61 protein-coding genes are annotated in these 50550 nt (G+C 71.5%); 27 read left to right on the top strand and 34 right to left on the bottom strand.

The genetic code is table 11. The features are described from left to right. Positions 1 to 643: 643 nt before the first annotated feature. Together AH6_RS23410 and AH6_RS23405 are read left to right on the top strand one after the other, a co-directional pair. Positions 644 to 853, top strand: coding sequence for a hypothetical protein (locus tag AH6_RS23410; RefSeq protein ID WP_067483373.1), 210 nt, complete (start codon positions 644 to 646; stop codon positions 851 to 853). Continuing rightward, complete coding sequence (locus AH6_RS23405; protein WP_067483371.1) at positions 850 to 1224, top strand: type II toxin-antitoxin system death-on-curing family toxin; 375 nt, start codon at positions 850 to 852, stop codon at positions 1222 to 1224. The genes AH6_RS23410 and AH6_RS23405 overlap by 4 nt, the downstream gene beginning before the upstream one ends. A gap of 105 nt (positions 1225 to 1329) precedes the next feature. Here the strand turns inward: AH6_RS23405 and AH6_RS23400 are convergent, their stop codons facing one another. Beyond that, positions 1330 to 2427 carry a hypothetical protein gene (locus tag AH6_RS23400; protein ID WP_067483369.1) on the bottom strand — a complete coding sequence of 366 codons (1098 nt, stop codon included), beginning with the start codon at positions 2425 to 2427 and terminating at the stop codon, positions 1330 to 1332. 236 nt (positions 2428 to 2663) lie between these two features. Between AH6_RS23400 and AH6_RS43970 the strand changes: the two genes are divergently transcribed. Next, positions 2664 to 2801: a hypothetical protein gene (locus AH6_RS43970; protein ID WP_157431651.1), complete on the top strand. Its 138-nt coding sequence runs from the start codon at positions 2664 to 2666 to the stop codon at positions 2799 to 2801. Here AH6_RS43970 and pgm read toward each other — a convergent pair. The 12 genes from pgm to AH6_RS23340 all read right to left on the bottom strand — a co-directional run bounded on the left by pgm (position 2789) and on the right by AH6_RS23340 (position 11089). Then, on the bottom strand, positions 2789 to 4423 hold the full coding sequence (pgm, locus tag AH6_RS23395) for a phosphoglucomutase (alpha-D-glucose-1,6-bisphosphate-dependent) (RefSeq protein ID WP_067483368.1): 1635 nt from the start codon (positions 4421 to 4423) through the stop codon (positions 2789 to 2791). The two genes, AH6_RS43970 and pgm, sit on opposite strands and share 13 nt — an antisense overlap. A gap of 76 nt (positions 4424 to 4499) precedes the next feature. Further along, a complete protein-coding gene (locus AH6_RS23390; RefSeq protein WP_067483367.1) occupies positions 4500 to 4940 on the bottom strand; it encodes a winged helix-turn-helix transcriptional regulator in 441 nt (146 codons plus the stop codon). Between the two features lie 9 nt (positions 4941 to 4949). Then, the gene (locus AH6_RS23385) at positions 4950 to 6113 is read right to left on the bottom strand and encodes a thiolase family protein (RefSeq protein ID WP_067483365.1); all 1164 of its coding nucleotides are present in this window, start codon (positions 6111 to 6113) and stop codon (positions 4950 to 4952) included. Positions 6114 to 6476: 363 nt separating this feature from the next. Continuing rightward, entirely contained in the window at positions 6477 to 7289 is an 813-nt protein-coding gene (locus AH6_RS23380; RefSeq protein WP_067483363.1) for a maleylpyruvate isomerase family mycothiol-dependent enzyme, read from the bottom strand. Between the two features lie 52 nt (positions 7290 to 7341). Beyond that, positions 7342 to 7923 carry an alkaline shock response membrane anchor protein AmaP gene (amaP, locus tag AH6_RS23375; RefSeq protein WP_067483361.1) on the bottom strand — a complete coding sequence of 194 codons (582 nt, stop codon included), beginning with the start codon at positions 7921 to 7923 and terminating at the stop codon, positions 7342 to 7344. 3 nt (positions 7924 to 7926) lie between these two features. Beyond that, positions 7927 to 8556, bottom strand: coding sequence for a DUF6286 domain-containing protein (locus AH6_RS23370; protein ID WP_067483360.1), 630 nt, complete (start codon positions 8554 to 8556; stop codon positions 7927 to 7929). Then, complete coding sequence (locus AH6_RS23365) at positions 8556 to 8939, bottom strand: Asp23/Gls24 family envelope stress response protein (protein WP_067483358.1); 384 nt, start codon at positions 8937 to 8939, stop codon at positions 8556 to 8558. Before AH6_RS23365 ends, AH6_RS23370 begins: the two co-directional genes overlap by 1 nt. Next, the gene (locus AH6_RS23360; RefSeq protein ID WP_067483356.1) at positions 8936 to 9148 is read right to left on the bottom strand and encodes a hypothetical protein; all 213 of its coding nucleotides are present in this window, start codon (positions 9146 to 9148) and stop codon (positions 8936 to 8938) included. The genes AH6_RS23365 and AH6_RS23360 overlap by 4 nt, the downstream gene beginning before the upstream one ends. Before the next feature lie 11 nt (positions 9149 to 9159). Continuing rightward, the gene (locus tag AH6_RS45395) at positions 9160 to 9435 is read right to left on the bottom strand and encodes a hypothetical protein (RefSeq protein WP_067483354.1); all 276 of its coding nucleotides are present in this window, start codon (positions 9433 to 9435) and stop codon (positions 9160 to 9162) included. Further along, positions 9428 to 9853 (bottom strand): hypothetical protein, encoded by a 426-nt coding sequence (locus AH6_RS43960; protein WP_157431650.1) that lies wholly within the window; start codon positions 9851 to 9853, stop codon positions 9428 to 9430. The genes AH6_RS45395 and AH6_RS43960 overlap by 8 nt, the downstream gene beginning before the upstream one ends. Before the next feature lie 137 nt (positions 9854 to 9990). Then, complete coding sequence (locus tag AH6_RS23345; protein WP_245679435.1) at positions 9991 to 10479, bottom strand: Asp23/Gls24 family envelope stress response protein; 489 nt, start codon at positions 10477 to 10479, stop codon at positions 9991 to 9993. A gap of 379 nt (positions 10480 to 10858) precedes the next feature. Further along, positions 10859 to 11089 carry a CsbD family protein gene (locus AH6_RS23340; protein ID WP_067483349.1) on the bottom strand — a complete coding sequence of 77 codons (231 nt, stop codon included), beginning with the start codon at positions 11087 to 11089 and terminating at the stop codon, positions 10859 to 10861. Between the two features lie 190 nt (positions 11090 to 11279). On the opposite strand from AH6_RS23340, the gene AH6_RS23335 reads away from it, so the two are divergent. After that, entirely contained in the window at positions 11280 to 12668 is a 1389-nt protein-coding gene (locus AH6_RS23335; protein ID WP_245679433.1) for a cation:dicarboxylate symporter family transporter, read from the top strand. 9 nt (positions 12669 to 12677) lie between these two features. On the opposite strand, the gene purU is transcribed toward AH6_RS23335, so the two are convergent. From purU to AH6_RS23315, 4 genes are read right to left on the bottom strand one after another with little or no spacing between them, the layout of a single operon-like run. Continuing rightward, entirely contained in the window at positions 12678 to 13526 is an 849-nt protein-coding gene (purU, locus tag AH6_RS23330) for a formyltetrahydrofolate deformylase (protein ID WP_083983370.1), read from the bottom strand. Then, complete coding sequence (locus tag AH6_RS23325; RefSeq protein ID WP_067483345.1) at positions 13523 to 15925, bottom strand: GcvT family protein; 2403 nt, start codon at positions 15923 to 15925, stop codon at positions 13523 to 13525. Before AH6_RS23325 ends, purU begins: the two co-directional genes overlap by 4 nt. 51 nt (positions 15926 to 15976) lie before the next feature. Further along, complete coding sequence (locus tag AH6_RS23320) at positions 15977 to 16906, bottom strand: LysR substrate-binding domain-containing protein (protein ID WP_067483343.1); 930 nt, start codon at positions 16904 to 16906, stop codon at positions 15977 to 15979. Between the two features lie 53 nt (positions 16907 to 16959). After that, the gene (locus tag AH6_RS23315; protein ID WP_067483341.1) at positions 16960 to 18072 is read right to left on the bottom strand and encodes a pyridoxal-phosphate-dependent aminotransferase family protein; all 1113 of its coding nucleotides are present in this window, start codon (positions 18070 to 18072) and stop codon (positions 16960 to 16962) included. Positions 18073 to 18200: 128 nt separating this feature from the next. Between AH6_RS23315 and AH6_RS23310 the strand changes: the two genes are divergently transcribed. Genes AH6_RS23310 through AH6_RS23300 form a run of 3 tightly spaced genes read left to right on the top strand, consistent with a single transcriptional unit; the run spans position 18201 to position 20288 of the window. Further along, the gene (locus tag AH6_RS23310) at positions 18201 to 19169 is read left to right on the top strand and encodes an inorganic phosphate transporter (RefSeq protein WP_245679432.1); all 969 of its coding nucleotides are present in this window, start codon (positions 18201 to 18203) and stop codon (positions 19167 to 19169) included. After that, complete coding sequence (locus AH6_RS23305) at positions 19166 to 19807, top strand: DUF47 domain-containing protein (RefSeq protein WP_245679431.1); 642 nt, start codon at positions 19166 to 19168, stop codon at positions 19805 to 19807. Before AH6_RS23310 ends, AH6_RS23305 begins: the two co-directional genes overlap by 4 nt. 10 nt (positions 19808 to 19817) lie before the next feature. Further along, complete coding sequence (locus AH6_RS23300) at positions 19818 to 20288, top strand: NUDIX hydrolase (protein ID WP_067483339.1); 471 nt, start codon at positions 19818 to 19820, stop codon at positions 20286 to 20288. Here AH6_RS23300 and AH6_RS23295 read toward each other — a convergent pair. Together AH6_RS23295 and AH6_RS23290 are read right to left on the bottom strand one after the other, a co-directional pair. Then, the gene (locus tag AH6_RS23295) at positions 20275 to 20679 is read right to left on the bottom strand and encodes a nitroreductase/quinone reductase family protein (RefSeq protein WP_067483337.1); all 405 of its coding nucleotides are present in this window, start codon (positions 20677 to 20679) and stop codon (positions 20275 to 20277) included. The two genes, AH6_RS23300 and AH6_RS23295, sit on opposite strands and share 14 nt — an antisense overlap. Before the next feature lie 2 nt (positions 20680 to 20681). Further along, positions 20682 to 21548, bottom strand: a complete 867-nt coding sequence (locus AH6_RS23290) for an aldo/keto reductase (RefSeq protein ID WP_067483335.1) — start codon at positions 21546 to 21548, stop codon at positions 20682 to 20684. A 119-nt stretch (positions 21549 to 21667) separates the two neighbouring features. On the opposite strand from AH6_RS23290, the gene AH6_RS23285 reads away from it, so the two are divergent. Continuing rightward, on the top strand, positions 21668 to 22492 hold the full coding sequence (locus tag AH6_RS23285) for a LysR family transcriptional regulator (protein WP_169807896.1): 825 nt from the start codon (positions 21668 to 21670) through the stop codon (positions 22490 to 22492). A 139-nt stretch (positions 22493 to 22631) separates the two neighbouring features. Here the strand turns inward: AH6_RS23285 and AH6_RS23280 are convergent, their stop codons facing one another. Further along, positions 22632 to 23213, bottom strand: a complete 582-nt coding sequence (locus tag AH6_RS23280) for a TetR/AcrR family transcriptional regulator (RefSeq protein ID WP_067483333.1) — start codon at positions 23211 to 23213, stop codon at positions 22632 to 22634. Positions 23214 to 23311: 98 nt separating this feature from the next. Between AH6_RS23280 and AH6_RS23275 the strand changes: the two genes are divergently transcribed. Genes AH6_RS23275 through AH6_RS23265 form a run of 3 tightly spaced genes read left to right on the top strand, consistent with a single transcriptional unit; the run spans position 23312 to position 24741 of the window. Continuing rightward, the gene (locus tag AH6_RS23275; RefSeq protein WP_067483331.1) at positions 23312 to 23959 is read left to right on the top strand and encodes an FMN-dependent NADH-azoreductase; all 648 of its coding nucleotides are present in this window, start codon (positions 23312 to 23314) and stop codon (positions 23957 to 23959) included. A gap of 2 nt (positions 23960 to 23961) precedes the next feature. Next, on the top strand, positions 23962 to 24282 hold the full coding sequence (locus AH6_RS23270; protein ID WP_067483329.1) for a DMT family transporter: 321 nt from the start codon (positions 23962 to 23964) through the stop codon (positions 24280 to 24282). Positions 24283 to 24342: 60 nt separating this feature from the next. Beyond that, a complete protein-coding gene (locus AH6_RS23265; protein WP_067483327.1) occupies positions 24343 to 24741 on the top strand; it encodes a hypothetical protein in 399 nt (132 codons plus the stop codon). A gap of 16 nt (positions 24742 to 24757) precedes the next feature. Here the strand turns inward: AH6_RS23265 and AH6_RS23260 are convergent, their stop codons facing one another. From AH6_RS23260 to AH6_RS23250, 3 genes are all read right to left on the bottom strand, one after another. Then, positions 24758 to 25264 carry a S1 RNA-binding domain-containing protein gene (locus AH6_RS23260; protein WP_067483325.1) on the bottom strand — a complete coding sequence of 169 codons (507 nt, stop codon included), beginning with the start codon at positions 25262 to 25264 and terminating at the stop codon, positions 24758 to 24760. Between the two features lie 61 nt (positions 25265 to 25325). Beyond that, complete coding sequence (locus AH6_RS23255; protein ID WP_067483324.1) at positions 25326 to 25988, bottom strand: response regulator; 663 nt, start codon at positions 25986 to 25988, stop codon at positions 25326 to 25328. Continuing rightward, positions 25985 to 26971 (bottom strand): sensor histidine kinase, encoded by a 987-nt coding sequence (locus tag AH6_RS23250; protein ID WP_067483321.1) that lies wholly within the window; start codon positions 26969 to 26971, stop codon positions 25985 to 25987. The genes AH6_RS23255 and AH6_RS23250 overlap by 4 nt, the downstream gene beginning before the upstream one ends. Positions 26972 to 27137: 166 nt before the next feature. Between AH6_RS23250 and AH6_RS23245 the strand changes: the two genes are divergently transcribed. The 5 genes from AH6_RS23245 to AH6_RS23225 all read left to right on the top strand — a co-directional run bounded on the left by AH6_RS23245 (position 27138) and on the right by AH6_RS23225 (position 32839). Next, complete coding sequence (locus AH6_RS23245) at positions 27138 to 28064, top strand: ABC transporter ATP-binding protein (RefSeq protein ID WP_067483319.1); 927 nt, start codon at positions 27138 to 27140, stop codon at positions 28062 to 28064. Then, a complete protein-coding gene (locus tag AH6_RS23240; protein ID WP_083983366.1) occupies positions 28061 to 29527 on the top strand; it encodes a DUF1349 domain-containing protein in 1467 nt (488 codons plus the stop codon). The genes AH6_RS23245 and AH6_RS23240 overlap by 4 nt, the downstream gene beginning before the upstream one ends. Beyond that, positions 29524 to 30309: an ABC-2 transporter permease family protein gene (locus AH6_RS23235; RefSeq protein WP_157431648.1), complete on the top strand. Its 786-nt coding sequence runs from the start codon at positions 29524 to 29526 to the stop codon at positions 30307 to 30309. The genes AH6_RS23240 and AH6_RS23235 overlap by 4 nt, the downstream gene beginning before the upstream one ends. A gap of 132 nt (positions 30310 to 30441) precedes the next feature. Next, positions 30442 to 31809 (top strand): cytochrome ubiquinol oxidase subunit I, encoded by a 1368-nt coding sequence (locus AH6_RS23230; protein ID WP_067483316.1) that lies wholly within the window; start codon positions 30442 to 30444, stop codon positions 31807 to 31809. A 1-nt stretch (position 31810) separates the two neighbouring features. Further along, the gene (locus tag AH6_RS23225; RefSeq protein WP_067483313.1) at positions 31811 to 32839 is read left to right on the top strand and encodes a cytochrome d ubiquinol oxidase subunit II; all 1029 of its coding nucleotides are present in this window, start codon (positions 31811 to 31813) and stop codon (positions 32837 to 32839) included. A 7-nt stretch (positions 32840 to 32846) separates the two neighbouring features. Here AH6_RS23225 and zwf read toward each other — a convergent pair whose 3' ends face one another. Continuing rightward, positions 32847 to 34235 carry a glucose-6-phosphate dehydrogenase gene (gene zwf / locus AH6_RS23220; RefSeq protein ID WP_067483312.1) on the bottom strand — a complete coding sequence of 463 codons (1389 nt, stop codon included), beginning with the start codon at positions 34233 to 34235 and terminating at the stop codon, positions 32847 to 32849. 167 nt (positions 34236 to 34402) lie between these two features. Here zwf and AH6_RS23215 point away from each other — a divergent pair, with 167 nt between their 5' ends. Next, entirely contained in the window at positions 34403 to 34930 is a 528-nt protein-coding gene (locus AH6_RS23215) for a dihydrofolate reductase family protein (protein WP_067483310.1), read from the top strand. A gap of 7 nt (positions 34931 to 34937) precedes the next feature. Here AH6_RS23215 and AH6_RS23210 read toward each other — a convergent pair whose 3' ends face one another. Next, a complete protein-coding gene (locus tag AH6_RS23210) occupies positions 34938 to 35702 on the bottom strand; it encodes a formylglycine-generating enzyme family protein (RefSeq protein ID WP_245679434.1) in 765 nt (254 codons plus the stop codon). A gap of 240 nt (positions 35703 to 35942) precedes the next feature. Here AH6_RS23210 and AH6_RS23205 point away from each other — a divergent pair, with 240 nt between their 5' ends. The 4 genes from AH6_RS23205 (at position 35943) to AH6_RS23190 (ending at position 39430) form a co-directional block, all read left to right on the top strand. Then, positions 35943 to 37808, top strand: a complete 1866-nt coding sequence (locus AH6_RS23205; RefSeq protein ID WP_067483308.1) for a sulfatase-like hydrolase/transferase — start codon at positions 35943 to 35945, stop codon at positions 37806 to 37808. 233 nt (positions 37809 to 38041) lie between these two features. Beyond that, positions 38042 to 38545 (top strand): DUF4142 domain-containing protein, encoded by a 504-nt coding sequence (locus AH6_RS23200; RefSeq protein ID WP_169807895.1) that lies wholly within the window; start codon positions 38042 to 38044, stop codon positions 38543 to 38545. 40 nt (positions 38546 to 38585) lie between these two features. Next, positions 38586 to 39008: a helix-turn-helix domain-containing protein gene (locus AH6_RS23195; RefSeq protein ID WP_067483304.1), complete on the top strand. Its 423-nt coding sequence runs from the start codon at positions 38586 to 38588 to the stop codon at positions 39006 to 39008. A 5-nt stretch (positions 39009 to 39013) separates the two neighbouring features. Then, the gene (locus tag AH6_RS23190; RefSeq protein WP_067483375.1) at positions 39014 to 39430 is read left to right on the top strand and encodes a VOC family protein; all 417 of its coding nucleotides are present in this window, start codon (positions 39014 to 39016) and stop codon (positions 39428 to 39430) included. On the opposite strand, the gene AH6_RS23185 is transcribed toward AH6_RS23190, so the two are convergent. From AH6_RS23185 to AH6_RS23165, 5 genes are all read right to left on the bottom strand, one after another. Further along, entirely contained in the window at positions 39408 to 39962 is a 555-nt protein-coding gene (locus AH6_RS23185) for an amino acid permease (protein ID WP_067483302.1), read from the bottom strand. The two genes, AH6_RS23190 and AH6_RS23185, sit on opposite strands and share 23 nt — an antisense overlap. A gap of 92 nt (positions 39963 to 40054) precedes the next feature. Then, the gene (locus tag AH6_RS23180) at positions 40055 to 40672 is read right to left on the bottom strand and encodes a DUF1579 family protein (protein WP_083983364.1); all 618 of its coding nucleotides are present in this window, start codon (positions 40670 to 40672) and stop codon (positions 40055 to 40057) included. Positions 40673 to 40683: 11 nt separating this feature from the next. Continuing rightward, positions 40684 to 41358 (bottom strand): SDR family NAD(P)-dependent oxidoreductase, encoded by a 675-nt coding sequence (locus AH6_RS23175; RefSeq protein WP_067483299.1) that lies wholly within the window; start codon positions 41356 to 41358, stop codon positions 40684 to 40686. Next, positions 41355 to 41804 carry a nuclear transport factor 2 family protein gene (locus AH6_RS23170; protein ID WP_067483296.1) on the bottom strand — a complete coding sequence of 150 codons (450 nt, stop codon included), beginning with the start codon at positions 41802 to 41804 and terminating at the stop codon, positions 41355 to 41357. Before AH6_RS23170 ends, AH6_RS23175 begins: the two co-directional genes overlap by 4 nt. Positions 41805 to 41982: 178 nt before the next feature. After that, positions 41983 to 42714 (bottom strand): XRE family transcriptional regulator, encoded by a 732-nt coding sequence (locus tag AH6_RS23165; protein WP_067483294.1) that lies wholly within the window; start codon positions 42712 to 42714, stop codon positions 41983 to 41985. A 179-nt stretch (positions 42715 to 42893) separates the two neighbouring features. On the opposite strand from AH6_RS23165, the gene AH6_RS23160 reads away from it, so the two are divergent. Continuing rightward, positions 42894 to 43262, top strand: coding sequence for a hypothetical protein (locus AH6_RS23160; protein ID WP_157431647.1), 369 nt, complete (start codon positions 42894 to 42896; stop codon positions 43260 to 43262). A 485-nt stretch (positions 43263 to 43747) separates the two neighbouring features. After that, positions 43748 to 44185 carry an HD domain-containing protein gene (locus AH6_RS23155; protein WP_067483291.1) on the top strand — a complete coding sequence of 146 codons (438 nt, stop codon included), beginning with the start codon at positions 43748 to 43750 and terminating at the stop codon, positions 44183 to 44185. A 27-nt stretch (positions 44186 to 44212) separates the two neighbouring features. On the opposite strand, the gene AH6_RS23150 is transcribed toward AH6_RS23155, so the two are convergent. Both AH6_RS23150 and AH6_RS23145 read right to left on the bottom strand, forming a co-directional pair. After that, positions 44213 to 44689 carry an NUDIX domain-containing protein gene (locus AH6_RS23150; protein ID WP_067483289.1) on the bottom strand — a complete coding sequence of 159 codons (477 nt, stop codon included), beginning with the start codon at positions 44687 to 44689 and terminating at the stop codon, positions 44213 to 44215. Positions 44690 to 44692: 3 nt separating this feature from the next. Continuing rightward, positions 44693 to 45439, bottom strand: coding sequence for a helix-turn-helix domain-containing protein (locus AH6_RS23145; protein WP_067483288.1), 747 nt, complete (start codon positions 45437 to 45439; stop codon positions 44693 to 44695). A 310-nt stretch (positions 45440 to 45749) separates the two neighbouring features. Between AH6_RS23145 and AH6_RS23140 the strand changes: the two genes are divergently transcribed. Together AH6_RS23140 and AH6_RS23135 are read left to right on the top strand one after the other, a co-directional pair. Next, positions 45750 to 45968, top strand: coding sequence for a hypothetical protein (locus tag AH6_RS23140; RefSeq protein WP_067483286.1), 219 nt, complete (start codon positions 45750 to 45752; stop codon positions 45966 to 45968). Between the two features lie 540 nt (positions 45969 to 46508). After that, on the top strand, positions 46509 to 47405 hold the full coding sequence (locus tag AH6_RS23135; RefSeq protein WP_067483284.1) for a LysR family transcriptional regulator: 897 nt from the start codon (positions 46509 to 46511) through the stop codon (positions 47403 to 47405). On the opposite strand, the gene AH6_RS23130 is transcribed toward AH6_RS23135, so the two are convergent. Further along, on the bottom strand, positions 47392 to 48174 hold the full coding sequence (locus tag AH6_RS23130; protein ID WP_067483282.1) for an oxidoreductase: 783 nt from the start codon (positions 48172 to 48174) through the stop codon (positions 47392 to 47394). The genes AH6_RS23135 and AH6_RS23130 overlap by 14 nt on opposite strands. Positions 48175 to 48245: 71 nt before the next feature. Continuing rightward, the gene (locus AH6_RS23125) at positions 48246 to 48824 is read right to left on the bottom strand and encodes a TetR/AcrR family transcriptional regulator (protein WP_067483280.1); all 579 of its coding nucleotides are present in this window, start codon (positions 48822 to 48824) and stop codon (positions 48246 to 48248) included. A gap of 129 nt (positions 48825 to 48953) precedes the next feature. On the opposite strand from AH6_RS23125, the gene AH6_RS23120 reads away from it, so the two are divergent. Both AH6_RS23120 and AH6_RS23115 read left to right on the top strand, forming a co-directional pair. Further along, a complete protein-coding gene (locus AH6_RS23120) occupies positions 48954 to 49289 on the top strand; it encodes a YciI family protein (RefSeq protein ID WP_157431646.1) in 336 nt (111 codons plus the stop codon). Further along, the gene (locus tag AH6_RS23115) at positions 49289 to 50500 is read left to right on the top strand and encodes an RNA polymerase sigma factor (protein WP_067483276.1); all 1212 of its coding nucleotides are present in this window, start codon (positions 49289 to 49291) and stop codon (positions 50498 to 50500) included. The genes AH6_RS23120 and AH6_RS23115 overlap by 1 nt, the downstream gene beginning before the upstream one ends. Positions 50501 to 50550 lie beyond the last annotated feature (50 nt).

Raw genomic sequence — 50550 nt, 5'->3', positions numbered from 1 at the left:
CGAAGCTCAGCCCCGCGCCCCGCACCCGACCAACAACCCCGGCCCCGCGCGGGTTTTCCGCACCCGATCAACAAGCCCTATCCCGCGCGGGGTTGATCCAGGAGCCCACCAACCCCAGCCCCGCGCGGGTTTTACTACAGGCCCCGCCAACCCCAATCCCGCCCCTCCACCTAATCCCCACTCGGAGCCGGAAGAAGTCGAAGGAGAGACAGGACAGAGCCGAAAGGGGCCGGAGTGGCGCTCCAGCCCCCACAGGCGTGCCGGTCTCGTTGGTCCCCAGCGCCAGGCTCGTCGTCGTGCCGGACAGGAACCCGAGGCTGGTCACGGTGCCGTCGGGGTTCCAACGCACGCCCCTGGCACCCGAACTGTCGCCGACCCGCCGACGACCGCACCCTCTTTCCGCGCCGCGCGGGCGATCGCCATGCACTTCCCGGTGGCCCGGCGGAGGTCGCGGCGGGGCCCTTGACGGTGCGGGCCGGCATTTCCCTGGCAAGGGCGGGCGAGACCCGCGCCACGTCGACGACCTTGACCGTCCCCCGGCGCCGCCGGACAGGCGCGGCATGTTGCGCAGCGCGCCGTCGACGTTCCACGACGGCCTCGCCGTCAACGTCATCGACGCACCGGCCAGTGATACCATTTTGGTATGAACACCCGGAGCGTACGCATCCCAGAGGAGATCGACGCAGAGTTGGTCGCCCTCGCCGAGGCTGAGCACTCGTCGGTGAACTCCCTTCTCGTGCGGGCCGCACAAGAAATGATCACGCGTCACCGGCAGGAAGCAGCGATCGCCAGTGCCGCCGACGAAGTTTTCACGCGACGTGCCAAGCTGTTCGAACGCTTGGCTGAAACGTGATTTATCCGACCGTCGAGCAGGTCATCGGATTCAACGCCGAACACCTCGGCGGTCAGGCGGCGGTGCGTGATGTCGGGCTGGTGCAGAGCGCCGTGGCACGCCCGCAGACGATCGCGTTCGGCGTAGAGGCGTATACAACACTGGAGGACAAAGCGGCGGCCTTCCTCCACTCGCTCATCTGCAACCATCCGTTCGTCGACGGAAACAAGCGGACGGCCTGGGCCGCGATGGAGATCATGCTCATCGCGAACGGCCACTGGTCAAGTCTCAGCGATGACGAGGCGTTCAGCCTGGTGATCCGAATTGCGACGACATGCTCGGAGATCGAGGTCAAAGACATCGCCGAGTCACTGCGCATCGTCATCCGATAGCCGGAACGCCGACGTCCCCGCCGGCGAGGCGATGCGCGACACCGGCCGTGGGGGCACAGATGAGACGGCCGGTGGGGGCCGGAGCGGCGCTCCGGCCCCCTCAGGTCAGCCGTTCCAGCGGACCGGCTTGGTGCCGCTGGTCCCCACGGTCGTGCCGGTCTCGTTGGTCCCCAGGGCCAGGCTCGTCGTGGTGCCCGACAGGAACCCGAGGCTGGTCACGGTGCCGTCGGGGTTCCAGCGCACGGCCCTGCTGGTCGTGCCGTCGTTGATCCCGCCGACGATCGCGCCGTCGTTCCGCACCGCGTAGGCGATCGAGGCGCACTGGCCGGCGGCCAGGCGGAAGGTCGTGCCGGAGTCCTTGACGGTCCGGGCCAGCAGGTCCTTGACCGACGGGGGCGCGATCCGCGCCAGGTCGGCGGCCTTGACCGTCCCCCCGGTGCTCCCGGGCAGGCAGGGCAGGTTGCGCAGCGTGCCGTCGGCGTTCCACGCCTGGGCCCGGGTCACTCCCGGAATCCCGTTGGTGTAGGGGAGCGTCGTGCCCGCCACCACGCCGGAGTCGTTGATCCCGGCGGCGCTGCCGATGGTCTGCCCGGCCGCCACGGGCAGCACCGTCTTGGCCCCGGTGGCCGACCACCGCGTGGGCCGGCTGCCGATTCCGGCGACGGCGGAACCGCCCGCGACCACGCCGGTCTTGTTGATCGCGTAGCCCGCGCCCTCGCCGAAGGAGGTCGCGGTGCCGTTGGCCGCCCAGACCGTCGCGAGCTGGCCGTTGGCGTCGTTGCTGGCGCCGACGGCGACGCCGGAGTCGTTGATCCCGCTCGCCCAGGCGAACGCCTTCCCGCCTGCGGGCTTCAGGACGGTGAGCGCGCCGGTGGCGCTCCAGCGCAGGGCGGCGCCCGACGGTTCCGAGGAGCCGACGACCACGCCGCCGCTGTTGATGTCCCGGGCGCTGTACTTGGTGGCCCCGGACGGTCCGGCGAGCTTGGTCAGCGCCCCCGCCGCGTTCCAGCGCACGGCGTAGAACGCGGTGTCGGTGCCGACGTAGCCCGCGGCCACGTTGCCGCCGTTGACGGCCCAGGCGGCGCCCTTCGTCGCACCCGAGGGGAAGGCGAGCGCGGTGACGGTGGCGGCCGAGGCGGTGCCGGGGGTGAGGACGGTCGCGCCGGTGGCGAGAGCGGCCACGAGTACCAGGGTCTTCTTCACGTGATCTCTTCCGTGTCCTGCGAGCGGGCATGGCGATGCCCGTCGAGCTGAAAAGGGGGTACCGAGGAAGCGGGATCGATACGGCCTCCCGCGCTGCTGCGGGGAGGGGAGCGACGGCCGGCGCTTCCTGGACGGTACGTCAGCAAGCGCTTAATGATCAACACTTGTTCGTGATCTTCTTTTCCGGCCGCCATCGGCCGCCCCCGGCTGCCCCGCGCCGCCCTGACCTCGCACAGATGGCCGACCGGTCCACCTGGGGCGACGCCTGCGTGGTCGTCGACCAGTGGTACGGGCTCCAGGCGGGCGTGCCCGGCGCCTTCTTCGTCAACGGCCCCGGGCCCTCCATCAGGCTGCCGAAGGACTACCTCGGCTGACCCTTCAGGGCGTCGGCCACCAGGGCGCGGGCCTCGTCCTGCACCTCGGCCAGGTGGTCGGCGCCCTGGAAGGACTCGGCGTAGATCTTGTAGACGTCCTCGGTGCCGGACGGCCGCGCCGCGAACCACGCGGACTCGGTCGTGACCTTGATGCCGCCGATCGGCGCGTCGTTGCCGGGCGCGTTGGTCAGCACCGCCGTGATCGGCTCGCCCGCCAGCGTGTCGGCCGTCACCTGCTCCGGCGACAACTTCTTCAGCACGGCCTTCTCCTCCGGCGTCGCCGGGGCGTCCACGCGGGCGTAGGCCGGGTCGCCGTACCGGTCGGTCAGCTTCCCGTAGCGGGCGCTCGGCGACTCCCCCGTCACCGCCGTGATCTCCGACGCCAGCAGCGCCAGGATCAGCCCGTCCTTGTCGGTGGTCCACGGCGAGCCGTCGCGGCGCAGGAACGACGCCCCGGCGCTCTCCTCGCCGCCGAACGCCAGCGACCCGTCCAGCAGGCCGGGCACGAACCACTTGAAGCCCACCGGGACCTCCAGCAGCCGCCGGTCCAGCCCCGCCGCCACCCGGTCGATCATGCCGCTGCTGACCAGCGTCTTGCCGACGGCGGCCGTCGCGGGCCAGTCGGCGCGGTGCTCGTACAGGTAGGCGATCGCGGCCGACAGGAAGTGGTTGGGGTTCATCAGGCCCGCGTCCGGCGTCACGATCCCGTGCCGGTCGGAGTCGGCGTCGTTGCCCGTCGAGACGTCGTAGGCCGACCGGTTGGCGATCAGGGACGCCATCGCGTACGGCGAGGAGCAGTCCATCCGGATCTTGCCGTCCCAGTCCAGCGTCATGAACCGCCAGGTCGGGTCGACGTCGGGGTTCACCACGGTCAGGTCCAGCTTGTGGCGGTCGGCGATCTCGGTCCAGTACGCCACGCTCGCCCCGCCCAGCGGATCCGCGCCGATCCGGACGCCCGCCGAGCGGATCGCGTCGAGATCGATCACCGAGGGCAGATCGTCCACGTACCCGGCCAGGAAGTCGTGACGCCCTGTGGTGTCGGCGGCCAGCGCCTTCGTGTACGGGACGCGTCGCACGTCCTTCAGGCCGTTCTTGATGATCTCGTTCGCGCGGTCCTGGATCCAGGAGGTGGTGTCGGTCCCGGCCGGGCCGCCGTTCGGCGGGTTGTACTTGAAGCCCCCGTCGCGCGGCGGGTTGTGCGAGGGCGTGACGACGACGCCGTCGGCGAGGCCGGTCTCGCGGCCCCGGTTGTAGGTCAGGATCGCGTGCGACACCGCCGGAGTGGGGGTGTAGCCGTCGCGGGAGTCGATCAGCACGCGCACGCCGTTGGCCGCGAACACCTCCAGCGCCGACGCCTGCGCGGGCGCGGACAGCGCGTGGGTGTCGGCCCCCATGAACAGCGGGCCGGTGACGCCCTGCGCGGCGCGGTACTCGCAGATCGCCTGGCTGGTGGCCGTGATGTGGTCCTCGTTGAACGCGCCGTCCAGCGCCGACCCCCGGTGCCCCGAGGTGCCGAACGCCACGGGGCGCTCGGCCCCCAGGCTGTAGTAGGCCGTCACCAGCCGCGGCACGTCGACAAGGTCCTCGGGCCGGGCGGGCTGCCCGGCGCGTGCGTCCACCATGGGAAGAACTCCTCGCTCACTGGGTACCTGAGATCGTTCCCCCTCGGAGCGCGGAATCACCCGGCGGCGCGCCGGGTCAGATCACACCGCGGCCGGTGGGCTCGCCCGCCACCTCCTGGGCCGGGCCGCCGCAGTGCGCGCACACCACCGCCGGTTCCAGGACCTCGCCGCACGAGTGCCGCCACCGGACCGGCGGGTCGCCGGCGTTCAGGTGCCGGTCGCCCCATGCCATCAGCGTGAGCAGCACGTCGCCCAGCTCCCGGCCCGCCGGGGTCAGGTGGTACTCGTGGCGGACCGGGCGGTCCTGGTAGCGCTCGCGCCGGACGATCCCGGCCTCCTCCAGCTTGCGCAGCCGGGTGGTGAGGATGTCGCGGGAGGCCCCGGTGTTGCGGGCGATGCCGTCGAAGCGCCGCACCCCGTGGAAGATCTCGCGGACGGCCAGCAGGGTCCACCGCTCGCCGACGATGTCGAGGGTGTCGGCGATCGAGCAGGCGCGGGGTTCGGCGTCCTTGGGCATGTCCGCAGCTTAGAGGCGTTCGATGACGGTGGCGTTCGCGAGGCCGCCCGCCTCGCACATGGTCTGGAGGCCGTAGCGGGCCCCGCGGTCCTCCAGGTTGTGCAGCAGGGTCGTCATCAGGCGGGCCCCGCTGGCCCCCAGCGGGTGGCCGATCGCGATCGCGCCGCCGCGCACGTTGACGCGCGCCGGGTCTGCCCCGGTCTCGCGCCGCCAGGCCAGCACGACTGACGCGAACGCCTCGTTCACCTCGAACAGGTCGATGTCGCCGAGCGCGAGGCCCGCTCGGTCCAGCACCTTCGCGGTGGCCGGGACGATCGCGGTCAGCATGAGCAGCGGGTCGTCGCCCACCACGGCGAACGAGTGGAACCGGGCGCGCGGGCGCAGGCCCAGGCGCTCGGCCGTCTCGGCGGCCATGACCAGCACCGCCGCCGCGCCGTCGTTGATCGGCGAGGCGTTCCCGGCGGTGACGCGCCAGTCGATCTCGGGGAAGCGCTCGGCGGTCGCGGCGTCGTAGTAGGCGGGCCTGAGACCGGCCAGGACCTCGGGGGACGTGCCGGGACGCACGGTCTCGTCGGGCTGGCCCGTCCAGGCCACCTCCCGGTCGAACTCGCCGTTCTTCCACGCCTCGGCGGCGCGCCGGTGCGACTCGTAGGCGTAGGCGTCCAGCTCCCCGCGCGACAGGTTCCAGCGGGCGGCGATCAGCTCGGCGCTGATGCCCTGCCCGACCAGCCCTTCGGGGTAGCGGGCGGCGAGGCCGGGACCGAACGGGTCGCTGCCCGGCAGGACCGCCGACCCCATCGGCACCCGCGACATCGACTCGACGCCGCAGGCCACCGCGATGTCGTAGGCCCCGCTCCGCACGCCCTGCGCCGCGATGTGCAGGGCCTGCTGCGACGAGCCGCACTGCCGGTCCACCGTCATGGCCGGGACGCTCTCGGGGAACCCGGCCGCCAGCACCGCCGAACGGGTGAGGTTCAGGGCCTGCTCCCCGGCCTGGGTGACGACGCCGCCGATCACGTCGTCGATCAGCGCGGGGTCCAGCCCGGCCCGCTCGACCAGCGTGCGCAGGGTGCGCGCCAGCAGGTCGGCCGGGTGCTCGCCGTGCAGGGCGCCGTTCGGCTTGCCCTTGCCCACCGGCGTCCGGACCGCTTCCACGATCACCGCGTCACGCATGGCCACCTCCGTTGCTTTATCCAACTGACTCGGAGTCTGCGCCCTTCGGTTGGAAAACACAACCCAGTGGAGATGTGAAGCGGGCCATACAGCGCTCAAGGGCCGTGGCGGTGCGCGCCACGGCCCTTGAGGTCGGGCCACTCAGTGGAAGGGGCCCGTTCCGGTGTTGTCCTGTGTTCCCCCTGGTGCGTCGAAGGGCTCCCGTGGGGAGCCGCCCATGTCGTGGTGGTCGAGCAAGCGAGTTCCTCCTTGTTCCTTCGACGTCAGAGCGGTCACTTCGGACATTAGCCGCCCTACCAGCGGTTGTGGGGATGGGAAGCGCCAACATCCGCCCAAGGTGCGGTCATGCGGGTCAGGCTCGGATCAGGGCGTGAGGGCCATGTTCGCCAGCACCCGTTCCGCCAGCTCAGCGTCACCGGCGGCCTTCACGGTGACGTCCGTGGACGCGCAGCGGCCCGCCACCAGCCGGACGAAGGTCTCCCAGTCCATGCGCAGCCGCACGTCCGGCTCGGCGTCGAGGTCGTCGGTCAGCGCGGCGCGGCCGTCGCCGCCGACCAGGACCCGTTCGGTGAACTCCACCGGCCCGGTCACCTCGAACACCACCGACCGCCCCGGCGCGGCCCCCGCGCGCTTGGCGACGACGATCGGCAGGCCCGGCGTCATGATGCGCCGCGTGCACACGGTCGCGGGCGCGTCCAGGTTGCCGGGACGGCCCACGGCGCGGCGCACGTCCTGCTCGTGGATCCAGGCGTCGAACGCCCGGAACCCCAGGAAGCCCGCCTGGGTGGTCGGCCGCCCGTTGGGCGCGATCGTCTGCTCGTCGGGATCGACGGTGGGCAGCATGGCCAGCCGCCGGTCCAGCACCTCGCGCAGCTCGGCCAGCACCTGGTCGCCCGAGTGGGAGCGGCGCGCGTCCACGGCGGCTTCCATCATGCGGCCCATCTCGTTGCGCACGTGCGGGAAGCCGTCGTCGGCGAGGGTGTGGCCGGGGGCGGGGTCCTCGCCGAGCAGCATCAGCTCGATGCCGATGATGTGCGAGAGGACGTCCTGCACGGTCCAGCCCGGACAGTCGGTCGGCCGTTTCCAGTCCTGCGGATCGAACGTCCCCGCCAGCACGATCGTGGAGCGCACGGTCTGCTCGAACGCCGCCGCGTTGGCGGCCATGAGAGAGGTCATGGCCGCCAAAAGTGGCATGTGTCCGGTTCGCCGCGCAAGGCCCGCGCGCCGGTCAGGCGACCGTGCGCTCCTGCTTGGGGCCCGGGACCAGGCGCAGCCGGACGACGGCGGGCAGGGTCTCCTGGCCCAGCGCCGTGCTCAGCCGGGCGACGGCCTGGCCGGAGATGTTGCGGCGCAACGAGTCCAGGTCGGCGCGGTGGTCGTAGGCGACGTTCAGCCGCAGCTTGGGCTGGTCGGTCTTGCCCGACAGGCGCGCCTTGGCGCTCTTGACGCCCGGGTAGTCCTCGATCTCGGCTTCCAGGGCGTCGGTGACGGCCTTGCCCTGCACGCGGGTGTGGCCCTCGGTGTCGTTGCCGTCCAGGAAGATGCCGGGCAGCTTGTCCGAGCGGCCCTGCGCCAGCAGCCAGGCCACCCCCAGCAGCGCCAGCACGATCGCGGCCGCCGCCAGCGCGGGCCAGAACCAGGACTGCTCGGCGGCGAAGCGGCGCGTCTCGGCGGCCAGCAGCGGCTCGCCCGCGCGGGCCTGGCCCCAGGCGTTCAGCCCGCGGGCGAGCCCGAACGCGCCGGCCGCCAGCAGGGCGAGCCCGAACAGCAGCAGGCCGGTGTGGTTGATCTTGGTGGCGCGGCGGTCCATGGGTCAGTCCTTCCGGAGGTCGACGTGCACGACGGCGGTGCGCCGGGGCGCCGGGGCCAACGCGTCCAGCCGCTGCTGCACCGCCTCGGCCGCCCGCCGCCGCAGGTCGTCGCCGCCGGTGCGCAGGTCGCTGTGCACCGTGAGGCGCACCTTGCGCTGCTCGATCTTGACGCGCCCCACGTGCGAGACCCCGTCCACCGCCTCGGCGGCGTCGGTGACCGCGCCCTTCAGGCCGTGCTTGGTCACGCCCATGACGAGGTTCGGGTCGTCGCTGCGCAGCGGCACCAGGCGCGGCTTGCCCGGCAGCAGCCCGGCCAGCAGGAACAGCAGGCCGACGAGCGCGAGCCCGCCGGAGACCGCCAGCGCGGGCCAGTCGTTCCACGCGGTGGTGATCCCCCAGTCCGTGACCCGGTCGTAGGGCACGATCCGGGCGGGCCGGTCCACCAGGCTCGAGATGATCTCGATGGCGGCGAGCACGCCGCCCGCGGTGAGCAGCAGCGCCGCCAGGAACGCGGGCACCGTCCGGCGGGGCCGGAACGCGCGCACCGCCTTGCGGGTGGCCGAGCGGCTCCCCCGGGCGGGGGCGGCCTTGGCCGCGGGCGCCTGGGGCAGGCGTCCGGCGTGGGTCGTCATCAGTGCACCTCCACGGGCGTGTGCTCCGCGCGCTGCTCGGGGACGGGCCGGTCGAGCGCCGCGACGTCGATGTCGATGTTGTGCACGGTGAGGCCGGTCATCGACTCCACCTCGTCCCGCACCCGCTCGCGCACCCGCCGGGTGACCTCGCGGACCGGCTGCGGGTAGGCCACCGCGACCTCCACGCGCGCGGTGACGATGTCGCCGTGCACCGACACGTCGACGCGCGCCGGGTGGGTCCCGCCGACCGGCACGCCCAGCACGGTGCGGTCCACCTCGCGGGTGTCGGCGTTCTCCTCCGCCGCCCGGGAGGCGATCGCGGCCACCACCCGGTCGGCGATGCGGGTCTCCCCGCGCTCCCGGCCCGCGACGACGCCGGTCATGACGAGGACCGCTTCTGCCCGCCGTTGCCGCCGAACGAGCTGAACATGTCGCTCAGGTCGAGCTCGCCCTCCAGCGCGCGGCCGCCCAGGAAGCCCAGGACGCCCAGCAGCAGCACGATGATGAACGCGCCGAAGCCCCCGAACGCGCCCGCGAACCCCAGCGCGGTCCCGAAGGCCAGGCCCAGCGCGGGCCAGGTTCTACCGTTCATGACTTTCCCCCTCAACGCAGGTGCCGCGCCCGCAGGCGCCGCTCCCGCCATCGGCTGATCAACATGACCGGCCAGCGCCGCCGCCGGACGATCCGCACGTCCGCCCGGCGGCCCGGCCGGTCCGGGCGTCCGGCGGGCCGTCCCGCACGACGCCGCCGCAACCCGGCGGCGAACGCCTCCGGATCGCCCCCGAGGTCGGGATGGTTCTCCCGCACCCAGGCCCGGAACTCGGCCCGCTCCCGGTCGGTGCGGGGCCGGGTCCGGTCCGGGCGGCCGGTCTCAGGCATGGCCCTCGGCGGTGGTCCCGGTACCGGCCTGGCCGTCGTCCTGGCCATCGTCCGCGCCGGCGATGTCCATGATCTGGACGTTCACCGGGCGGTCCCCGGCCAGCGGCAGCACCGCGGCCCGGACCGCCTCCCCGACCTCGGGCAGCGGCCTCCCGTACCGGGCGGTGACGCCGACCTCGACCTCGCGGTCGCGGACGGCCACCCCGGTGACGGGCGCGCCGACGCGGTAGGTGACCACGCCGCCCAGCGGCCCCGAGTTCAGGTCCGCGACGTCGGGCAGCCCGCGCACGGCGGCGGCGATCTGCTCGGCGACCTCGGCGCGGGTCGGCTCGCCCGCCGCCCTGGTCGCTCCGGCCGGACCGGTCGAGCCGGTCGCCCTGGACGTTCCGGGCGCTTGCCGGGACGTGCCCTGGGACACGTCGCGAGGCGTGTTCCCGGGCCGGTCCTTGCGCGTGTCCTGCGGACCGTCCGGGCGCTCCTCCCCGACCGGTCGCCTGGGCGGCATCGCGGTCGGGCTCGGGGCCGTCTGTCCGCTCGTCGGACGTGTGGGGCTCATTACTGCACCCGCGGCTTCTCCGACTCGGCCTGCTGCTTGGCGTCGGTGTTCTTGCCGTTCTTACCGTTGCCGGAGTCGTTGTCGTCGTTGTTGTTGTCGTCGCCGGGCAGGTGGATGTCGTCCACGGAGATGTTCACCTCGACGACCTCCAGGCCCGTCATGTGCTCGACCTGGTTGATGATGTTCTCGCGGACGGCGCCCGCGAGGTCGGGGATGGACACCCCGTAGTCCACGACCAGGTCCACGTCCACCGCGGTCTGGCGCTCGCCGACCTGCACCGACACGCCCTGGGCCACGTTGCGGCCGCCGCCTCCGGGCAGCCGCTCGCGCATCGAGCCCATCGTGCGGGCCATGCCCGAGCCCATGGCGTGCACGCCGCCGATCTCCCGGGCCGCCATGCCGGCGACCTTGGCGACCACATCGTCGGAGATCTTCGTCTTGCCGTGGTCGGTCACCAGCACGCTGTCGGGCGTGTCCTTCTTCTCCAGGGCGGTGCTCGTGCCGTCGCCGGACCGGCCCGTCCCGGAGGACCGGCCGTCCTGGTGCTGCACGCCCTTGTCCGCGCCCGAGCGCGGGCCCTGGTTGGGCAGGGTGCCGACGCCCGCCTCCCTGGTCGCCTGTCCGTTCTCCTGGCTCACGACGTCCCCCCTGATGAGTCGTTTAGGTGATCAATTGATGCTCGGCAGGCCGCGCCGGAACCGCCCGCCCGTTTAAGAAGCCGGTCAATTTTGCTTTACGCGGACAAAAAAGACCGGCGATGCGTCAGCGCATCGCCGGACTTCACGGGATCGGACTCGCGGGCTGGCCGGCCGTGCCCGGACGGGCCGTCTGCTCCGCCCGCCCGTCGGCCCGCCTGGTCGGCCGGAACTACCGGTCGGCGTCGTTCTTGCCGCTCTTGAACATGCCCTTGACCTTGTCGACGGCGTCGCCGGCCTTCTCCTTGGTGTTCTCCATGGCGTCCTTGGCCTGGGCCTTGAGCTGGTCGCCCTTGCCCTCGCCCTCCATCTCGGAGTTCCCGGTGACCTTGCCGGCGGTCTCCTTGACCTTGCCGCCCGTCTCGTCGAACTTGTTCTGCGCCCTGTCCTGAGCGTTGCCCATGGCGATCCCCCCGGATGTTCTCGCGATCGGTTCTGGCAGTGTTGTACCTACCCTTTCGGTCGCAATAAAACCGGTGATTCAGGTCGCACACTTCGGGGCGGATCACGCCTTTCCGCATGGCGCGTGCGAAAAATGTCAATAAAAGTGGCCCAGGTCACAAGCAATGACCGGAGACCGAAAGGAGCCGATCGTGGCGCCCGTCCCCCCGCCCTCCGGCGGCGCTCCCCCGGCCCGGCGGCCCCGCAAGGACCGCGTCCACTACCTCTACATCGCGGTGCTGGCCGCGGTGGCGCTCGGCATCGCCGTCGGCCTGCTCGCGCCCGGCTTCGCCGAGCGGCTGGAGCCGCTGGGCACCGGCTTCGTCGCGCTGATCAAGATGATGATCTCGCCGATCATCTTCTGCACCATCGTGCTCGGCATCGGCTCGGTGGCGCGGGCCGCGCAGGTCGGCCGGGTCGGGCTGATCGCGCTGGTGTACTTCCTGACGATGTCCACCTTCGCGCTGTTCATCGGGCTCGCGGTCGGCAACCTGCTGCACCCCGGCGAGGGCCTGCACCTGGACCCCGGCTCGGCGGCCAAGGCGCAGGAGGCCGCCAAGGGCGGCGAAGGAGCCACCGACTTCCTGCTCGGCATCATCCCCACGACGCTGGTGTCGGCGCTGACCTCCGGGCAGGTGCTCCAGACGTTGCTGGTGGCGCTGCTGGCCGGGTTCGCGCTCCAGCAGCTCGGGCCCGCCGGGGAACCGGTGCGGCGCGGGGTGGAGGCCGCGCAGCGGTGGGTGTTCCGCATCCTGGCGATGATCATGTGGGCCGCGCCGGTCGGGGCGTTCGGCGCGATCGCGGCGGTGGTCGGCGCGACCGGCTGGACGGCGCTGCGCAGCCTGGCGGTGATCATGCTGGGCTTCTACCTGACCTGCGCCATCTTCGTGTTCGTCGTGCTGGGCACGGTGCTCTGGCTCGGCGCGCGGATCGGCGTGTGGTCGTTGCTGCGCTACCTGGCGCGCGAGTTCCTGCTGATCCTGTCCACCTCGTCGTCGGAGTCGGCGCTGCCCCGGCTGATCGCCAAGATGGAGCACCTCGGGGTGGCGCGGCCGGTCGTCGGCATCACGGTGCCGACCGGCTACTCCTTCAACCTGGACGGCACCGCGATCTACCTGACGATGGCCACGCTGTTCATCGCCGCCGCGCAGGACGAGCCGCTGCCGTTCGGCTCGCAGCTCGGCCTGCTGCTGTTCATGATCATCGCGTCGAAGGGCGCGGCCGGGGTCAGCGGCGCGGGCCTCGCCACGCTCGCGGGCGGGCTCCAGTCGCACCGGCCCGAGCTGGTGGACGGGGTCGGCTTCATCGTCGGCATCGACCGGTTCATGTCCGAGGCCCGCGCGCTGACCAACTTCGCGGGCAACGCCGTCGCCACCGTCCTGGTCGGGTCGTGGACCGGGCAGTTCGACCGGGCGCGGGCCGGGCGGGTGCTGGCGGGCGACGAGCCGTTCAACGAGGCCACGCTGCTGGACGAGCACGACGGCGACCGTCCCGACAGCGGTCCTTCGCCCGGCCCGGCCGAGCAGCGGGCACCCGTCTAGCCGCGCCGTCTAGCGGAACACCACCGTGCGGTCGGTGTTCAGCACCACCCGGTGCTCGGCCTGCCAGCGCACCGCGCGCGCCAGCGCCAGGCACTCCATGTCGCGGCCGACCGCCATCAGGTCCTCGGGGCTGTGCGAGTGGTCCACCCGGGCCACCTCCTGCTCGATGATCGGGCCCTCGTCCAGGTCGGCGGTGACGTAGTGGGCGGTGGCCCCGATCAGCTTCACGCCCCGGGCGTGCGCCTGGTGGTAGGGCTTGGCTCCCTTGAAGCTCGGCAGGAACGAGTGGTGGATGTTGATCACCTGGCCGGGCAGCTTGGCGCAGAAGTCGTCCGACAGGATCTGCATGTAGCGGGCGAGGACCACCAGGTCGGCGTTGTAGTGCTCGACCAGCGTCAGCACCTCGGCCTCCTGCGCGGCCTTGCCGCCCTTGGCGACCGGCAGGTGGTGGTAGTCGATGCCGTAGGACTGGGTGAGCGGGCGCATGTCGGGGTGGTTGGACACCACGGCGACCACCTCGATGTCGAGCTGGCCCGAACGCACCCGGTACAGCAGGTCGTTCAGGCAGTGCCCGAACTTCGACACCATGATCAGCACGCGGGGCTTCACCGCGGTGTCGTGCAGCCGCCAGTCCAGGCCCAGTTCCGAGCCGAGCGCCGCGAACGAGCCCCGGAGTTCGTCGGGGTCGGTGTCGGGCAGGCCCGCGAACTGGACGCGCATGAAGAACGTCCCGGAGTCGCGGTCGCTGAACTGCTGGCTCTCCAGGATGTTGCAGCCCCGCTCGGCCAGCAGCCCGGAGACGGCCGCCACGATGCCGGGGCGGTCGGGACAGGAGAGCGTCAGAACGTACTCGGTCACGATTTCACTTTCGCAGCGGTGGGATCGTAGGGCGCCGTGAGGTGCAGGGTCGCGTCGTAGCGCTCCCCGGCCGCCTCGACCTCGTATTTGGCGTCGGCGAGGTAGGCCCTGTCGACGATGTCCTCGCCCTGAACGTACGCCAGCGCCACGGCCGCGCCGAGCGTGTGCCCGTAGGCGGCCGAGCCGACCGATCCGGCGGGCTCGCCGTCGCGGAGCAGCAGCTCACCGCCCCACAACTGCGCGCCCGGGTCGTTCAGGGTGAGGGACACGAGCTTACGCCGCACGCCCTGTTCCCGCTGAAGCTCCACCACCTCCTGCCCCCGGTAGGGCGCGTTCCGCTTGCAGGCGAAGCCGAGCCCGGCCTCGATCGGCGTGCGGTCGGGCGTCAGCTCGCGGCCCCACGCGCGGTACGCCTTCTCGATCCGCATGGCCTCGATGGCGTAGTAACCGGCCTGCGCCGGGCCCTGGGCGAGCAGCGTCTCGTAGACGGTGACGGCGAACTCGGCCGGGACGTACAGCTCCCAGCCCAGTTCGCCCACGTAGGTGACGCGCGTGGCGCGGACGGTCGCGTACCCGAGGTCGATCAGGCGGCTGGTGCCGAACGGGAACGCCTCGTTGGACAGGTCTGCGGTGGAGACCGCCGACAGCACCTCGCGGGCGCGCGGCCCCATCAGCCCGAACACCGCGTAAGCGCTGGTCACGTCCACCAGCGCGCAGCCGTCGCCGAGGTTGCGGCTCAGGTAGTCGAAGTCGCGGGTGGTCTGCGCCGAGCCCGTCACCACGAGGTACTCGTCGCCCGCGACGCGCGTGACGGTCAGGTCGGACTCGTAGCCGCCCCGGTCGTTGAGCAGCCCGGTGTAGACGACCCGGCCGGGCTCCACCGCCACGTCGTTGGTGCACAACCACTGGAGCGCGGCCTCGGCGCCCTTGCCCTTGACGGTGAACTTGGAGAAGGAGGTCTGGTCGAACAGCGCGACGTCCTCGCGGGTGGCGCGGACCTCCGCGCCGACCGCGCCGTGCCAGTTCTGCCGGTCGAAGGAGTACTCGGGCGCGGCCCCGAAGTAGTTGACGCGCTCCCAGCCCATCTTCGACCCGAACCACGCCCCCGAGCGTTCCAGCAGGTGGTGGACGGGCGAGCGGCGCAGCGGCCGGGCGGTGTCCAGTTCCCGGTTGGGCCAGGCCATCGCGTAGTGCAGGCCCAGGGTCTCCTTGACGCGGTCGTGCAGCCAGGCGTCGTTGTCGGCCCAGCGGGCGAAGCGCCGCACGTCCACCGGCCACAGGTCCATCGACGGCTCGCCGCCCACGATCCACTCGGCCAGCGCCCGGCCCGCGCCGCCCGCCGAGGCGATCCCGGCGGAGTTGAAGCCCGCGCCGACGTAGAAGCCGCGCACCTCGGGGGCCTCGCCGAGCAGGAAGTTGTTGTCCGGGGTGAAGCTCTCGGGGCCGTTGTAGAACTTCTTGACGCCGGTGCGGTCGAGCGCCGGGACGCGGATGATCGCGTTCTCCATGAGGATCGCGAACTGGTCCCAGTCCTCCTCCAGGAGCTGGAACTCGAACGGCTCGGGGATGCCGTCCATCCCCCACGGCTTGGCGTCGGGCTCGAACCCGCCCACGACCAGGCCGCCGACCTCCTCCTTGAGGTAGACGTAGCCGTCGGGGTCGCGCAGCACCGGCAGGTCGGGGTGCACGCCCTCGATCCGCTCGGTGACGATGTAGTAGTGCTCGGCCGAGTGCAGCGGCACCGTCACCCCGGCCATGCGGCCGATCTTCCGGGCCCACTGCCCGGCGCAGTTGACGACGGTCTCGCACTCGATGTCGCCCTGGTCGGTGGCGACGCTCCGCACCGCGCCGTCCACGACCTCGACGCCGGTCACCTTCACCCGCTCGACGACCCGCACGCCCTTCCGCGACGCGCCGCGCGCCAGCGCCTGCGTCAGGTCGGAAGGGTTGGCCTTGCCGTCGCCGGGCAACCACACCGCGCCCGCCAGGTCGTCGGTGCGCATCACCGGCCACAGGTCCGCGGCCTCCCGCGCGGAGATCACCTCGGCCTCGACGCCGTAGGAGCGCGCCGACGCGGCGGTGCGGCGCAGCTGCGCCATGCGCTCGGGGGTGCGGGCGACGCTCACCGATCCGGTGCGCTTCCAGCCGGTGCCGAACCCGGTCTCGGCCTCCAGCCGCCTGTACAGCTCGGTCGAGTACCGGATCAGCCGGGTCATGTTCTCGGTGCTGCGGAGCTGGCCGACCAGCCCCGCCGCGTGCCAGGTGGTGCCGCAGGACAGTTGGCCCTGCTCCAGCACCACCACGTCGGTGACGCCGAGTTCGGCCAGGTGGTAGGCGACGCTGCACCCCACGATCCCGCCACCGATGATCACAATTCGGGCGCGCGCAGGCAGCGCCATGGGCTTTCCTCCACTAGCAGCAGGGCTGGTCGTCGCCGTCGGGCCGCGGCCTCAGTGGCCGACCACGGCCCGCAGAGGGCGCGAGCCGGGCCAGGCGTGCGTGGCCTTCAGCAGCTTGATGAACTCCTGCTCGGCCGGGCCGAGCAGGCGGTCGCGGCGGTGCGCGACCACGATCGGGCGGGGCTGCGGGGCCGGGGTCACGTCCAGGACCGCGAGCCGCCCGGTGGCGATCTCGTTCTCCACGCAGTGCTCGGACACCAGCGAGATGCCGAGCCCCGCCGCGACCGCCTGCTTGATCGTCTCCGGGCCCCAGATCTCGGCCTGCACGACCTCCGCCAGGCCCCAGTCGCGCAGCGCCTCCTCCTGCACGGCCCGCGTGGACGAGCCGGGCTCGCGCAGCAGGAACCGCTGGCCGTCGAGCCGCTCGGGATCGACGGCCCGCTCGGCGGCCAGCGGGTGGTCGGGCGGGGTGATGAGCACGACCCGGTCCTCCAGGATCGGTTCGCTGTCGAGCTGCGGGGCCTTGGGCACCCCCGCGAACACCGCGACGCCGACCTCGCCGTCCACCAGGCGCTTCTCCACCTGCTCGGCGTTGCCGACGAAGATCCCCACGTCGATGCCGGGGTGCCGGTCGCGGAAGGCGGCCAGCAGCGGCGGCAGCAGGTAGGTGCCGACGGTGGTGGAGCCGCCCGCGACCAGCGTGCCGCTCTGGAGCCCCGACACCTGGCGGATCGCGGTGACCGCCTCGTCGGCCAGCAGGAACACGCGCTTGGCGTACTGGAGCAGCACCTCGCCCTCGGGGGTGAGGCGGATGCGCGCCCCCGACCGGTCGATCAGGGTGGTGCGCAGCGACTGCTCCAGCTGCCGGACCTGGTTGGAGACCGACGGCTGGCTCAGGTAGAGCTTGCCGGCGGCGGCGGAGAACCCGCCCTCCTCGATCACCGTCATGAAGATCCACAACCGGTAGAGGTTGAGCTGCACGGGGGCTCCCTAGGGCACGGGCGCGGGGGCGCGGAGGTGGGTTCGGCGTTCGGCTAACCTCGGGCGGCCTTGATCGACTGGCTCAAAGCCCCTTCGAGGTCTTCCAGCCGGTGCCAGGGGATCTCCCCCATCGTGCAGATGCGGAAGAACCGGCTGGAAAGACTCCCCTGACCGGCGTATATGACATATCCGCGGGCCTTGAGCTCGTCGTGAAGCCGGTCGTACGTGACGGTTTCCGGCAGGTGAAGCATCGTCACCGAGTTCGACCGCAGGTCAGGCCGCACGAGGACGTCCAGGCCCAGCCGCTCGAACCCGGCGCGCACCAGCTCGGCGCGCTCGCGGTACAGCTTGGTGCGCCCGGCGAAGCCGCCCGCCTCGAAGTACTCCTGGAGCGCCTCGTCCAGCGAGTAACAGACCTGCACGGCCGGGGTGAAGGGGACGTTCCCCTCGCGCTGGCCCTTCAGGTAGGACGCGGCGTTGAGGTAGAGGCTGCGGGCCGGGACGTCCTGGACGCGCTCGACGCCCTTCGCCGAGCACAGGATGAACGAGATGCCGGGCAGGCCGTGCAGCCCCTTGTTGGCGGTGCCGCAGACGATGTCGGCGCCGACCTCGCCGAGGTCCTGGTCCTCGTTGCCGGTGCCGCTGATGGCGTCCACCACCAGCACGGCGTCGGTCTCGGCGACGATGGCCCCGATCGCGGCGATGGGGTTGATCAGGCCGGTGGTGGTCTCGTGGTGCACGACCGCGACGGCGTCCACGGCCGGGTGCTCGGCGAGCGCGGCGCGCACCGCCTCGGGGTCGGCGGGGGTGGTCCAGCGGGTCAGGTCGTCGCCGTCGGGGCGCACGACGTGGGCGGTGATGCCGTTGGCTCGGGCGATCTTCAGCAGCCGGTCGCCGTAGACGCCGTTGTCGACCACCAGGATCTCCCGGCCGGCGCGGACCGAGCTGATCACCGCCATCTCCATGGCGGAGGTGCCCGAGCCGGTCACCAGCAGCGCTTCGTGGTCCGGCAGATGGAGGGCGCGGGGCAGGTCGGCGCGGAGCCGGGCGAGCAGGTCGCCGAACTCCGGTTCGCGGTGGCACAGGTCGCCGCGCAGCAGCGCGTCCTTGACCCGCTGGGAGGTACAGGCGGGGCCGGGGTTCAGGAGGATGAGTTCGTCGTCCACGGCACGGACGCTAACCAGGGCCCCGGGCCTGAGGTAGAGGCGTTTTTCACATACCCCCCATAGCCGTTTGAGTATTGCCTTAATTGGTATAGAGGATGTCAACTAACTCGACACCAGTGCATTTCATATTGTTAACCCCGCGTTACTTTCCGGAGGCCGCCACGGACGCCGCGCTCATCGCCACCGCGGTGCTGTTCTGCCTGGTCACCGGGGCCAACGACGGCGGCGCGGTGCTCGCCACCGGCCTCAAGCTGCCGATCCTGCGGGTCGTGACGGCACTCAGCGTGCTGACCGCCGCCGTGGTCGCGATCCCGCTGCTCTTCGGAGCCGGGGTGGCGGAGACCTTCGCCGCCGGGCTGGTGTCGTTCGGCGACGGGGACACCGCCACGGCCGCGGTGCTGATCGGCGTGCTGACCGCGCTCGCCGTCACGTTGACGCTCACCTACACCGGCCGTCCCACCAGCCTCACCCTCGCCACCGTCGGCGGCCTCACCGGAGCCGGGCTCGGCGCGGGCCTGCCGGTGTCGGGCGGCCGGGTCGCGCTGGTGCTGGCGCTCGGCATGGCCGCGCCGCTGGCGGGCGGGCTGCTGGCGGCGTGGGTGGTGCGGGGCCTGCGGCGGCTGCCGCCGGGCGGGCCGCTGTCACGCGTGCATCTGGCGGGGTTCGCGGTGCAGTGCGCGGCGTACGCGGCCAACGACGCGCAGAAGATGCTGGCGGTGCTGGCGATCGCGTTGGGCACGACGGCCGGGGACCTGCCGCTGTGGGCGACGTTCCTGGCCGGAGCGCTGTTCGCCGCCGGGGCCCTGTACGGGCTGCCGCGCGCCGGACGGACGCTGGGCGGGCAGTTGCTGGCGGTTAGGCCCGTCCACGCGGTGACTTCTGAAGTGTCCGCATCCGGCGCGGTGCTCTGTTCTTCGTTTTTGGGGGTACCGGTGAGCATGACCCAGTCCGTCGCCGGTGGCCTGATCGGCGCGGGGGTCGTGTCGGGGGCCGGTCGGGTGCGCTGGGAAGCGGCGATGCGCCTGGCCATGGCCTGGTTGCTCACGCTGCCCGGCAGCGTGGTGATCGCCGCGATGGGAGCTCTGGTGTTGCGTTGAAGGGACGTTTGGGCCGCTATCTCGGGCTGGTCAACGGGCGGATGGACACCGAACTGGAGGACGCGCTGCTCGGGCAGTTGCGCACCACCGAGGAGGGCGCGGAGCTCGCGGCCTCGATGGTGGACGGGACGGTGGGGCGCGGCGAGGCGCGCGCCCGGATGCGGAAGATCGAGCACCGCGGCGACACGCACCGCGGCGCGTTCGTGGAGCGGTTGTCGTCGTCGCTGGTGACGCCGATCGACCGGGAGGACCTGTTCCGGTTGTCGCGCTCGATCGACGACGTGCTGGACACGCTGCGCGACTTCGTGCGCGAGTCCCACCTGTACAAGCTGTCCGATCAGGAGCGGCTCGCGCCGATGCTGGCGGAGGTGCAGGCGGGGGTGGCGGCGCTGGAGGCGGCGGCGACGATGCTGGTGGAGAAGCCGTCCAAGGCGGCCGAGAGCGCGCTGGAGGCCCGCAAGGCGGGCGGCGCGATCCGGCGGTTGTACCAGTACGAGATGGCGCGGGTGCTGGAGGGCGAGATGACCACCGACGTCATGAAGGAACGTGAGCTGGTGCGGCGGCTGGAGATGGTCGGGGTGCACATCACCGACGCGGCCGACGCCATCATGGACGGGGCGATGAAGCGCTGGCACTAGGGGGCGTGCGGTGACGGGGGACGCGGAGCCGGAAGAGGTCAGCGACCGTCCGGCGGTGCGGATCGTGTGCGTGGACGGGGCGGGGCGGGTGCTGCTGATGCGCTGGCACGACCCGGTGGCCGGGCGCACCTACTGGGAGCCGCCGGGCGGCGGGATCGACGCGGGCGAGAGCCCGATCGAGGCGGCGCGGCGGGAGTTGTTCGAGGAGACGGGGCTGCCGGGGGACGCGGTGCAGGACGGGCCCGTCCTGGTGCACCGCGACTTCCGCTGGCTGGGAACGCGTTACGTGAAGGACGAGCCGTTCTTCCTGGCGCGTTTCGCGGGCGTCCCGGCGGTGAAGTCGGCCGCCTTCACCGCCGAGGAGGTCCAGAACTACCGGGGCCACGCCTGGCACTCCCCCGACGAGCTCGCCGTGCTGCCCGAGGTGGAACCGGCGGGGTTGCTGGAGGCGATCACTCCCCTGCTGGTCAGGCCCGGGTGAGCGCGACGACGGGGACGACGCGCTCGCTGGTGCGGAACCCGGCGAAAGCAGGATCGCGCTCGATCTGACGTGCCCACAGGGCGTCGTGCTCGGCCTCGTCCACCAGGTCCACGCGCGCCTCGTACTTGTCAGGGCCGACCTCCACGGTCGCGTGCGGCGTCTTGACGAGGTTGTGGAACCAGGCGGGCGAGGTGGGCGCGCCGCCGTTGGAGGCGAATACGACGAGGCGGTCGCCGTCGGGCAGGTAGACCAGCGGCGTGGTGCGCTCCAGGCCGGTGCGGGCTCCCGTGGTGGTGAGCAGGAGCAGCGTCGAGCCGTCGAACTGGCCGCCGACGCGGCCCTGGTTGGCGCGGAACTCCGCGATGACCTTCTCGTTGAACGGGTTGCTCATGGTCATTCCCCTTCCAGGGCGGACAGGCGGGCGAACTGGGCGTCGGTGAGGCGGACGTCGGCGGCGGCCAGGTTTTGGTCCAGGTGGGCGATCGAGGTCGTGCCGGGGATCGGGACGATGGCGGGCGAGCGGCGCAGCAGCCAGGCCAGCGAGACCTGCGCGGGCGTCGCACCGACCTCGGCGGCGACAGCGGCGATCTCGTCGTTGTGCGCGCCCATCGCGATCGGGAAGTAGGGCAGGAAGGCGAGGCCGTTGGCCTCGGCGTGGTCCACGACCTGCTCGTGCTGGCGGGTGACGAGGTTGTAGACGTTCTGGACGCTGGCGATCGGTGCGGTCTTCTCGGCCTCCTGGAGTTCCTCGATCGTCACCTCCGACAGGCCGATGTGGCGGACCTTGCCCTCGTCCTGGAGCTGCTTGAGGGCCCCGACCTGGTCGGCGAGCGGGTAGGCGGGGTCGACGCGGTGGAGCTGGAGCAGGTCGATGCGCTCGACGCGCAGCCGCCGCAGGCTCAGCTCGGCCTGCTGGCGCAGGTAGGCGGGGTGGCCGAGGGGCACCCACTCGGTCGGCGAGGGGCGCAGCACGCCGACCTTGGTGGCGATGACGACCTCGTCGCGGTAGGGGTGCAGGGCGTCGGCGATCAGTTCCTCGCCGCCGCCGAGCGCGTAGGCGTCGGCGGTGTCGAAGAGGGTGACGCCCGCGTCGGCGGCGTGGCGCAGCAGGGCGATCGCGCCGTCCCGGTCGGCCGGGGGCCGCCAGATGGCGGCGGTGGCGGGGTCGGCGGGGCGCTCGGGGCCGTCGGCGAGGCGCATGGTGCCGTGGCCGATGCGGGTGACGGGCAGGTCGCCGCCGAGCAGGACGCGGTCGTTCATGGGGATTCTCCCAGGTGGGACGGGTGTTTCGGACAGCTGCAACTCTGGCTCGGCGGCGATTCCGGAACAACGCTCGATAATGGAACGATCGATCACACAGGCTTATCGGTGAGGGCGGCGTGGAGAAGCACGAGATCGAGACCTTCCTGACGCTGGCCGACGAGCTGCATTTCGGCCGGACCGCCGAGCGCCTGACCATCTCGCAGGCGCGCGTCAGCCAGACGGTGCAGAAGCTGGAGCGGCGGATCGGCGCGCCGCTGTTCGAGCGGACGAGCCGCCGGGTGTCGCTGACGCCGCTGGGCAAGCAACTCCAGGACGGCCTCGCCCCCGCGTACGCGCAGCTCAAGCAGGTGGAGGCGGACGTGACGGCGGCGGCGCGCGGCGTCCAGGGGGCGTTGCGGATCGGGTTCCTGGGCGCGGCGACGGGGTCGCTGACGCCGCGCATCCTGACCGGGTTCCGCACGGCGCATCCGGGCGTGGAGATCCAGATGCGCGAGGTGCACCCGTCCGACCCGCTGGGACCGCTGCGCGCCGACGAGGTGGACGTGCTGCTGACGCGGCTGCCGGTGCGCGAGCCCGACCTGACGGTGGGGCCGGTGGTGCTGTCGGAGCGGCAGGTGCTGGCGGTGCCGTCCGGCCACCGGTTCGCGCGGCGGGAGTCGGTGCGGATGGCGGACCTGGCGGGCGAGCCGGGCTTCGGGGCGGCGACGACGTTCCAGGAGATGATCACGCTGATCTCGGCGGGCGAGGGCGTCGCGCCGGTGCCCGCGTCGGTGTGCTGCTTCTACGCGCGGCCGGACGTGGTGTTCGTGGCACTGGAGGACGCGCCGCCGACGGAGGTGGCGGTGGTGTGGCGGACGGCGGGCGAGACGGCGAAGAGCCGGGCGTTCGCGGAGGCGGCACGGCGGGCGGTGAAAGAGAACGGCAGCCCGGCCGACGCGTGAGGCGCGTTGTCCCTGGCAGGAGACGCACGTCGATTGCGCGAGTCTGGGCGAGGACTATGCCACGAGCTATGCGCGAGGCGTGTAGGCCCGGCGAGGACTACGTCATGAGGCTGCGCTCAGACGTGCAGCCTGGCCAGGACTACATCATGACGCTGTGCGCGAGGCGTGCCAGCCCGGCCGTGATCTGCTCGGGGCTCAAGTCCTGCTCCCGCTGCTGTAGGTAGACCTCCGAAGAGAGAGGCGCGAGCAGAGTGTCGGTCAGCGCGTCGGCCTCCGCCACCTCGCCCTGCGCCAGCAGCGCGCGCACGTGCGCGCGCCAGAAGCCGTAAGCGCCCGTCCGCAGCCGCGCGCCACCCACCTCCGCGCCCAGCACCAGATCGCCGTGCGCCTCCAGTAACTCGACCATCGCCGCGTAGAACGCCGCCAGCCGCTCCCCCGGCGGCGCGCCCGGCCCGAGCGGCGGGTCTCCGCGCAACATCTCCTCCTGCAAGCGCCGCTCGTGCTCGTCCAGCAGCGCCATCGCGATCGAGGTGGTGTCCGGGTAGCGGCGGTAGAGGGTGCCGCGCCCGACCCCGGCGGCCTTGGCGATGTCGTCCATGGTGACCGTGCGCGGGTCGCGGGCGGCGAACAGCGCGGCGGCGGCGTCCAGGACCCGGGCGCGGTTGCGGGCGGCGTCGGCCCGCTCGCGCGGCCGGGGTTCGGGTCCCGTCAGCAGGTTCATACGGCGAATCTAGCCGACGCCGGAATAAGTGGACAAGCTGTCCGCTTGATGTCTACCGTAAGCGGACAGCACGTCCACTTCTTCTGAGGAGCGTTCCCATGCCCGTTCTGCTGCACCTGGACGCCAGCGCCCGCCGCCGCTCGGTCAGCCGCGAGGTCGGCGACGCCTTCGCCGCCGGATGGCGCGAGGCCAACCCCGACGGCCGCTACGTGCACCGCGACCTCGCGGCCGAGCCCGTCCCGTTCATCGGCGAGGCGTGGACCGAGATCTGCGACAACCTGCTGGCCGACGGCATCACCGCTCTGGACCGCCTGCACGAGGGCGCGCGCACCCCGGAGCAGAAGGAGGCCTGGGCGATCATCGAGCCGCTGCTGGCCGAGCTGGTCGCCGCCGACGTCGTGCTGATCGCGACGCCGATGTACAACTTCGGCATCCCGGCGTCGCTGAAGGCGTGGATCGACCAGGTGACCTTCCCGAAGATGTCGCTGAAGGGCCGCCGCTTCGTCGTCGCGTCCGCGCGCGGCGGCGCCTACGGCCCCGGCACGCCCCGCGAGCCCTTCGACCACCAGGAGCGCTACCTGCGCGACTTCTTCGCCGGGCACTTCGCCATCGAGGACGCCGTGTTCGTCAACGCCGAGCTGGTGAACTCGCGCGTCGACCCGAACCTCGCGCACCTGCGCGACGCGCACGAGGCCTCGCACGCGGACGCGCTGGACGCCGCCCGCGCGCTCGCGAAGGAGATCTGACGATGGGCTGGCTCATCCTCGTCGCGGCGGGCGCGGTCGAGATCGCCTGGTCGCAGAGCATCAAGCCGACCGAGAACTTCACCCGGCCGCTGCCGACGTTGTTGTGCTTCGTGCTGGCGGCGGTGGCGGTGTACCTGCTGTCGCTGGCGATGCGGACGCTGCCGGTCGGGACGGCCTACGCGGTGTTCACCGGGATCGGCGCGGTGGGCGCGATCGTGCTGGGCGTGGTCGTGCAGAAGGACCCGCTGAGCGCGGGCCGCGTGGCGGCGCTGTCGCTGATCCTGGGCGGCATCGTGCTGGCGCGCGTGACGAACCCGGGGTGACCGGGCGCGTCCCCCGGCCCCGCACCGGGGGACGCGCCCAGCGGGTACATTGCCGGACCCATGGACGAGAGGGCGACGGGCGCGGAACTGCACCGGCGGGGCTGGCGCAAGCCGTTCACGATCGCGGAGATGGCCGGGAAGTGGGAGTGGCTGGTCGCCGAGGTCGAGCGCGGCTACACGGACATGGTGGACGCCTACACCAACGACCTCTACTGCCGGAACTGGCTGCGCGAGGCGTGGTTGCTGCTGGACGAGCACCTGCTGGTGATCTGGAGCCCGCGCGTCGAGGAGCTGGACCGCCGTTTCCGCGCCGCGACGGTGGACGACGACGGGCAGGCGCTCGGGTACTTCCACCGCGTCGATCCCGACCTGTGGTGGTGGAAGCGGCACCCGAGGCTGCTGGTCGGGGATCTGGGCGAAGCGCTGCGCGCGACGGGCGCGACGGGCGCGGCGGACTGAGGCGCCGCACCGCCGGTCACAACGACAGGCTGACCCGGTGGTTGGTCAGGTCGATCTCGGCCACCCGCACCGTGATCTCGTCGCCGTCGGCGAAGGCGCGGCCGTCCAGCTCGGAGTCGTGCAGCAGCCCTTCCACACCGTCGTGCACCCGCACGAACACCCCGAACGGCACGGTCTTGGTCACCCGCCCGGTCACCGTCCGGTCCGCCGAGGCGCGGGCGAACGCCTTGAACGGGTCGTCCTGCAACGCCTTCATCGACAGCGACACCCGCTCGCGCTCCAGGTCCACGTCCAGCACCTGGACCACGACCTCCTGCCCCGCCTCCACGACCTCCGACGCGTGCCCGACCGTCTGCCAGGTCAGCTCGGCGTAGGACACCGTGCCGGTCACATCCCCGCCCAGGTCGACGAGCACGCCGTAGCTCTCGATCGACCGCACGGTGCCGCGCCGCACGTAGCCGACCTCCGCCAGCAGCGCCTCCAGCTTGTCCCGCCTGTCACTGTTTTCCGTTTCGTCACCCACGCCTCAGTTGTACTCAACGACCGCCGGGTTCCCGCAAGGGGGTTTCGGAAACGGCGGATTCTCAGCCCGGCCGCCGTGGCACGACCAGGCCCGATTCGTAGGCCGTCACCACCGCCTGCACCCGGTCGCGCAGGCCCAGCTTGCGCAGCAGGCGGCTGACGTGCGTCTTCACCGTCTCCTCGCCCACCACCAGGCGCGCGGCGATCTCGGCGTTGGTCAGGCCCTCCGCCACCAGCCGCAACACGTCGGTCTCGCGCGGGGTCAGCGCCTCCAGCTCCGGCGACGGCGGGCGCGGGCGCAGCCGCGCGAACTCCCCCACCAGCCGCCGCGTGACGCTCGGCGCGAGCAGCGCCTCGCCCGCCGCGACGACGCGGACGGCGTCGAACAGCCGCTCGGCGGTCGCGTCCTTGAGCAGGAAGCCGCTGGCCCCGGCCACCAGCGCGTCGTAGACGTGCTCGTCCAGGTCGAACGTCGTCAGCATCAGGACGCGCGGCGCGTCCGGCGCGCGGGTGATGCGCCGGGTCGCCTCGATGCCGTCCATGACCGGCATCCGCACGTCCATGAGCACCACGTCCGGCCGCCGCTCCCCGCACACCCGCACGGCCTCGGCCCCGTCGGCGGCGGTGCCGGTGACGGTCAGGTCGGGCTGGGTGTCCAGCAGCGCGGCGAACCCGGCGCGCACCACCTCCAGGTCGTCCACGACCACGACGCCGATCCCGGTCACTCCGCGCCTCCGGTCGGCAGAACGGCCTCGATCTGGAACCCGCTGACCGGGCCCGGCCCGGCGTTCAGCTCGCCGCCGACCGTGGCGACGCGCTCGCGCATCCCGAGCAGACCGTGCCCCCGCGCGCCCGCGCCGCCGCCGTCGGACGGTCCGGGGCCGCTGTCGCGCACCAGCACGCGCAGCGCGCCCGACGCGTAGTCCAGCTCGACGTCCACGGCCGCGCCGGGCGCGTGGCGGCGCGCGTTGGTCAGCGCCTCCTGCACGATCCGGTACGCGGTCAGCTCCACGCCCGGGTCCAGCGCCGCGACGCTCCCCCGGATGATGAGCCGGACGGCCGCGCTCCCCGCCTCCCGCGACTCGTCCACCAGTTCCAGGAGTTGTTGCAGGCCCGGTTGCGGGCGGCGGGACGGCTCGGCCCCGGCGTCCTCGCGCAGCACGCCGAGCAGCCGCCGCATCTCGGTGAGCGCGGTGCGGGCGGTGTCGCCGATGGCCAGCAGCCGTTCGGCCCCCAGCTCGGGCATCCCGGGGGTGGCCAGCCGGGCGGTCTCGGCCTGCACGGAGATCATGGAGATGTGGTGGGCGACCACGTCGTGCAGCTCGCGGGCGATGCGGGCGCGCTCGGCGCGCGCGATCAGCTCCAGCAGGTGCCGCTCCACCGCGCTCCGGGAGGCGTCGTGCTCGACGGCGGCCGCCCGCGTCCGGCGGAAGCGCCGCCAGGCCAGCGCCGCCCACGCCGCGACGAGCGCGAGCAGGGCGGCGACGGCGGGCGCGCGGTAGCAGGCGATCGTCGGCGGCGTCGCGGCCGTCACGACGACCGCGGCGAGGCCGGGCCGTTCGGGCAGCAGCACCAGCGGCAGCGTCGCGCACAGTCCGGCGAGCAGCGCGATGGGCAGCAGGACGTCCGAGCCCATCGTGCGATGGACCGCCTCGGCCGCCGACAGCAGCCCGAGCCCGGCCCCGGCCGCCGCCGATCTCCGCCCCATACCGGCCATCATCGCGGTTACGGACCCGTCCCACATCCCTTTGTCGTGGGCTTGGGACGTCCCTCTCACGGGGGACGCGGGCCCGGCGCGTCCCCCGGCGCCCGCCCCGCAAGTGCGCTCCCGGGCGGGACGACCCGGCGGCGTCCCGGCTCGTAGCCTCTCGGCCATGGAGGCAACCATCGAGATCCGCGGCCTGCGCAAGCGGTACGGGCCGACCGTCGCCGTGGACGGCCTGTCGTTCACCGTCGAGCCGGGGCGCGTCACCGGCTTCGTGGGCCCGAACGGGTCGGGCAAGTCCACCACCATGCGCATGGTGCTCGGCCTGGACCGGCCCGACGCCGGGGCCGCGCTGGTCGACGGCCGCCCGTACCGGGAGCTGCGCACGCCGCTGTGCCGGGTCGGGGCGATGCTGGACGCCGGAGCCGTGCATCCCGGCCGCCGCGCCCGCGACCACCTGCTGTGGCTGGCGCACTCCAACGGCCTGCCGCGCCGCCGCGTCGGCGAGGTGCTGGAGCTGGTCGGGCTCGCCGGGGCCGCCCGGCGCGCGGCGGGCGGCTTCTCGCTCGGCATGCGGCAGCGGCTCGGGATCGCGGCGGCGCTGCTGGGCGACCCGCCGGTGCTGATGTTCGACGAGCCGGTGAACGGCCTGGACCCCGAGGGCGTCACCTGGATCCGCGGCCTGCTGCGCTCGCTGGCCGCCGAGGGCCGCGCGGTGCTGGTGTCCAGCCATCTGATGGGCGAGCTGGAGGACAGCGCCGACCACCTGGTGGTGATCGGGCGGGGGCGGCTCATCGCCGACACCGGCGTGCGCGACCTGCTGGCGGCGGCGTCCGGCGGGCGCGTCGAGCTGCGGACCGGGCGGCGGCGCGAGGCGATGACGGCGCTGGCGCACGCGGGCGCGACCGTCGCGGCGACCGGTCCCGAGACGGTGACGGTCACCGGCCTGCCGTCCGAGCGGATCATCGCGCTGCTGACGGAGGCGGGCGTCGCGTTCAGCGGGATCTCCGAGCACCGGGCGTCGCTGGAAGAGGCGTACATGGAGCTGACCAGGGACGCCGCCGAGTATCGCGCCGTCTCGCGGGAGGTGCGATGACCACCGTGACGCCCTACCGCAGCACGGTCTCGGGCGCGCGCGACGGGTTCGGGGCGCTGCTGCTGGCCGAGTGGACCAAGCTGCGGTCAGTGCCACGCTGGGGGCTGGCGCTGCTGGCGGCGATCGTGCTGACGATCGGCCCGGCGCTGCTCTCGGCGGCGAACAGCAGCGGCGGGGGCGGGGGCGGGGGCGGCAAGCCGCCGCCCGGCCCGGCCGACATCCAGGACCTCGGCTACTTCGTGAACCGGCCGCTGGCCGACAACGGAACGGTCATCGCGCGGATCGCCGCGCAGGACAAGGCCAGGTCCGGGCTGATGGCGCGGGCGAGCCTGGAGCGCGGCTCGCCCTACGCGGCGGTCCTGCTGGTCGGCGACCGGGTCCGCTTCCAGTCCGGTTACGGCGACACCGACGTGGCGGGCGCGCAAGGCCACCGCTGGGTGAAGCTGGCCCGCAGCGGCACGTCGCTCACCGGCTTCTCCTCCGCCGACGGCCGGACCTGGCAGAAGATCGGATCGGTCAAGGTGCCGGGGCAGACCATCGCGGGACCCGTGGTGGCCGTGCCCGAGAACGTGAAGGTCGAGCGGCAGTTCGGCGGCGAGAGCATCTCGTCCACACCCACCCAGGGCACCGCCTCGTTCGACCACGTGGCGATGACGCCGCAGCCGCCCACGCCCTGGCGGAACACGGACCGCACGACCGATCCGGCCGGTTCCGGCGGGCCGGGCGCGCCGGGCGGGGCTGGCCCGCCGGAGGGGCCGGGCGGCGTGCCCACCCCGCCCAACACGGCCGTCTGGAACGGCGGCACGCTCACCGTGACGGGCACCGGCGACATCGGCCCCTACGGCTTCGCCGACGACCGGACCCGCATGGTCCTGACCGGCGTGCTGCTCGGGCTGGCCGCCGTCGTGGCGGTGGCGGCGCTGTTCGTGACGGCCGAGTACCGCCGGGGCATGATCCGTACGACGCTCACCGCCGCGCCACGCCGCGTCCGCGTGCTGCTGGCCAAGGCGACCGTCCTCGCGGCGGTCACGTTCGCGGTCGGGCTGGTGGCCTCGTTCGGCGCGTTCCTGCTGGCCGACCTGATGATCTCCAGTCGACCGGGCCCGCAACTCCCGCCGGTGACCGACGGCCCGGTGCTGCGTGCCCTGGTCGGGACGGCGGCGCTGCTGGCGGTGGCGGCGGTGTTCGCGCTGGCGTTCGCGACGATCGTGCGCCGCAGCGCCGCCGCCATCACCGTCGTGCTGATGTCGCTCCTGCTGCCCTACATCGTGGCGACGGGCCTGCCGCTGTCGGTGGCGCGCTGGCTGGAGCGCCTGACGCCCGCCGCCGGGTTCGCGATTCAGGACACGGTGCGCCGCTATGACACGGCGATCTCGCCGTGGGCGGGCTTCGCGGTGTTGTGCGCCTACGCCGCCGTCACGCTGGCGGTCGCCGCCCATCTGCTGCGGAGGCGGGACGCATGAGGCACACCGTGCACGCCGAGTGGACCAAGCTGCGGACCCTGCACAGCACCGCGTGGTTGCTGCTGACGATCGCGGTCCTGACCGTCATCGCGAGCGTGACGGCCCTGGCCGGGGCGGACGCGGCCCGCTGCCCGTCCCCCGCCGAGTGCTTCGAGGACACGCCCAAGCTGAGCCTGAGCGGGGTGTGGCTGGGGCAGGCGGCGGTGGTCGTGCTGGCGGTCCTGACGGCCAGCGGCGAGTTCGGGACTGGCACCATCAAGCTGACGCTGGCGGCGACGCCGCGCCGCGCCCGCGTCCTGCTGGCCAAGGCGGCGGTGTTGTCGGGGCTCGTCCTGGCGGCCGGGGCGCTGGGCGTCCTGGCGTCCCTGCTGGCCGGTCGCCTGATCCTGCCGGGCCAAGGCTTCACCGGCGCGAACGGCTATCCCCCGCTGTCGCTGGCCGACGGCCCGACGTTGCGCGCGGCGGTCGGCTCGGTCCTGTACCTGGCGCTGGTGGCGCTGCTGGCGCTGGGCGTGGCCACCGTCGTGCGGGACGGCGCGGGCGGGATCACGGCGATGCTGGCGCTGCTGTACCTGGTGCCGATCTTCGGGCCGCTGCTGTCGGAGGACTGGTACGAGCGTCTGCAGAAGGCCGCGCCGATGTCGGCGGGCCTGGCGGTGCAGGCGACCGAACGTCTGGAGCAACTCCCGATCGGGCCGTGGCCGGGCCTCGCGGTGCTGGCGGGGTACGCGGCGGCGGCGCTCGTGCTGGGCTGGCTGGCGCTGGCGTTCCGGGACGTGTGACCAGGACGTAAAGACCCGGCTCGGTGATCGTCTTGATTGGGCGGTGTCCCGGTTCCCCAGGTGGCCGCAGGGCAGGAGAGCAGCGCCGGAGCAGCACGCGAGACCCTGGGGACGTCCATTGGCGAGGCAACGATGAACGCCGCCGTGCTGGCGACGGCGGCGACCGAGGCCGACCTGGGCGCGGCCCGGATGCAGATGGCGCTGTCGCTGGGCTGGCACATCATCCTCGCCTGCCTGGGGGTTGGGATGCCCGCCATCACGTTGCTCGCCGAGTGGCGCGGGCACCGGACCGGGGACGTCCACTACCGGCTGCTGGCGCGGCGGTGGGCGCGGGCGATGGGCGTGCTGTTCGCGGTCGGCGCGGTCTCCGGCACGATCCTGTCGTTCGAGATGGGGTTGTTGTGGCCGGGGCTGATGGGTACCTACGGGCAGGTCATCGGGCTGCCGTTCTCGCTGGAGGGCATCGCGTTCTTCATCGAGGCGATCTTCCTGGGGATCTACCTGTACGCCTGGGACCGGATGCCGCCGATCCCCCACATGTTGTCGGGCGTGCCGATCGTGCTGGCGGGCGTGGCGAGCGCGTTCTTCGTCGTCACGGCGAACGCGTGGATGCAGCAGCCGACCGGATTCGACACCGTGGACGGCAAGATCGTGGCGGTCGATCCGTGGGCGGCGATGTTCAACCCGGCGACGCCGTCGCAGACCGTCCACATGATCCTGGCCGCGTTCATGGTCGCCGGGTTCGCGATGGCGTCGGTGTACGCGGTCGCCATGTTGCGCGGGCGGCGCGACCGCTACCACCGGCTCGGCTTCCTGGTGCCGTTCACCGTCGCGGCGATCGTCACGCCGGTGCAGATCGGCGTGGGCGACTGGGCCGCGCACTTCGTCGCCTCCAACCAGCCGGTGAAGCTGGCGGCGATGGAGGGCGTCTTCGAGACCGGGCGCGGCGTGCCGCTGCACCTCGGCGGCATCGCGGTGGACGGGGAGATGCGGTACGCGCTGGAGATCCCCAACGGGCTGTCGCTGCTGGCGCACTGGGACCCGCACGCGGAGATCGTCGGGCTGAACGAGAAGCCGGTGGCCGACCGGCCGCCGGTGAACGTCGTGCACTGGGCGTTCCAGGTCATGGTGGGGATGGGGTTCGCGCTGCTGGCGCTGGCGGCGTGGATGTTGCTGGGCTGGTGGCGGCGGCGGGAGATCCCGGGCACGGCGTGGTTCCTGCGCGCGGCGTCGCTGTCGGGCGTCGCGGCGGTGCTGGCCCTGGAGGCGGGCTGGGTCGTCACCGAGGTCGGGCGGCAGCCGTGGATCGTGTACGGGGTGCAGCGCACCGCCGACGCCGTCAACCCCGCGCCCGGCCTGGTGTGGGGGTTCGTGCTGGTCAGCGCCATCTACGTGCTGCTGACCGTCGCCTCCGTGTACGTGCTGCGGCGGCTGGCGCGCGACCGGCCGGTCCCGCTCGCGCCGCAGGAGTCCGACGTCGCCGACTACAAGGTCATCTGACATGCCGTCTGCGGAGATCATGCTCGCCGTCATCTGGCTGGGGGTGACCGCCTACGTGTTGTTCGGCGGCGCCGACTTCGGGGGCGGTGTCTGGGACCTGTTCGCCGGTGGGGCCGAGCGCGGCCGGTCGTTGCGCGGCCTGGTGGAGCACTCGATCGGCCCGGTCTGGGAGGCCAACCACGTCTGGCTGATCTTCGTGATCGTGCTGGCGTGGACGGGCTTCCCGTCGGTGTTCGCCGCCGTGGCGTCCACCCTCTACATCCCGCTGACGCTGGCGGCGCTCGGCATCATCGCGCGCGGCGCGGCGTTCGCCTTCCGTAAGGTGAGCACGCAGTTGTGGCAGCAGCGGCTGTTCGGGGCCACGTTCGCGTTCTCGTCGGTGGTCACGCCGTTCTTCCTGGGCACGGTGGCCGGGGCGATCGCCTCGGGCCGCATCCCGCCGGGCATCGCCGAGGGCGACCTGTTCACGAGCTGGCTGAACCCGACGTCGCTGGCGGCCGGGGCGCTCGCCGTCGGCACCGCCGCCTACCTGGCCGCCGTCTACCTGACGCGCGACGCCCAGCGCGACGGCGAGACCGGCCTCAGCGAGGCGTTTCGGCGGCGCGCGCTGGGGGCGGGGGCGGTGGTCGGGGTGTTGTCGGCGGTCGGGCTGCTGGTGTTGCGGGCCGACGCGCGCCGCCTGTTCGACGCGCTGACGTCCGGGGTCGCGCTGCCGCTGCTGATCCTGTCGGTGGTGTCGGGCGTCGCGTCGCTGGTCCTGCTCTGGTTCCGCCGCTACCTGGCGGTGCGCGTCACCGCCGCGCTGGCCGTGGCGGGGCTGCTGTGGGGATGGGGCGCGGGGCAACATCCGTGGCTGCTGCCGGGCGTCCGGGTGCAGGACGCGGCGGCGACCAGCACGGTCCTGAACGCCTCGCTACTGTGCCTGGCGATCGGGGCGTTGCTGCTGCTGCCGTCGCTGTGGTGGCTCTACGCCATGTTCCAGCGCAGCCAGTCGGAGGAGGAGCCGGTCTCGTCCGGCGAGTCCGGCTGACCGGCCCTCATGCGTCCGGCGGGTTGTGCCAGCCGTCCGGGCCGGGCAGGGACGCGGCCTGTTCCGGGCCCCACGAGCCCGGCGCGTACCGCTCGGGCGGGCCGTCGGGCTCCAGCACGTCGCCGACGATCCGCCAGGACTCGGCGATGGCGTGGAACTCCGCGAAGGTGCGCGCGTCCCCGGTGAGCGCGCCCTCGATGATGTTCTCGTAAGGCTTCTCCTCGGGGCCGAGGGCCTCCTCGAAGTCCACCTCGACGGGCGTCATCACCGCCGGGCAGCCCGGCTCGGGCCGCTGGAGCACCAGGTTGAACGTCAGCCCGGCCTCCGGCTCGAACCGGAACCGCAGCAGGTCGGGCGGCGTCGTGCCCCCGGCGGAGGCGAACAGGTCGAGCGGCGGCTTGCGCAGCTCCACGACCACGTCGGTGGAGCTGGCCTTCAGCGACTTGCCGCTGCGCAGGTAGAACGGGACGCCCTCCCACCGCCAGTTGTCGATGTGCAGCCGGGCGGCGAAGAACGTCTCGGTCTGCGAGCCCGGCTTGACGCCCTCGACGTCCTGGTAGCCGTCGTACTGGCCGCGCACCGTCTCGGCCGGGTCGATGGCGCGGGTCGCGCGCAGCACCCGCCACTTCTCGATCTGCTCGGCGTAGGCGTCGGCGACGCTCGGCGGCTCCATCGCCACCAGCGCGAACACCTGCATCAGGTGGTTCTGGACGACGTCGCGCACGCAGCCGACGGAGTCGTAGAACGAACCGCGGTCGGCGACGTCGAAGTCCTCCAGCAGGTTGATCTGCACGTTGGCGACGTAGGAGCGGTTCCACAGCGGTTCGAGCAGGGTGTTGGCGAACCGGGCGGCCTTGACGCCGTCGATCGGCGTCGAGCCGAGGAAGTGGTCGACGCGCAGCACATGGTCGGCGTCGAAGTACTGGGCCAGCTCGTCGTTCAGCGCGAGGGCGGAGTCAAGGTCGCTGCCGAAGGGCTTCTCCACGACCAGCCGGGAGTTCCGGTTGAGGCCCTGCTCCGCGAGGGCCGCCGCGACGGTGGTGAACAGCGACGGCGGGACGGCCAGGTAGTGGCTGACGAAGCCGCGACCCTGCACGACCTCGGCCAGGCGGGCGAAGGTGTCGGGGTCCTTGAAGTCGCCGGACACCATGGTGAGGCGGCCGGTGAGGTCGGTGAGGACACGTTCGTCCACGTCGCCGAGGGCGGTGGTGATCGCCTCGCGGGCACGGCGGCGCAGTTCCTCGTCGTCCCAGTCGGCGGTGGCGACGCCGACGACCGGCACGGTGAGCCGGCCGCGCTCGGTCAGCCGGTACAGCGCCGGGAAGATCATCTTCTTGACGAGGTCGCCGGAGATGCCGAACAGCACCAGGACGTCGGCGGACTCGGTGGTGGTCATGTCCGGTCCTCGCTTCGTTCTGCACTCGGGGCGGCCTGCATGAGGGGATACCTCCCCTGGCGGCGTTCGCTGAGAAAGCTCGGGCAGGGAAAGACATCGCAATATAGACACTTCACACATGCTGGCGGGCACGCCACTTCCCGCCGCTGGTGACGAAAGAGGCAAACATGGCAAAGCTGCTGTACTCGGCGACGATGTCGCTGGACGGCTTCATCGCCGGGCCGGGCGGGGACATGTCGTGGCTGACCGAATATCTGGGCACCCCGAACCCGACGGCCGAACGCCTGCCGGCTCAGATCGGGGCCCTCCTCGTCGGCAACCGCACCTTCGGGGGCGACGATCCGAACAAGGGCACCGAGAAGGAGGGCGCGTTCGGCGGCCAGTACCAGGGGCCGGTGATCGTGCTGACCCACCGGCCTCCGGCCGAGCCCGTCGAGGGCGTGACGTTCGCCAGCGACCTCCAGACAGCGGTCGCGGAGGCCAAGGCCGCCGCCGGGGACCGTTACGTGAACATCCTGGGCGCGGACGTCGCGCGGCAGTGCGTCGAGGCCGGGGTGCTGGACGAGGTGCTGGTCTTCATCGCGCCGGTGTTCCTCGGGGACGGGGTGCGGCTGTTCGACAATCCCGGCGGCGGACGCGTCCGCCTGGAACCGCTCGCCGGGGAGTCGGCGCACTGGTACCGCGTCGTGAAGTGAGGCGGGCTCAGGCGTCGGCGGCGCAGCGGAAACCCACGTTTCCGCTGGAGGAGTTCGGGGTGTTGGAGGTGCGGGCCGCGACGCGGTAGCGGTTGCAGTAGGAGTCGTGGCACAGGTAGGAGCCGCCGCGCATCACGCGCGAAGCGCCCTCCGCCCACCAGTCCTGGGCCCACTCCCAGACGTTGCCGACGGTGTTGTAGAGGCCGTAGGCGTTGGGACGGTAGGCGTCCACGGGGGCGGTTCCGGCGTGCCCGTCCTCGGCGGTGTTGCGGGTGGGGAAGGTGCCCTGCCAGATGTTGCAGCGCCATTGGCCGCGCGGCGTCAGCTCGTCGCCCCAGGGGTAACGGGCCTGGTCGAGGCCGCCGCGCGCCGCGTACTCCCATTCGGTCTCGGTGGGGAGCCTGCGGCCTGCCCAGTCGGCGTAGGCGGCGGCGTCGGTCCAGGAGACGTGCACGACGGGGTGTTTGTGGCGGTCGGCGACGGTGCTGCCGGGGCCTTCGGGAGCGCGCCAGCAGGCGCCTTCGATGGCCCGCCACCATGGCGTTCCGACCGGCGACTGGGCGGCGTCGGCGACGTCGCGCGGCAGGAAGCCCGCGAAGACGAACGACCAGCCGAAGCGCTCCGCCTCCGTCACGTAGCCGGTGGCCTTGACGAACGCGGCGAACTTGGCGTTGCTCACCGCGTGCGGGTCGATCCGGAAGGGGGCGACGGTGACCTCGCGGACCGGGCCTTCGCCGTCGCCGGGGCTGGCGGCGTCGTCCTCGTTGCCCATCCGGAAGGTGCCGCCGGGCAGGCGGATCATGCCCTTGGTGCCGGGCGGGTGCACGCCGGGGTCGCGTCGAGAAGGGGCGACCGGCAGGGCCAGAACAGGAGCCGGATCGGCGGAGCGGGCGGCCGCGCAACACGGGCGCTCGGCGGGGTGACTCAAAGACTATTCCTACTAGTTAAGTTGACTTTGCGAAGGATCGTACTCCATGATCCGGTCATCTCCGCCGCAGACAGGAGCTCCCCGTTGTCCCAGTTCGAGCTGTCCCGCCGTCACGCCCTGGCCACCGGAGCCGGTGGCCTGCTGGCGGCGGCCCTCCCCGCCTCGACCGCCGCCGCGAGCCCCGGCGGAAGGCCCAACATCCTGTGGCTGATCAGCGAGGACAACAATCCCTTTGTCGGGGCCTACGGGGACAAGCTGGCCCGCGCCCCGGCCATCGACGGGCTCGCGCGCGAGGGCGTCCGTTACGAGAACGCCTTCTCCAGCGCGCCCGTCTGCGCACCGTCGCGGTTCGCGCTCCTCACCGGCGTGAACGCCGAGAGCTGCGGTCCCGCCGAGCACATGCGGGCCTTGGGGAAGGTCCCGTCGTTCCTGCGCAGCGTCCCCGAGCAGCTTCGCGACGCGGGCTACTACTGCACCAACAACTCCAAGACCGACTACAACGGGCCCTTCGACCCCGCGCGGATCTGGAACGCCTCCAGCGCCACCGCCCACTGGCGGGACCGGCCGCAGGGCGCGCCGTTCTTCTCCGTCTTCACCTTCATGACGACGCACGAGTCGCAGGTCTTCACGGCGGGCCCCGGGCGCACCGACCCGCGCGACGTGCGCGTCCCGTCGTACCTGCCCGACACGCCCGCCATCCGCGCGGACCGCGCCCGCTACTACGACCTGATGGAGAAGGTGGACGGCGAGATCGCCGCCAAGCTGGCCGAGCTGGACGCCGCCGGGGTGGCCGACGACACGATCGTCTTCTACTTCTCCGACAACGGCGGCGTGCTGCCCCGCAGCAAGCGGTACTGCTACGACAGCGGCTTGCACACCCCGCTCGTCGTCCGGTATCCGCGCAAGTGGGCGCATCTGGCCCCCGCGCGGCCGGGGTCGGCGGTCGCGTCGCCCGTCGCGTCGGTCGATCTGCCGCCGACCGTGTTGTCACTGGCGAAGGCCGGTGTGCCGCGCCACCTGCAAGGCACCTCGCTGACCGCCCGCCGCCGCGCGCCCTACGCGTTCGGGATGCGCAACCGCATGGACGAGCGCTACGACATGGTCCGCACGGTCCGCGACGAGCGGTTCCGCTACATCCGCAACTACTCGCCGCATCGCATCCTGGGCCAGCACCAGGCGTTCGCCTGGCAGCAAAAGGGCTACCAGGACTGGGAGCAGGCCCACATCGACGGCAAGCTCAGCGCCCTCCAGGAGCGCTTCTGGCGGGAGAAGCCGGCCGAGGAGCTGTACGACCTGCGCAACGACCCCGACGAGGTGCGCAACCTGGCCGACGACCCCCGCCACCGGCACCACCTCCGCCGCCTGAGCCGCGCGCTGGACGAGCACATCGTCGAGGTGAACGACAACGGCTTCATCCCCGAGGGCTCCCCGCTGGAGGGTTACGACGCGAGCCGCGCGCCCGGCGCGTACCCGATCCGGCGGGTGTTGCGGCTGGCGGCCACCGCGATCCGCCGCGACGCGCGCGACGTCGGCCAGCTCATCCGCGCGCTCGACGATCGCAACGAGGTGATCCGGTACTGGGCGGCGTCGGGGCTGCTGATGCAACACGGGAACGCCGCCCGCCCGGCCGTCCGCGCCCTGACGCGCCGCCTCGACACCGACCCGTCACCGCAGGTCCGCGTCGTGGCGGCCGAAACCCTCGCACGCCTGGGCCACACGTCACGCCCGATCGCCTACCTCACCGAGACGCTGGACGGCCACGCCGACCCGCGCGTGCGCTTGCAGGCCATCAACGCCCTGACCTATCTGGGCGACGCCGCACGGCCCGCCCTTCCGGCGATCGAGCGGGCGGCCGAGAGCAAGGACGAGTACCTGAGGAACGCCGGACGCTACCTGCGCCTGGTCCTGACGGGGGCCTACGTGCCGTCCTCTCCGATCTTCAGCTGGTGACGGGCCGGGAACGCCAAGAAAGGGGCTAGAAAGCTCCATTTGTCGCCCCGCTCTGGGGTGGGTGAGCACCATCGGGTAGCCCAGCAGTGGACGAACGAAACGAACCGCTGGAGGGCCGAACGATGCGCATCCGCTTGCTGGGCACCGCCCTGGTCGCCGTTTCGGCTGTCGCCTTGCCGACGGCCTGCGGTGGTGCCGAGAACCATCCCGCGTCCCATTCCAAGGCGCTTTCCGTGCAGGCCCCCGCCTCGACGACGCCTCCGGCCTCCAGCTCGCAGTCGCCGCCCGCGTCGGTGTCGGCCGCGCCGCCGTCCGCCCAGGACAAGGCGTGGATGACGACGGCGAAGCAGGCCGGCCTGACCGAGATCGAGGCCGGGAAGCTGGCCCAGCAGCAGGGCAGCGACAACGAGATCCGCCAGCTGGGGCAGATGCTCGTCAAGGACCACACCCTGGCCGACAAGAAGCTCAGCGACGCGGCCAAGGGCCTGAACGTGGAGCTGCCGACCAAGCCGAGCGACAAGCAGGTGGCCGAGGGGCGGGAGCTGCGCAAGACCAGCGGCCGCCTGTTCGACCGGGACTTCGTCGCCGCGATGACCAAGGGGCACCAGGAGGCCATCGCCGCGGCCGAGAAGGAGCAGGCGCAGGGCTACTCCCCGCCCGTTAAGGCGCTCGCGCAGGAGATGTTGCCCACGCTGAAGCGGCACCTCGCCATGTTCCAGCAGGCCGACGGGAACTGACCGGCCCGCTGTCGGAGGGCTGTGTAATGCTGGACGGGTGATGCTGGAAGACCTCGTCCGGCTGCGCCGGGCGCGCGACACGATGGACCGCGACTACGCCAAGCCGCTCGACGTCCCGGAGCTGGCGCGCGTCGCCCTCATGTCGCCGGGGCACTTCTCGCGGAGCTTCCGCGCCGCCTATGGGGAGACGCCGTACAGCTACCTGATGACGCGGCGGATCGAGCGGGCCAAGGCGCTGCTGCGGCGGGGCGACCTGTCGGTGACGGAGGTCTGCTTCGAGGTGGGGTGTACGTCGCTGGGGTCGTTCAGCTCGCGGTTCACCGAGCTGGTCGGTGAAAGTCCGAGCGCGTACCGGGCGCGCGACCACAGCGGGAGCGCGGCCGTCCCGGCCTGCGTCGCGAAGGTCTACTCGCGACCGGTCAGGAATGGAGAAGCCGGGGGACGGCCCCCGTCCCTATCGTGAAGTGCATGGACATTCGACTCGCGCAGTGCTTCATCGCTGTGGACGATCATGACAAGGCGCTTTCCTTCTACCGCGACGCGCTCGGCCTGGAGGTGCGCAACGACGTGGGCTTCGAGGGGATGCGGTGGGTGACCCTCGGCGCGCCGTCGCAGCCCGAGGTGGACATCGTGCTCGAACCGCCGCTGGCGGACCCGAACGCGTCGGAGGACGACCGGCGGGCCGTGGCGGAGCTGCTGGCCAAGGGGTTGCTGCGCGCGGTCATCTTCCGGACCGACGACTGCGACGCGACGTTCGAGCGCATCCGCGCCGCAGGCGGCGAGGTGTTGCAGGAGCCGATGGACCAGCACTACGGCGTCCGCGACTGCGCGTTCCGCGACCCGTCAGGCAACATGGTGCGCTTCACGCAGCCTCAGAAGCAGTAGCCCGCCGCGCCAGCACGATCTTGCGCCCGACCAGCCCACCCGCGAACACCCCTGCCCCGGCCAGCACGGACCGCCAGGGCAGGGTGGCGACCAACGTGAGGCAGCCCGCGAGGCCGAGGACGTTGAGAGCCCGTGGCCAGCGCCGATCGCGGGCGGGCTGGGTGAACGCGGACGCATTCGCAATGGCGTAATAGACCAACAGGCAGACCACCACCGCGAGCGCGATCTCGGCCCGATGCGGGACCCGGTGGCGCGGATGCACGACGGCGAGCCCGGCAGGCAGATCACGCCGCCGAGCCATCGCCAGCCCGGTCCGTCCAACACCCGCAATCAGAGACAGCAGCACCCCCAACGAGGCAAGCGCTCCCCCAACCCGCACAACAGGTGCCAACCCCTCGGCCCCAGCAGCATCCACCGCCGTAGCCAACGGCACAGCAGAGCCCGCAAGCCGCTCCGGCCCCGCCGCCAACAACGCAGCCACACCAACAACCAAATAGGGGCCAAAAACGGCGAACACACCCGCCCCGATCATCGCCCCCAACCCGATGACGACGGCATCCCCGCCCCCAGGCGACGGGCAAGAGCATTTCCGGGGTCAGGCTGCGACGAGGCCACCCCCTGATTTCACCTGATCTTGCGCGTGTAGACCACCCGATCGGCCAGGCGCTCACCCTGGCCAGGCGGCGTGAAGTAAAGATCGAACGTGTGCCGCCCCCGGGAGCCGATGGTGATGACGGTCCGCATGGGGATCGTCTTGCCGAGGTAGTCGGGGCCGAGCACGCCGGGGTCGGTGAACTCGCCGGGGATGGACAAAGGACCGGCGCCGCCGGTGGTGGGGGCTCCCCGGTAGGTCATGGCGGTGGGGGTGACACTGTCGAAGGTCGTCCACTCGTAGCGCCGGTCGATGTTGGAGTAGCCGAGGACGCCCAGCCGGTAGTACTTGGCGCCGCCGAGGGTGCCTTCGGTCTTCTCTTCGAGGAAGCGGCCGCCGGTCTTGGCGATCCAGCGCACCTTGACGGTGATGTCGCGAGAGACGATGGGCTGCCCGTTCTGGCCGAGCACGTAGTTGTACTTCACTGCCTTCCAAGTCCCCACGAGCGGATCAAGGCGGCGGTGCTGCGGGCCGGGCGTGAGGTTGTCACCAGGCGCGACCGCAGGTTTCGACGGGGCCGCGACGGCGACACCGGAGCCGGTCAGAGCCAGCGTCATGCTTCCGGCCACTGCAAGGATCTTGAACTTCATCGTTGTCTCCTTCACCAGGGAAGAGGTCGGCTGTCACGGAAGAAGCCGCCGGTGGGGCCGTTGTCGGGCAGCGTGGCCGCCCAGACGATCCCGGCCGCGCCGTCGGCGACGGGGCGACCGCCGGGGCCGCCCATGTCGGTGGCGACCCAGCCGGGGCAGATGGCGTTGACGAGGACGCCGTCGTTGCGGAGCTCGGCGGCGAACATCCTGGTCAGCGCGTTGAGGGCGACTTTGGTGGCGGTGTAGGCGGGGGTGCCGCCGCCCATGTTGGTGAGCGAGGCGGCCTCACTGGACACGTTGACAATCCGGGGATGGTCACTCGCCCGCAGCAGGGGCAGCAAGGTCTGAATAAGCCGCCAAGGCCCATACAGGTTGGTCTCGGCGGCCTCCCGAACAACATCGAGATCCGCACTGGACGCCCGCTGCCAGGTGTCGTAGGTGATGGCGGCGTTGTTGACCAGCACGTCCAGCCGCCCAAACCGTTCGGCGATCTCCGCAGCGACACGAGCCACGTCGGCCGGAGAGGTGACGTCCAACTGCAACGGATGTGCACCCACATCAGCGGCGGCCTTGCCCGCAGCCGCAGCAGAGCGCGCCGCCAACAGAACGGTGTGCCCCTGCGCGACGAGCTGGGCGCACACCTCCCGCCCAATGCCCCGGTTCCCGCCGGTGACGAGCGCGATCATCGAGCCACCAGATCCATGAGCTTCTGGTTGCCGTCCGCCCAGGTGGCGGTCATGACCACACCGCTGATGAGCCAGCCGTCTCCGGAGCGCACGAGGTCAAAGCGGTAGGTGCCACCCAACGTCCAGAGCGGCGAGCCGAACGGATTGGCGAGCCGGTGCGTGGCCTGGAAGGAGGCGGTGCAGACCGCCCGGTCCCCCTCAAGCGTGACGAGGTGGTTGGTGATGAGGTGCTGGGTAGCGTCGAAGCCGCCCAGAACCTGGGACCAGCCCCCAACGATCTGCTCGGGCGTCAGTTCGGCGGGCTCACCGCCGTTGAGGCTGGTGTAGTCCAGCGTGACCTTCTCAGCGAAGATCCCGGCAAGGGCATCCCACTCACGCTGATCGGCATGCCAGGCCATACGAGTGCAGGTCTCGACGATGTTCAGACGGTCTTCCAGAGCACTCATCAGCAGTTCCCCTCAGCGATCAGTTCAAGTGAGGCGATCTTGCGTCAGAGACTTCGAGGCCGTCCAATACCTGCTGTGATAGCCATCGGTTATCACAGCGGCCAGGAGAGGGACGGAGTCGAGACTTCCGGTTCCTCTACCACCAACTCCCGAACGTCAGCCAGGCACAGACACCGGATCACCCGACCGGCGTGGCAGCGCTCCACACCTGCTCGAAGCTGCCGAGGTAGGTGCTGGCCATGTCACCACCCTCGACCTTCCGCACATGAATCACCGGAGCACTCGCAGCGGCCACGCCGTAGACGTGATGGTTCACCAGCAGGTCATCGTCGGCGCGATAGATCGACGTGTACAGCACGGTGTCATGGAGCCTCATCTCGATACCCGGCACCCCGCCCAACAGCCGGTACCCCACCAGCGCGTTACGGATCTTCGCCGCCAACGACTCGCCGACCCCTTCGTCATCACCCCGTTCAGCAACTCGCACGCCATCAGGACTGCCGAGCAGGATGCGCACCGCGACACCCTCCCTCGCCTTCCCTGCAAGTATGCGAAGAAGCCCGGCATCCTCAGCGAGGAACAGGCTAGCGAAGGCCAATACGTCGATCTGGTGGCGTGCCCGCTCGAAGAGCCATAGCCAAACGCTCCGCGGGACGTCCCACCGGTGCGGATAGGTCGCCATGACCTCGGGAATCTGCGGCACCGTCACCAGGGCATGTTCTACGACATGCGGCCAGAGCGCCGCCTCGTCAACGCCGAGCAGGCCAGCGAGAGCCCTGCGGTTCCGGGCGTAAGGGGTTCGCCCCGCAAGCCAACGCTGCACGGACTTCAAATCGACACCAACATGCGCGGCGACGTCCTTCTCGGCGATCCCGGCATCGGCGAGGGCGCGCCGCAACAAGTCGTTCACCGAACCTCCCGCGCAGATTGCGTCATGAGCGACATTAACAGAAGACGTCCCAAGACGTCCCTAGGAGTCGCTGGAGAGGTCCCGCAGGTCAGAGGAGTCTCGGAAGACCGAACAAGCGCTCCTCCTCAAGCGCTTCACCTAGCCGAAAAGGCCCGCAAAGATCCCTTGCAGGAGGTCCCATGTCGTTGGGCAGGCCCGCTGGCGTCGACTCCGCCCCGAACCGCACTCCCCTCATCTCCGCTGCGCATCGTCAGTTGGCTGGACTGGCCGTGCGACTCGGCGCGCGCTGCATGGAGGTCGACCACAGCCCGACCGGACTCATCGTCCGCAATCCGCAAGCGGCCGGATGTTGCCCCGAAAACCGCGTCCTCTCCGACACGATCACCTGCCGCCCCTTCGAGCGCGACGGCGGCCACCTGTGGTTCTTCACCGCCGCCAACGAGCCGATCGTCGAGGCCGACCGGCTCGACGACGCTGCCATCCGCATCGCTTCCCGACTCACGCCCCGCCCGGCCGACGCACCGGCCGAGCGACAGGAGCACGGTTGATGGCGAGGTCCGCCGGCCGCCACCGGCGCGTTCGTAGAGCCAGAAAGACAACCACCCTCGACGGCCGATGCGCCCCAAAGACCGACGCGGCCAGCCGATCGCCCAAGACGACTCGTCTGACCACGCCACCACTCGACTACGACGGCTGGACGATCGGCAGGCACCGGCGCAGCCGCATGAGACGCGTCATCAACGCATTCGTGGATCTCGACTGAGCACTCGTCGTCCGCGCAGGTGGCGCGAGACGAACATCCCACGCCACCTGCGCGTTTGCCGTTCGCCACAGCTCACGGTTCCACCCCAAGACGTCCCCAGGTGATCCGTTCGGGTCCGTCAATGTCCAGACGAGTGCCTCTAGCGTCGGACGTATGAGCACACTGGTCCCGTGGGCACAAGAGATCGCGCGCGAGCACTTGGAGACCTCTCTCCCGCGCCGCTGGGCACACACTCAAGGGGTAGCCCGGCAAGCTCGCACTCTTACCCCCATGCTCGGCGAGCGCGCCGACCTTCTCGAAGCCGCCGCCTGGCTGCACGATGTCGGTTACGCCCCCGACGTCAGCGCCACCGGCTTCCATCCCCTCGACGGCGCGCGCTTCCTACGCGACGTCCACCACGCAGACGAACATCTATGCCGACTGGTGGCACACCACTCCTGCGCCGTGGTCGAAGCCCAAGAACGGGGCCTCGCCAGCGAACTGACCACCGAGTTCGGCACGGAAGCACCAGAGCTGACCGACTCACTGATCTACTGCGACATGACCACAAGCCCGGACGGCGAGCACCTCCCTGTCGAGCAACGTCTCACCGAAATCCTGGCCCGCTACGGCGACGGCCACCCCGTAGCCCGCTTCATTATTACGTCATCTTCGCACCTTGTGGACGCTGTTCACCGTGTGCAGTCGGGGATGAACCTAAAGCATTGATCGTTCACGCCTGTAATACCTTTCATCTTAAATGATTATGGGTTTATCCTGTTGTTCCAAATAGTGACCGATGCGCAGGCTCATTGAGCGGTCCATCGGCAGGTCTTCGATGTTGGCAGGCGCTACCCAGTGGACTTTGCTGGACTCCTCGCTCGAAGCGAGCTGTCCACCGATGGGACGGGCGGTCAAGAGGATCGAGAACTCTTGGCGGACTTCATCGTTGCTCGTGTAGTGGATCACGTGCTTGGGGTCGGAGTAGATGCCCACAAGGCCGGTGATCTCGCAATCGATGCCGCTCTCTTCGCGGGTCTCGCGGATGGCTGCCTGGGCAACTGATTCGCCCAGATCGATCGCGCCGCCCGGGACGGCCCAATTTCCGTTGTCAGTGCGTTTGATCAGGAGGATCTCGCCGTCGTCGTTGGTGACGATGACGTTGACCGAGGGGACGAGGCTGTTGGCCTTGGGGGCGTTGGGGTCGTCGTAGTAGTCGATCCTGCGGCCCATGGATCAGCCCTCCGTCGGCAGTGGCTTGGCGTCTGCCCAGACGCGTTCGAAGCTATCAAGGTAGGTGGACACGATCTCACCGCCGGGGATCTTGCGCAGATGCCAGAACGGAGCGTTGGACGCCGAGACGCCGTAGACGTGAGTGTTGACGAACATCTGATCGTCGGCGGTGTAGATCGAGTTGTAGAGCACGGTGCTGTGCAGGCGGATCTCCACCGTCTCGAAGGACAACAAGGGCCGGTAGTGCACGATGACGTTGCGGATCTTCGCGGCCATGGACTCGCCGATGCCCTCGTCCTTGCCGCGCTGTGCCACCTGCGCTGCGTCGGGGTCGCCGAGCAGGATGCGGACGCGGACGCCGGCACGGGCCCTGTCGGCGAGGATGCGCTGAGCGCCGCTGTCCTCGGCGAGGAAGAGTCCGGAGTAGACGAGGATGCCGATCTCCTGCTGCGCTTCGGCGAACAGACGTCCCCATGCGTCCCGCGGGACTCCCCATCGGTGCGGATAGATCGTCACGATCTCGCTGCTGGACGCCGAGACGACCTGTTCCTTGGTGAGCGCGTCGGGCCACAGGTAGGTCTCTTCGACGTCGAGCTGCTTCGCCACAGCTACCCGGGTGCGCCGGTAGGGCTGCCGGTCCTTGGTGATCCACCGTTCGACCGTCTTGGGGTCCACGCCGATCCGGTCGGCAAAGGAGTTGATGGTGAGCCCTTTGTGGAACAGCGCGGCGCGCAGGCGTTCGTTCGGCATTCACCTGTCCGGGGACATAGGGACGTCTAGGACGTCCAACCCTACGAGGACGTCCTGAGCGGGTCCAGCGACGCGGTCAAGGCGTCCCGCAGGTCAAGCGCATCCTCGATCTCGTAAGGCCCCTCGATAGGCCGGCCGCCCCGCCGGACACGGGCCTTGCAAGAGGAAGTGATCGCGTGTACCACCCCGGAAACCCGCTGGGAGGCGGGGAGTCGCGGAGTCCCTGTGGCGCTCGTGCCTGTACTGCCTGCGGTCGCTGCCGCACGCGCGGCCAACGCTTCATCGTTCGCAATCTGACCACGAGGGTCCGGTGAGCACGATGATCCTCGTCCTGGCCTCGGTCATCGCCGTGTTCCTCGGCGGCATCGTCTGCGGCGTCTTCGCGATGCTCGTCATCGGCATCCACGCCGAAGAGCGCCGCATCACCAACGTCGATACCAGCCCGACCCGGGTGGGTGCGATCTCGCGGCGCGTGCTCAGCACACAGACGTGCGACGACAAGCCCGAGCACATGAGGGCAAGGCGGTGAGGGCGCGTAATCTCCCCGCCCTCACCGAATTGGCCTGCACCTGTGGCGTGCGCGTCAAGCACGGCAGTATCCGGAAGATGCGCAGCAAGAACTTCGCTGCCTGCGAGATCCTCGCGGCGCTGTGCGACACGCTTCCGAACCTCGCTGGACTGTGGATCCATCTCAATGCTGCGCTGGATGACGGTGCGGACGGGCGAGAACCGCCCTGTCTGGCTGGCCCTGCACTGCGGGAAAGAGCGAGCATGAAGCCTGTCCGCAAACAGGTCGCGATGGGGTGGGTGCGGGGCGCAATCTTCCTGCAATCTCCCCCAGGCTGGGTGCGCATCGTCCCAAGCCACGTCCGTCTGTGGGTGGCGCTACAGGGCAAATGGGTCATGGGCGGGGTCCTCCCCCCTCCCCTCCCTAGACAGGGGGCGCGGCGCGTGTCCGCTGGGCTGGGCGTTGACCGCGTCGCGTCCCCGCCGTCGCCTGTCGGGCATTTCGAGGGGGAATGCCCGGCAGGCCCCGGTGTCCGGGAAGTGGCAGGTATAACCAACGGTCATGGACCCCCATCTGCGTGATCTGCGGTACTTCGTCGCCGTTGCCGAAGAGCTCAACTTCACTCGCGCCGCCGAGCGTCTCTTCGTCTCCCAGCCCGCGCTCAGCAAGCAGATCCGCCACCTTGAGGACGGCCTCCGCGTCAAGTTGTTCGACCGCGACCGCCGCGCCGTCGCGCTCACCGAACCCGGGTGTGCCCTTCTACCTGCGGCTCGGGAGTTGCTGCGGCAGTGGGACGAAGCTCAGCGCGCCGTCGGGGACGCCGCTGCGGCTGAGGCTGCCGTCCTTACTGTGGGTCTCTCCACCAGCGTCGGGCGCGGCCTTCTCTCCGCCGTGCGTACACGCTTTCAGGAGCGCCGTCCCTCCTGGAAGCTCCGTATGCGGCAGATCGGCTGGGACGACGCCACCGCCGGGCTCGCCTCCGGTGACGTCGATCTCGCCTTCGTCTGGCTTCCCGTTCCCGAGCAGGACGCCTTCTGCATCCGCGTCGTCGCCCGGGAGCCGCGTTGGGTCGCCTTCCCTGAGGATCACTGGCTCGCCGGGCAGGAGGAGGTTGACTTCGCCGAGTTGCTGGACGAGCCCTTTCTCGCTCTCCCCACAAGCGCCGGGCCCCTGCGAGACCACTGGCTTGCTGTGGACGAGCGCGGCGGTCGCTGTCCTGTCGTCGGCACCACCGTCGCCAACGCCGACGAGACCTTCAGTGCCGTCGAGGAAGGCAGCGGCATCGTCCTGCTCGCCGCCGGGAACGCCGCCATCTACCAGCGCCCCGGCGTCCGCGCCATTCCCGTCACCGGCCTCTCGCCCAGCGAGCTGGCGGTCGCCTGGAACACCGGCGACCACCGCCCCGCCGTCCGCGACTTCGTCGCCGCGCTCCCCGATCCCGGGCTCACGCCGTCTTGACGATCCCGCCGTCGATCAGGTGGTCCGAGCCCGTCACGCTCGCCGCCACCTCCGACAGCAGGAACACGATCAGCGCGGCCACCTCCTCCGGCTCGGTGATCCGGCCGCTGGTCATCCCCATCATCGCCGGGACCCGCTTCAGGAACTCCTCCTGCTCCAGCCCGGCCGCCGCCGCCAGCTTGCCGCCGAGGCCGTCCGCCGACTCCCAGATCGCCGTCCGCACCGGCCCCGGCGACACCGTGTTCACCCGCACCCCCTGCGGTCCCACCTCTTCCGCGAGGGCCTTGGTGAACGCCGTCAGCCCCGCCTTCGCCACGTTGTAGGGCATCGGCCCGGCGGCGGGCAGCCGCGCCCCGATCGACGAGACGTTCACGATCGCCCCGCGCCGCTCCAGCACGCTCGGCAGCGCCGCGCGAGTGACGCGGATCGCGCTGAACAGGTTGAGCTCCAGGTTCGCCTTCCAGTAGTCGTCGTCCATGCCGAGGAACCCGGACAGCTGGACCCCGTCGCCGCCGCCGACGTTGTTCACCAGCAGGTCGATCCCGCCCAGCTCGGCCGCGACCTGGGCGATGCCCTCGGCCGCCCCCTCGGCCGTGCCCAGGTCGGCGGTGACGACCACGGCCCCGGTCTCCTTCAGCTCCGGCGTGACGGTGCGGGACACGCCCGCCACCCGGACGCCCTCGGCGGTCAGGGCCCGGACGGTGGCGAGGCCGATGCCGCGGCTGGCTCCGGTGACGAGTGCGGTCTTGCCGTCGAGACGCAGGTCCATGGGGGGATCTCCTTCTTGAACTGTAGGTACAAAATCAGGGCGCGCGAAGCGCCTCACAGGGGTGGGACGGATCAGAGCGAGTCGAGCACCGCGTCGATCACCCGGTGCAGGCGGTCGGGGCCATCGGCCGTCCGGGCGAGCAGCCGGAGGCCGATGACGGTGTTGAGCAGCAGGCTGCCCAGGGCGCGGGCGTCCCGGTCCGGCGCGACTTCCCCGGACCGCTTCCCCTCCTCGATCAGTGCCTGGAACGCCGCTTCGGTCCGGTCGAACATGCGCTTGATCATGTCCAGGGCGGGCGGGTCGGCGTCGCCCCGTTCGGCGACGGTGTTGATGGCCATGCAGCCCCGTCGTTCAGGGTCGGCCAGGTCCATCTCCGCCAGCATCAGCAACGTGCCGCGCAGCCGCTCGCGGACCGATCCCGGCTGCTCCAGAACGTGGATCAGCGCGATCGCCTGGCTGTCGCGGTAACGCTGCAACGCCCGCTCGAACAGGGCGTGCTTGCTGCCGAACGCGTTGTAGAGCGACCCCTTGCCGATGCCCAGCGCGTCCACGAGGTCCTGCGGAGTCGTGGCCGCGTAGCCCTTGCTCCAGAAGACCTGCATGGCCTGCTCGACGGCGGTGTCGGGATCGAACTGCTTCGGCCTGCCCATGCGAGAACACTAGCCAGTATTTGACTCGGAGGTCAAATACTTTGGGCTGTCGATCCGACCCGTCCCCGTTCGCCATACTCGGGAAGGTCCGCGACCGGCGCGGGCCGGAGCGGAGACACCGTGCACTACATGCTGCTCATCTACGGGACCGAGACCGGCGAGCCCAAGTCGCCCGACCACATCGCCAGCCCGCCGGTCGCCGCCTTCATCGACGACTGCCGCCAGCGCGGCGTGCTGGTCGGCGCGGGGCGGCTGCGCTCGGTCGAGACCGCCACCACCGTCCGGGTGCGCGACGACGAGCTGCTGCTCACCGACGGTCCGTTCGCCGAGACCCGCGAGCAGCTCGGCGGCTTCTTCCTGCTCGACTGCGCCGACCTGGACGAGGCCCTCGCCGTCGCCGCCCGCTGCCCCATGGCCGCCACCGGCTCGGTGGAGGTCCGCCCGCTGCTCGGGACCACGATCTGATGGAGGCCGTCCGGCAGGCGTTCCGCGCGCACCGGGCCCGCGTGCTGGCGGCCCTCATCCGCGCCTTCGGCGACTGGGAGCTGGCCGAGGACGCCCTCCAGGACGCCTTCGCCGACGCCGTCCGCGAGTGGCCGCGCGCCGGGGTGCCCGACGAGCCCGCCGCGTGGCTGACCCGCGTCGCCCGCAACCGCGCCGTGGACCGGCTGCGCCGCGAGCGCCGCCGCGCCGAGAAGGAACTGCTCGCCCACCCCGGGGACCCCACCATGACCGAGGACGACGGGAGGCTGGCCGCGCTCGCCGACGAGCGGCTCAGCCTGATCTTCACCTGCTGCCACCCGGCGCTGGCCCGCGAGGCGCGGGTGGCGCTCACCCTCCAGGCCGTCGGCGGCATGACCGCCGCCGAGATCGCCCGCGCCTTCCTCGTCCCGGCGCCCACGATGGCGCAACGCCTGGTGCGCGCCAAGCGGAAGATCCGGGACGCGGGCATCGCGTTCCGGGTGCCGCCCGACCACGAGCTGCCCGACCGGCTCGCGGCCGTCCTCGCGGTGGTCTACCTGTGCTTCACCGAGGGGTACGCGGCGACGGCGGGCCCCGCGCTGGTGCGGCCCGCCGTCAGCGCCGAGGCGATCCGGCTCGGCAAGCTGGTCGCGGCGCTGATGCCCGACGAGCCGGAAGCGCTGGGCCTGGTCGCGCTGATGCTCCTGCACGACGCGCGGCGCGCGGCCCGGGTGGACGAGCACGGCGCGCCCGTCCTGCTCGAAGACCAGGACCGCACGCGCTGGGACGCCGCCTCCATCGCCGAAGGGCTCCGGCTGCTGGAGGCCGCCGGACGCCGCGCGCGTCCCGGCCCCTACCAGGTGCAGGCCGCCATCGCCGCCGTCCATGCCCGCGCTCGGACCGCCGCCGAGACGGACTGGGCGCGCATCGCCGCCCTGTACGAACTGCTCCCGTCCACCCCCGTGGTGGCGCTCAACCACGCCGCCGCCGTCGCGATGGCGGAGGGCCCCGCCGCAGGGCTGACGCGCATCGACGCCATCGACGGCCTGGACCGCTTCCACCTGCTGCACGCCGCACGCGCCGACCTGCTGCGACGCCTGGACCGCCGCGACGAGGCCGCCACCGCCTACCGTCGCGCCTTGGAACTGGTGGGCAACGAGGCCGAGCGCGGATTCCTGGAACGGCGGCTGGCCGAGGTCTCACACGGCGGCTAGGGCCTGTCTCAAAGGCCTCAGCCGTCGCGCGAGTGACTAACTGTCCCGGT

Source organism: Actinomadura hibisca NBRC 15177 (genome assembly GCF_001552635.1).
In the GTDB taxonomy this organism is placed as follows: domain Bacteria; phylum Actinomycetota; class Actinomycetes; order Streptosporangiales; family Streptosporangiaceae; genus Spirillospora; species Spirillospora hibisca.
Note: the sequence above shows the minus strand (reverse complement) of the source record. Positions and strands in the feature narration are given on the sequence as shown.

Bases quoted from the DNA above. Each gene is read 5' to 3' on its own strand.
- AH6_RS23240 (WP_083983366.1), top strand. From the start codon at position 28,061: ATGACCACCGTGACGCCCTACCGCAGCACGGTCTCGGGCGCGCGCGAC.
- AH6_RS23245 (WP_067483319.1), top strand. From the start codon at position 27,138: ATGGAGGCAACCATCGAGATCCGCGGCCTGCGCAAGCGGTACGGGCCG.
- AH6_RS23390 (WP_067483367.1), bottom strand. From the start codon at position 4,940: ATGCCCAAGGACGCCGAACCCCGCGCCTGCTCGATCGCCGACACCCTC.
- AH6_RS23380 (WP_067483363.1), bottom strand. From the start codon at position 7,289: ATGACCTCTCTCATGGCCGCCAACGCGGCGGCGTTCGAGCAGACCGTG.
- AH6_RS23385 (WP_067483365.1), bottom strand. From the start codon at position 6,113: ATGCGTGACGCGGTGATCGTGGAAGCGGTCCGGACGCCGGTGGGCAAG.
- AH6_RS23135 (WP_067483284.1), top strand. From the start codon at position 46,509: ATGGACCCCCATCTGCGTGATCTGCGGTACTTCGTCGCCGTTGCCGAA.
- AH6_RS23265 (WP_067483327.1), top strand. From the start codon at position 24,343: ATGGACGAGAGGGCGACGGGCGCGGAACTGCACCGGCGGGGCTGGCGC.
- AH6_RS23270 (WP_067483329.1), top strand. From the start codon at position 23,962: ATGGGCTGGCTCATCCTCGTCGCGGCGGGCGCGGTCGAGATCGCCTGG.
- AH6_RS23360 (WP_067483356.1), bottom strand. From the start codon at position 9,148: ATGAACGGTAGAACCTGGCCCGCGCTGGGCCTGGCCTTCGGGACCGCG.
- AH6_RS23180 (WP_083983364.1), bottom strand. From the start codon at position 40,672: ATGAAGTTCAAGATCCTTGCAGTGGCCGGAAGCATGACGCTGGCTCTG.
- AH6_RS23145 (WP_067483288.1), bottom strand. From the start codon at position 45,439: ATGCCGAACGAACGCCTGCGCGCCGCGCTGTTCCACAAAGGGCTCACC.
- AH6_RS23195 (WP_067483304.1), top strand. From the start codon at position 38,586: ATGCTGGAAGACCTCGTCCGGCTGCGCCGGGCGCGCGACACGATGGAC.
- AH6_RS23370 (WP_067483360.1), bottom strand. From the start codon at position 8,556: ATGACGACCCACGCCGGACGCCTGCCCCAGGCGCCCGCGGCCAAGGCC.
- AH6_RS23235 (WP_157431648.1), top strand. From the start codon at position 29,524: ATGAGGCACACCGTGCACGCCGAGTGGACCAAGCTGCGGACCCTGCAC.
- AH6_RS23340 (WP_067483349.1), bottom strand. From the start codon at position 11,089: ATGGGCAACGCTCAGGACAGGGCGCAGAACAAGTTCGACGAGACGGGC.
- zwf (WP_067483312.1), bottom strand. From the start codon at position 34,235: ATGACCACCACCGAGTCCGCCGACGTCCTGGTGCTGTTCGGCATCTCC.
- pgm (WP_067483368.1), bottom strand. From the start codon at position 4,423: ATGGTGGACGCACGCGCCGGGCAGCCCGCCCGGCCCGAGGACCTTGTC.
- AH6_RS23215 (WP_067483310.1), top strand. From the start codon at position 34,403: ATGGCAAAGCTGCTGTACTCGGCGACGATGTCGCTGGACGGCTTCATC.
- AH6_RS23275 (WP_067483331.1), top strand. From the start codon at position 23,312: ATGCCCGTTCTGCTGCACCTGGACGCCAGCGCCCGCCGCCGCTCGGTC.
- AH6_RS23130 (WP_067483282.1), bottom strand. From the start codon at position 48,174: ATGGACCTGCGTCTCGACGGCAAGACCGCACTCGTCACCGGAGCCAGC.
- AH6_RS23325 (WP_067483345.1), bottom strand. From the start codon at position 15,925: ATGGCGCTGCCTGCGCGCGCCCGAATTGTGATCATCGGTGGCGGGATC.
- AH6_RS23410 (WP_067483373.1), top strand. From the start codon at position 644: ATGAACACCCGGAGCGTACGCATCCCAGAGGAGATCGACGCAGAGTTG.
- AH6_RS23115 (WP_067483276.1), top strand. From the start codon at position 49,289: ATGGAGGCCGTCCGGCAGGCGTTCCGCGCGCACCGGGCCCGCGTGCTG.
- AH6_RS23185 (WP_067483302.1), bottom strand. From the start codon at position 39,962: ATGATCGGGGCGGGTGTGTTCGCCGTTTTTGGCCCCTATTTGGTTGTT.
- AH6_RS23210 (WP_245679434.1), bottom strand. From the start codon at position 35,702: ATGGGCAACGAGGACGACGCCGCCAGCCCCGGCGACGGCGAAGGCCCG.
- AH6_RS23225 (WP_067483313.1), top strand. From the start codon at position 31,811: ATGCCGTCTGCGGAGATCATGCTCGCCGTCATCTGGCTGGGGGTGACC.
- AH6_RS23250 (WP_067483321.1), bottom strand. From the start codon at position 26,971: ATGGGGCGGAGATCGGCGGCGGCCGGGGCCGGGCTCGGGCTGCTGTCG.
- AH6_RS23120 (WP_157431646.1), top strand. From the start codon at position 48,954: ATGCTGCTCATCTACGGGACCGAGACCGGCGAGCCCAAGTCGCCCGAC.
- AH6_RS23155 (WP_067483291.1), top strand. From the start codon at position 43,748: ATGCTCGGCGAGCGCGCCGACCTTCTCGAAGCCGCCGCCTGGCTGCAC.
- AH6_RS45395 (WP_067483354.1), bottom strand. From the start codon at position 9,435: ATGCCTGAGACCGGCCGCCCGGACCGGACCCGGCCCCGCACCGACCGG.
- AH6_RS23280 (WP_067483333.1), bottom strand. From the start codon at position 23,213: ATGAACCTGCTGACGGGACCCGAACCCCGGCCGCGCGAGCGGGCCGAC.
- AH6_RS23160 (WP_157431647.1), top strand. From the start codon at position 42,894: ATGTCGTTGGGCAGGCCCGCTGGCGTCGACTCCGCCCCGAACCGCACT.
- amaP (WP_067483361.1), bottom strand. From the start codon at position 7,923: ATGGACCGCCGCGCCACCAAGATCAACCACACCGGCCTGCTGCTGTTC.
- AH6_RS23125 (WP_067483280.1), bottom strand. From the start codon at position 48,824: ATGGGCAGGCCGAAGCAGTTCGATCCCGACACCGCCGTCGAGCAGGCC.
- AH6_RS23295 (WP_067483337.1), bottom strand. From the start codon at position 20,679: ATGAGCAACCCGTTCAACGAGAAGGTCATCGCGGAGTTCCGCGCCAAC.
- AH6_RS23230 (WP_067483316.1), top strand. From the start codon at position 30,442: ATGAACGCCGCCGTGCTGGCGACGGCGGCGACCGAGGCCGACCTGGGC.
- AH6_RS23170 (WP_067483296.1), bottom strand. From the start codon at position 41,804: ATGAGTGCTCTGGAAGACCGTCTGAACATCGTCGAGACCTGCACTCGT.
- AH6_RS23290 (WP_067483335.1), bottom strand. From the start codon at position 21,548: ATGAACGACCGCGTCCTGCTCGGCGGCGACCTGCCCGTCACCCGCATC.
- AH6_RS43970 (WP_157431651.1), top strand. From the start codon at position 2,664: ATGGCCGACCGGTCCACCTGGGGCGACGCCTGCGTGGTCGTCGACCAG.
- AH6_RS23365 (WP_067483358.1), bottom strand. From the start codon at position 8,939: ATGACCGGCGTCGTCGCGGGCCGGGAGCGCGGGGAGACCCGCATCGCC.
- AH6_RS23175 (WP_067483299.1), bottom strand. From the start codon at position 41,358: ATGATCGCGCTCGTCACCGGCGGGAACCGGGGCATTGGGCGGGAGGTG.
- AH6_RS23150 (WP_067483289.1), bottom strand. From the start codon at position 44,689: ATGGGCCGCAGGATCGACTACTACGACGACCCCAACGCCCCCAAGGCC.
- AH6_RS23190 (WP_067483375.1), top strand. From the start codon at position 39,014: ATGGACATTCGACTCGCGCAGTGCTTCATCGCTGTGGACGATCATGAC.